Genomic DNA, 43,225 nt, shown 5'->3' with positions numbered 1-43,225 from the left:
GGAAAGGTCTTTTTTTATTTTTTACAGCATGGAAATAATCCATGATATTACTACAATTGCTCCAATGACCATTAAAATTGTTCTCAACATTCCGTTCACCTCATGCTTTAGTTTGTTATGTATAAGGTTCCCTCAGGTAAGACACCTTAAACCCATATGACCGAAATGACAAAAAAATTAAGGTTCTATGTTTTAGATATATTCCAGTAGGGAAAAAGACATGGAGGGAGGTGTGTGCTTTGATTGAGTTTAAAGAAGTATCAAAAAAATATGCAGATGGATTTGAAGCGCTTAAACACATTAATTTAAAGGTAGAAACTGGGGAACTGTTTGTCCTAATTGGTCCGAGCGGCTGCGGGAAAACGACGACGATGAAAATGATCAATCGCTTAATGGATCCGTCAAGCGGATCCATTACAATTGATGGTAAAAGTATTTCCCAAATCAATCCGGTTCAGCTCCGGCGGGATATCGGCTACGTCATTCAGCAAATCGGCTTAATGCCGCATATGACAATTAAAGAAAATGTCGGTCTCGTGCCAAAGCTAAAGAAATGGGAAGAAGTGAAGTACGCGGAAAAAGTAAATGAACTGATGGAGCTTGTGGGACTGGAACCATCCGTTTTTGGGGACCGGTATCCAGCTGAACTGTCGGGCGGGCAGCAGCAGCGAATTGGTGTAATTCGGGCGCTGGCGGCGGAGCCGAACATTATTTTAATGGATGAACCGTTCAGCGCGCTTGATCCAATCAGCCGTGAGCAGCTGCAGGATGAATTGGTTCGGCTGCAAAGCGAAATTAAAAAGACAATTGTATTTGTGACACACGATATGGACGAAGCGTTAAAAATTGCCGATCGGATTTGCATCATGCAGGACGGTGTTGTCGTACAGCTTGACACACCAGAACGAATACTTCGACATCCAGCCAATGATTTCGTTCGACAGTTTATCGGTGAAGATCGGATGCAGCAGGATTCAATTTCTCTGCCGGCATTGGAGTTGTTAATGACGTCCCCCATTACAGCATCACCAGACAGAGGAGTTGCAGCTGCATTAAAAATGATGCGGCAAAAACGTGTCGACAGCTTAATTCTCGTTGATAATCAGCGGCGATATCAGGGGGTTGTAGGTATTTGGGACTTGCAAAAATCGTATATAAACGAAGAGATTACGCTGCGCGACATTGAAAAAGTAGAAGTGCCCGTTATCAATAATCTCGAAGATCCGGAAACGGCCTTGGAAATGATTAACCAATCGCCGATTAGTTTTATCATTGTAACGGATGAAGAAAACCGGGTACAGGGCATTATTAATCGTGCCAGTATCGTACGCCACATATCGAATCAATTTGTCTAGGGAGGAGAGATGACGTATTTTTACGTTCAATTTAATTGCTCAAACAACTAATGCATTTACAACAAGATGGACTGAAATATGGCAGCTTATTCTTGAACATTTATATTTATCATTAATTTCAATTGGCCTTGCGATCCTCATATCCGTGCCTCTCGGAATTTATTTAACCCGCCGTAAAAAAATCGCCGAACCTATCATCGGCATTACAGCCATTTTTCAAACCATTCCAAGCTTAGCCTTACTCGTGTTTCTTGTTCCTTTTATCGGTACTGGAAAAGCACCCGCTATTATTGCGTTGACGATTTATGGCCTGCTTCCAATTTTGCGGAATACGTATCTTGGCATTACAGGGGTCGACCGGTCGACCGTTGAAGCAGGAGTCGGAATGGGCATGACAAGCCGGCAAGTGCTATGGATGGTCGAGCTGCCGCTTGCAATGAAAGTAATTATGGGTGGTGTAAGAACAGCCACAGTGCTTATTGTCGGAGTAGCAACCATTGCCGGTCTTATCGGAGCGGGTGGTCTTGGCGACTTGATTTTCCGCGGATTGCAGACGTATAATTCAGGACTTATTTTAGCAGGAGCGATTCCGGCGGCGCTTATTGCCATTATTCTTGATTTTATATTAAAAAGAATTGAATACAATTCCTCAACAGAAGCATTGCAGAAAAAAGGCAAGCGAGGCCGTCAAATGACGCTGGCAATTGCCGGCGCAACAGCGCTTTTGTTTATTGGTATGGTTATTTGGCCGTTTATTGGTGGGGGACAAGCGGAGGACACGATTACAATTACAGGAAAGTCTTTTACAGAGCAAGAAATTCTTGTGCATGTGTATGGAAAATTAATTGAGGAAGAAACAGACTTAAATGTGAATTACGAATCCTTTATTAGCGGATCTGCTGGTGTATTTGACGGATTAAAACAAGGTTCTTACGATATGTCTGTTGAATATACGGGAACAATCTTGCTAAACTATTTAAAAGAAGAAATTGACAGCAATGATCCTGACGATGTATACGATTATGTAAAAGACCGCTTCAATGAAGAATTTAATCTTCAACTGCTGGATCCGATCGGTTTTAATAACACATATTCTGTAACGATTCGCCAGGCGGATGCAGAAAAATATGGAATTGAGACGATTTCTCAGCTGCAGCCATATGCCGGCAATATGCGTTTTGGCTCAGAGCCGGAATTTTTAGAAAGAGCTGACGGCTATCCCGGTTTGCAGGAAGTTTATGGCTTTAATTTTGCATCAACGCAGACACTTGATACAGGTATTATGTACAGCGCGATTAAAAACAATGAAGTGGATGCCATTGATGCATTCACGACAGATGGACGTATCCAAGCATTTGATTTGAAAGTATTAGAAGATGATAAGAAGTTCTTCCCGCCTTATTATGCTGTTCCAATTGTACGTGGAGAGATACTGGAAGAGTATCCGGAACTTCAGGAAGTGCTTAACATGCTCGCTGGCAAGATCGACGACGAACGCATGCAGGAATTAAACAAACGCGTCGATTTGGACGGCAAAAAATATGAAGAAGTAGCAGAAGAATTTTTAAAAGAAGAAGGATTGATCGATTGATGAAAAAAAATCCGTTTCGCTTAGCGAAGCGGATTTTTTTGTTTTGACGGCATGAAGCGATGAAAAACGGGAAAAGTGTAACGAGCAGCATTTTAAGGAGGAATGAATAATGGATGTTCGAATAGAACATGATACGATTGGTGAAATGAAGGTGCCGGCAGATAAATATTGGGGGGCACAGACGCAAAGAAGCTTGGAAAATTTCCCAATCGGTATAGAAAAAATGCCGATTGAAATGGTATATGCGTTTGCACAGCTGAAAAAAGCAGCTGCTGCAGCAAATGGTGAGCTTGGAAAGCTGCCTGAACAAAAAATGAACGCAATCATTGAAGCATGCGATGAAATTTTACAAGGAAAATGGGATGAGCATTTTCCGCTTGTTGTCTGGCAGACAGGAAGCGGTACACAGTCAAACATGAATGTGAATGAAGTTGTGGCAAGAAGGGCATCAGAAATTGCCGGGCAAGAAGGGCTTATTCATCCAAACGATGACGTAAATATGTCCCAGAGCTCGAATGATACATTTCCAACAGCGATGCATATTGCGGTCTATAATGAGATTGAAAAACGATTAAAGCCTGCATTAAAGCAGCTGAAAAAAACATTCAAGAAGAAAGAAAAAGCATTCATGAATGTGATTAAAATCGGACGCACCCATTTGCAGGATGCAACCCCGCTTACGCTCGGGCAAGAAATCTCCGGATGGCACCATATGATCGTCCGCAGTAAGGAAATGATTAATGAGTCGAAAAAAGGCCTTCTTCATTTAGCAATCGGCGGTACAGCTGTCGGAACAGGAATCAATGCAGATCCATCATTCGGTGATATTACGGCCAGTCATTTACGAAAACAAACAAGCTTCCCATTTGTTTCATCAGAAAATAAATTTCACGCCCTAACGAGCCATGATGAAATTGTATATGTACACGGTGCGTTAAAAGCGCTCGCAGCAGATGTGATGAAAATCGCTAATGACGTCAGGTGGCTTGCAAGCGGCCCGAGAAGCGGACTTGGGGAACTATCAATTCCGGCAAACGAACCAGGCAGCTCTATTATGCCGGGAAAAGTGAACCCGACCCAAAGTGAAGCGCTGACGATGATTGCCGTCCAGGTGTTCGGCAATGATGCCGCAGTCGGATTTGCAGCAAGCCAGGGGAATTTTGAATTGAATGTATTTAAGCCGGTTATCGTGTACAATACATTACAGTCCATTCGTCTTTTAGCAGACGGTATCACATCATTTAACGAACGATGCGCCTCAGGCATAGAAGCAAACCTTGATGTTATTCAAGAATTGATGGAGCAATCATTGATGCTTGTGACAGCGCTGAATCCGCACATTGGCTATGAAAAAGCGGCGGAAATAGCCAAAACAGCACATAAAAAGGGCTCTACTTTAAAAGAAGCAGCGATTGCATCCGGATATGTAACGGAAAAAGAGTATGATAAATGGATCGATCCTCAACAAATGGTCAATGTGCCTTCTAAAAAGAAGGAATAATAACGAAAGAGCCGCCTCAAAAGCTGGGCTCTTGAGGCGGCTTCATTTTCATAAGATTACTTTTGAAGACCGTTTATTACTTTTGAAGATCGTTTATTACTTTTGAAGACCGTTTAATTGCTGTTCAGCCATTTGTACAAGACGTTTTGTGATTTCGCCGCCTACTGAACCATTAGAACGAGATGTTGCATCGGCACCTAATTGTACACCGAATTCAGATGCAATTTCGTACTTCATTTGATCAATTGCTTGTTGAGCTCCTGGTGCAAGTAGTTGGTTACGACCTCCGCTGCGATTAGACATTGCTGTTCATCTCCCTTTATTATAGTTGGTCGGGTACCGACGGAGTTGCACCGCCTCGATAAGATCGTCCGGACTGCCGGATAGCGACCCGATGTGATTGTGTTACTAGTATGTATTGAATAAAGCTCTTTATGCCTGCTAAACACAGGTAGTTGTTTCCTGCAAAGGAAGGGAGAAGCGCCTCTCACAAGCGTTTTTACAATTGTTGTGCTATACTATTGATACAGTTTTTTATGCATAAATGAATGAGGAGATCAGAACGGAGAGATAGACAATGAAAACGTACAACCGCGATGTGAAAAATCGTCTGAGCCGTATTGAAGGACAAGTACGGGGCGTGATCAAAATGGTGGAAGAAGAAAAAGACTGCCGTGAAGTGGTGACACAGCTATCTGCCATTCGTTCCGCTGTTGATCGTTCAATCGGCTTGATTGTCGCACAAAATCTTGAATCCTGTATTCGTGACGCGCATGAAGGCGGTCAAAATGCAGATGAGGCGATTCAAGAAGCAGTCAATATGCTTGTGAAAAGCAGATAAAGTAAAACGGCAATCAGCGCAGAAATGATCCGCTGATTACATAATGACACGATGCTGTTCCCATCCGGAATCAGCATCGTTTTTCATGTGAAGAAAGGGGGAATTAACGTTGGATAAATTTTGGTTTGTTTTATTTATGGGCATCATTGGTGCTGTCATTGGCGGTGTAACCAATGCAGTCGCCATTCGCATGCTGTTTAGGCCGCATAATGCCCGTTATATCGGCAGATGGCGCGTGCCTTTTACACCCGGCTTAATTCCAAAGCGAAAATCTGAGCTGGCTCGTCAAATCGGGAAAATTGTCGATGAGCATTTGCTGACACCGGAGAGCATTGAACAAAAATTAAATGAACCCGAGGTTCGTGGAGAAATAGAAGCTTTTTTGCAAATAGAAGCGAAAAAATGGATGCAATCTGATATAACAATCGCAGAAATTCTTCAAAAAGCGCATTTTTCAAATGCCGGTGCGAATCTTGAAGCGCGGATGAATGAATGGATCGACCAAAAGTATACAGCTATTAAAGATTTTTACGTTGATCAGACAGTGAAAGAGTCACTGCCGGCAGAATGGCTTGATAAAGCGGAAGAAAAAATTCCGAACGTTTCCGCTTATATTTTAACCAAAAGTGCCGATTACTTCTCCAGCGAAGAAGGACGGTACCGGGTGAAGCGCATGACGGATGACTTTTTGGCAGAATGGGGCAAATTCGGCAGCGTGATTCAAATGGTGCTTGGGAACACATCACTCGAAGATAAAATTCGTCCGGAAATTGTTAAATTTTTAACAAGTCCGGGAACGAAGGATTTGCTTGATACGATGCTGAAAAGTGAATGGGACAAAGTGGTTGAATGGAAGTGGGCAGATGTATTAGAGCAATTTTCGGATGAAAAAGCAATGCAAAAAACGAAAAAGTTTGTTGCAGGCCAGCTTGATCTTGAAACATTTTTAAATCAGCCGTTATCCGCTTATGCGGTACCATTTGAAGAAAAAGTGACCAGTACACTCATTCCGGAACTGACTGCTAAAGGTATTACAAAAATGGCGAAGCGTATTCCATCTATGATGGGAAAATTAAAAATTGCTGACATTGTCCGGCAGCAGATTGAAACATTTTCAACGGAGCGGCTGGAAATGATTGTTCTGGATATTACCCACCGCGAATTAAAAATGATTACATGGCTAGGCGCATTGCTTGGCGGCTTGATCGGTATTTTGCAGGCAGTTATTTTGATGGCATTCCCGACTTAATAAGAGACGTCTTTTTATTCAAAATACTATGAATAATTGTTCATTTTTTGTATGATAAAGGAGTAAAAGGGGAGGCGACAAAATGAAATATGTGCTTTGTTCTATCGAAGGGGAAACAGCGTACATTGGTTTGAACCGTACGAGTGCGATGAATGCCCTCAACACGGACATGATGAAAGAACTGTGCTGCTGCTTAAAAGAGGTAAGCCGGAATGATGACGTCGATATTGTCGTTTTGTCAGGGGAAGGCCCTGTCTTTTCAGCAGGCGGGGATATAAAAGAAATGCTGTCAGCGATGGATGAAGTGCAATTTCCATCCGTAATGGATACGATTTCCGATATTGCCCTTTGTTTTTATTCGATGCCAAAGCTGACAATTGCGGCTATCCATGGGGCAGCGGCTGGACTTGGCTTAAGCATTGCACTGGCAGCGGATTTTGTTTTATGCGAAACAGACTCGAAGCTTGCGATGAACTTTATCGGAATTGGTCTAATTCCGGATGGAGGCGGCCACTTTATGCTGGAACGCCGGCTTGGGGCAGTAAAAGCAAAAAAAGTCATTTGGGATGGGAAAGTGATGAGCGGAGCTGAAGCAGCGGAAATGGGACTTGTCGACAGGTCTGTTGCACCTGGCGCTGTGCAGCAGGAAGTGGCCTACTTAATGAAAGAGCTATATCAAAAGCCGATTCAGACGATGATTAAAACAAAAAAAATTATGGCGGACATAAACAGGCCGCAGTTGTTAAAAACGCTGGAGCTTGAGAAGCAGGGCCAGTTGAAAATGCGGGAAAGCGAGGATCATCAAGAAGGGATCCGGGCATTTTTGGAAAAAAGAAAACCCGTTTTTAATCAATAAAAGAAGGCGCATTCAAATATTGAATGCGCCTTCTTTATGATCAAATGTGAAAAAGCAACAACTTTCCTTCGGGTGATGTACAGCGATGTGTTTTTTCTTCACTACCATGTTCTTGCAGCAGCTGTGAGCCGCGTGATTTTGCTTCCTCATCTGATAATGCTTCAAAAGAATGGTCAAGTAATTTTTCACCGTTTTTTTCAAATATCGTCAGCGTGTATGTTTTCAATAGGATTTCCCCCTTATTTGCTATACAATCATTGTATACAATAAGGACGAAAGAAAAAAGCATAAAGAAAACGGAAAGAACGTATGATCTATGATATAATAAAAAGAAATTGAGTAGTGGACGAGGGGGACAATGCAGTGGAAAAAGGAATTACACAATATGAAGCAGGCGAAAGCGTTGACTGCTTTTTAATGATTCGTTCAGCGGTGAAAAGTACAGCTGTGAACGGCAATCCATATTTAACGCTTATGCTCCAAGATACAAGTGGAGAAATTGAGGCGAAGCTGTGGGATGCAAAAGACGAGACAGTCAAAATGTACATGCCGCAAACGATCGTAAAAGTGGCAGGGGACATTCAAAATTACCGGGGGCGTATGCAGTTAAAACTTCGGCAAATTCGCCCGGCATCGCCGCAGGACGGGATGGATGCAGGCGATTTTGTCGAAACAGCACCACTTAGTCAGGAAGAAATGACTGAGACGATTACCCAGTTTATTTTTGAAATGAAAAATCCACACATTCAGCGCATTACCCGCGCGCTTTTGAAAAAATATCATCAGCCATTTCTTGAGTACCCGGCAGCGGCGAAAAATCATCATGAGTTCGTGTCGGGGCTTGCCTATCATGTCGTGTCCATGCTTCAGCTGGCTAAATCAATTGCTGATCTTTATCCATCGCTTGATCGTGACCTATTGTATGCGGGTGTGATCTTGCATGACCTCGGTAAAGTGACAGAACTGTCGGGACCAGTTGCCACAACGTATACAGCTGAAGGGAACTTAATTGGCCATATTTCGATTATGGTCAATGAAATTGGTCAAATGGCAAAAGAGCTTGGCATTGAAGGGGAAGAAGTGATGGTGCTGCAGCATATCGTCCTGTCCCATCATGGAAAAGCGGAATGGGGAAGCCCGAAGCCGCCGATGGTTAAAGAAGCGGAAATGCTGCATTACATCGATAACCTTGATGCAAAAATGAATATGCTTGACCGCGCGCTTGACCGTACAAAACCGGGCGAGTTTTCTGAGCGGATTTTTCCGCTGGATAACCGTTCGTTTTATAAACCGCGTTTTTCAAATTAACAAAAAAGCACCCATTACGGGTGCTTTTTGCTTATTTTGCTTCTTCTGTAGCGGCTGCGTCATCTTCAGCTGCTGGTTCTTCTGTTGGAGCGGCGTCACCTTCAGTTGCACCTTCTTCAGTCGGAAGCGTTTCCTCTGTTGGAGCTGCTTCGTCTGCTTTAAATGCGTCTTTAAAGTCTTCGTCCTCTACTTTTACATCCGCTGCTTTCATTTCTTCGTCAAGTTTTTCCTGCGAAGCAGTTGCATCCACTTTAGACTGCTTTAATTCTTCGGTCATTTGGTCTTTCAAATCTTTAAATGATCCTTTTTCTTTTTGATCGGTAATTTTAATAATATGGTAGCCGTAGTCCGATTTGATCGGTTCGCTTATTTCATTTACTTTCAGTGTACCGAGTGCTTCCGTAAATTCTGGAACAAACTGTGCACGGCCGGCGTTATCAATCCAGCCAAGGCTGCCGCCATTTTCAGCTGAACCAGGATCTGTTGAATATTCTTTCGCAAGCGCCGCAAAGTCGCCGCCATCCGCTAATTTTTGTTTTACTTCTTTTGCTTTGGCTTCATCTGCAACGAGAATATGGCTGACGTTAATGTCGGGCTGCCATGCATCGTAATATTCCTGTACTTCGGCATCTGTTACTTTCACGTCAGCAAGCGCTGCTTTTTCACGAAGAAGCTCAAGCTTTAAGAACTCTTTAAAACCGTCTTCGTCAAGACCGTATTGAGACAAGAACATTTCATACTGGTCGCCCAATTGCTCTTTAGCCGTTTTTACTTCTTTATCCAGCTCTTCATCTGTCACTTCATATTTGTCAGAGAGGACTTTTTTCTGCATGAGTTCCTGCAGCGCCTGCTCCATTTGCGGACCGTATTTGTCTTTCATTTCCGCGTATAGTTCCATATCAGTTACGTCGCCTGCTTTTGATGTGGCGATAACGTTTCCTTCACTATTGCCACAGCCTGAAAGTACGAGTACACCCGCTGCAAGCGATAATGGTAATGCCCATTTCTTCATGCAAAAAACAACTCCCTAATGTTCATTTAATCTCTATTCCACAGACAACTATAACACAGTTAACGGCTTGAGAAAAGAAAAGACCCGTCTTTTAAAAAGAGCAGGTCTACACATACAGTATTTCAATGTAAGAAGTGGAAAGCAAAATGACAATTAAAATATTCACTGTACGGAATATTTTTTCATGCCGTTCTTCCGGAATCTCTTTTTGAATGCATAATAAATTGGTCATCCGATTTATGTGATACAAAATAAAGACGGAGAAAATAATGAATGTAATGATTAATGCTGCCACATGATGCCCCCTCTGTTTGCCTTGTACAATTAACTATATCAAAATGTCGAAAAAATTGAAAACAGAACCCACCAGCAAATGCGTCAGGCGGGACGTTATTCCGGCAGTAATACCTCAAATCCATCTAAATCTTCTTCAATAATCGCATCCTTTGGACAGGATAGGAGCGCTTTAATGTAAAGAAAGTCCAATAAACAGATGCCGGTATGAAACGCAGCTGTCATCGTAAAATAATGCAGATATTCCGGCATGATCATTGCGCCGGCCAGCATAAGTGGAGTCATGACGAAAAAAGGAAGCGACAAGCAGACGATAAATCTTTTTTTTGGCATCGGACTGCGGGTAATAACTGTCACGACCGGCAAAACGGAATATTTCCGGTCCCACATCACTTTCGGACGATAAGTGAGAACCGGAAAAAGATGAATCAATTTATGAAGCGGATAAACCGCCAAAATCCCCACTGCAAACCAGGAAAAGCCATTGGCATGAAGCGGTTTTGAATAATAAGACTGCATGAATGAAAAAGCGAGAAGAAACACGAGCATCGTTGTCATCATGGACACGAAAAACAGCTTGTTGTAGCCATAGTTTTTTTCAAAGTTGTACGTCCGCACGCATTTCATAAAAGAATAACCTCCGTTGTTAAAGGGATTGCTTTCATAATTTACGACGGCGCCAGGGAAAAAGCAAGCATAATTTTTATGACATAAAAAAACATCCGGCTGGCAATTTGCTTACCCGGATGTTTGAGAACGTTCAGCCCGCTTTAATTCTCTATCTTCTTCATCAAAATCCCGCTCAATATTATGAATAGAGGTCTCGAAAATGTCCATGAAATCATCGCCATAAATATTTTTAATAATAGCCATCAATTCGGAGAGATCTGGGAATTTTCCGAATAGCTCACGCAGAGGTTCACTGCCGGAAAACACGAGATTGGACTCAGGATCATATTGTTCCATTAAATTAAAGATTAAATCATCGCCGGCAGGTGTAATCTCAATATACGTATTCCGCTTATCATCTTCTTTTTTAGAAAATGTAAGAAGTCCGCGTTCTTCTAGTTTTTTGGAAAAGTTAAACGCTGTTGATACGTGCATAACACCAAAATTAGCCACGTCGGAAATAGAAGCGCCTTTTAAATGATGGGCAATCCATAAAATATGATGTTCATTAATATTCAAATCATATGGTTTGATCCACCGCTGCCAATCTTTTTCGACCGCTTTCCATAATGCTTTTGAAAGCTGGGCCATTCGCTGGCTGAACATAAAGGCTTCTTTCATCGTATATTGATGAGTCGACGTTGATTCACTTGTTTTATTAATGTCTTCCACCTCAAATCTATTATTCATTGATTTATATTATGCCAATAAAATAAAAAAATAGAAAGAGGAAATTCGCAAAAATTTCGAATAAGCTGAAAAATAAAAATACACGGAAGGAACAAGATCCCTTCCGTGTCTGTTATTTTCCCGATGCCGGCGGCTGTGGCAGGCTTTCCTGCAAATCTTCCACCGTTTTTTGAATGTTGGTAATTTCTTTTTGAAGTGCCTGTTTGTTTGGTTCAATGCTTTCTTTCCAAAGCGCAGCATTTACTTTAATACTATTGACTTTGTCCGGTACCTCTTGTTTCGCTGTCTCAACAAGGCGTTTTACCGATTCTTTTACTTGGCCCGCGTTACCTTTAATTTCCATCGCGCTCAGTTTAGCAGACACTTGCTTGTCTTTCAAGTTTGCCCGTGTGTCCCGGCCGCTCGTTGGAGCGCTTAAAAGCGCGGCAGAAGCACCGGCTGTAATACCGGCTGCAATACCTGTAAAAAATGCTTTTTTATTCATTTTTTCACCTCATCATTCATTCTTGTTTATTTTACACATACATATATATGATATAATTCCCGAAAAAATGTGGAACAAACGTATGAGAAGGAGTCGATGTCATGCAAGGGCTTATTTTTGCTTTATGATGGAGCGGATTTATTTTATTTACAAGCATGCTGTACCACATAAAGGAAGCGCAAAAAAGCGAGAACCGCTTATTGAAAAAAGAGCCGGCCGGTTCGGCTTGATGAGTGCACTTTCGCTCGCAGCGGCTGTGCTGCTTACTTACAGGTGAGACTGGATCGCAGCGGCGATGCCTGCAAGGTCATGGCTGCCTTTATTTTCTTTAAAAACCGGATGGAAGCCGTCATCAAATCCGTAGCGCGGAATTAAATGCATATGGTAATGAAAAACCGTCTGTCCAGCTGTTTCTCCGTTATTATTTAATAAGTTCAGTCCTTTTGGAGAAAAAGCGGATTGAATCGCATCGGCCACTTTTTTCACCGATTCAAACAATGGACCAGCTATCTCTTCATCCAGCTCAAAAATGTTTTCTTTATGTACTTTCGGAATGATAAGCGTGTGGCCTTTTGTTACTTGGCTGATGTCTAAAAAGGCATAGACGTTCTTGTCTTCATATACTTTTGCGGACGGAATGTCTCCGTTTGTAATTTTGCAAAAAATGCAGTTATCCATAGTCAGCACTCCTTTTATATATTGGTATGAAAAGTGTAGCATATATTCCGGATGCAGGGAACTATGTGAAGCAGGCATAATTTTGATATGATACGTGTAACGATTGAGAAGAAAGGGCGTTTTGGAATGTCATTATTATCTGTGGAAAATATCACCGGCGGTTACACACGAAAGCCGGTGCTGCACGACGTTTCATTTGAGGTCGGCAAAAGCGAGCTTGTCGGACTCATTGGCTTAAACGGTGCTGGCAAAAGTACGGCCATCAAGCACATTATTGGTTTGATGGAACCATCAAAAGGAAGTGTCACGATCAATGAACTGACGCTCGAACAAAGCCCGTCTGACTACCGGCGCCAGTTTTCATTTGTACCGGAAACGCCGGTGCTTTATGATGAGCTGACACTTGAAGAGCATATGCGTTTAACGGCGATGGCATATGGCTTGTCAGAAGCAGAGTATGAGCAGCGCATCGGCCCGCTTTTAAAAGAATTCCGTCTTGACGCAAAAATGAAATGGTTCCCTGCTCATTTTTCAAAAGGGATGAAACAAAAAGTAATGATTATGGGCGCTTTTTTAACGGAGCCGTCGCTTTACATTATTGACGAGCCGTTTGTCGGCCTGGACCCGCTTGGCATTCGGTCGCTGCTTGATTTAATGAATAAGATGAAAGAGAGCGGCGCCGGTATTTTAATGTCGACGCATATTTTAGCAACAGCAGAAAAATATTGTGATACGTTTATTATTTTGCATGAAGGGCGTGTGCGTGCAAAAGGAACAATGGATGAGCTGCGTCGTGACTTTCACATGCCGGATGCTGCGCTAGATGATATTTATGTGGAACTGACAAAGGAAGCGGTGCTATGAAGTTTTCAGCAAATGCTATGTTTAAAGAACGTGCAGCTGCTTATTACGCGGAAGTTCGCAAATATACGCGCTACATGCTGAATGACCACTTGCTGTTTGTGCTCGTGTTTGCGCTTGGTGCACTTTTGTATTATTACAGCGGCTGGGTGGAAACGATTGACGGGACCTTTCCAGCACCGCTTATTATGGCTATTGTACTTGGAGCGGCTCTTGCTTGGAGCCAGGTTTATACGTACATAAAACAGCCTGATACCGTCTACTTGCTGCCGCTTGAAAGCGAAATGAAGCCTTATTTTCAAAAAGCAGTCTGGACAAGCTTCGCGGTGCAAAGCTATATTTTAATCGCACTATTGGCATTTGCAATGCCAATGTATGCGAAGGCGGAAGGAACCGGATTTGGCAGCTTTTTTCTGTTTTTGGGTGCCGTACTTGCCGCGAAGCTGTGGAACCTGTTTTGCCGGCTGAAAGCATTAAATGTGCCGTCGAATGATGTGCGTATTGTTGACATGGCAGCTCGTCTGCTGATCAATACTGCTTTTTTATTTGCCGTCTTTTCTTTAGAATATGGCATTGCCGGAATTGCTATTCTCATCATGGCTTATTGGCTCTTTTATATGAACCGCGCTGGAAATCGGCCGTTAAAATGGGAGCTGCTGACCGAGCTTGAAGAAAAGAGAATGGCCGCTTTTTACCGGCTCGCGAATATGTTCACGGACGTTCCGCATTTACGCGGAACGGTAAAGCGCCGCGCGTGGCTTGATGGGCTGCTGCCGGGTCCGGGTAAAGGAACATACACCTATTTGCTTCACCGGACGTTTGTGCGCATGAATGAGTATATTGGGTTGTACATTCGGCTGACGGTGATCGGGGTGCTTATTATTGGATTCAGTGGTTTGCTGCCGGTCCAATTGATTGCCGCGCTGTTATTTTTATATTTAACTGGCTTTCAGCTGCTGCCGATTTCTGCAAGGCACGGGTATGTGATCTGGACACAGCTGTATCCGGATGGGGAAGAAGGCAGGCAAAAAGCGGTGCAGCATCTCCTTATGCGCGTAATGATGGTCGAATCTATTGTATTTGGTGTTTCGGCATTGTCCGGAGGATTGCTTGGTGGAGCGATTGTTCTATCCGCATCGATTGCGTTTACGATTTTCTTTGTTGGGATGTACACCCCGTCAAGGCTGGAAAAAATGAACCGATTTTAAAGAGCTTCTTGTCTGTAGTATGGCATTAGGCAGATAGTCATCCTACACTGATGAAAAACAAGACAGAGGTGTAGAAGTTGCTGGCTGGGAGTTTCATATGTTTGATTTTATTTACCATTTTACTGTTTGAATTTGATTCCGGCTGGGCATCCATTATTGATGATGGGGTGATGCATGCATTCGGCGATGTATCTTTTTTAGCAGCATGCCGCTTTCTTGGTTCAGAGCTCGTTTTAGGCGGCGGAGCAGTTCTGTTGATTTTATTTCTTTTTTGGAAAAGAAATAGGGGGGGGCATTACAGCGATTTTAATCGGTGTAGGCGGCGGAAATCTTTTGAATAAAGCGCTGAAAGAATGGATAGCACGGGAACGGCCGCCTTTTCCGCACAGAGAAGACGGATTTAGTTTTGTTAGCGGTCATGCGATGGTGGGCATCATTTTTTATTTGCTTTTTGCATACTTCATGAGCTTTTATGCAGGCACAACGGTGATATTTTATACAGCAGCGCTGATGCTGGGATTTTTATCCGGCATGAGCCGGGTAGCGGACAACGCGCATTATGCGACAGATGTCCTCGCTGGCTGGCTGCTTGGCGGAGGCGTATTTCTTTTCATCGCCTTTTTCTTGAACAGGCAAATAATACAGCAGGCAAATCGTAAATCGTACAGATAAAGCCATGGGATGGACATCCATCCCATGGCTTTTAGTTTTCTTCCGGAACTGTAAAGGTTGTTAAATAAGAAGCACCGGAAAAAATATTTGGACGTTTGTCGAGACCTTCTTCTGTTCCGCGTTTTTTATGAGCTTGATTATAGGCTTCAGACGACTTCCAGTTTTCAAATGCTTTAACATTTTCCCATTGTGTAAAGATAACATACGTATCTGAGTCGAGTGGACGCAGCACACGAATTGAGACAAATCCCGGCTCGTTTTCGATCGCGCCGGCCCGGTTTTTAAAGCGGTGCTCAAAAAGGGGTCGTCCTTCATCTGTCACAGGAATGTTGTTCAGAACCACGTATCCCCGGTCTCCAATCTCTCCAGAAGTGTCCACGACCTCATAACGGCGTGGTGATGAAAATACAGTTTTCCCATTCGTCTCATGGATGAGTGCGGCTCCTTCTGCGCCATCCATCAGCACCATTTTTTCCGCAGCGTGTTTTTGTTTAATCGTTTTCAAAAAGTCGTATGTTCCGCTTGTAATAAATACATTCATCTTTCATCACCTCAAGTAATAGTATATCTTTTTCTGTACCCCTCTTTCCAATTTCAACACATTCCTTTGGCGAATTTGCGAACAACACATCCTTTTAGTGAAATGTACCGGGCAGTAGGCTATAATAATCAATAGTGATTCTAAACTGTCATAGTTGAAAGGTGGCACTCTATTCATATGAGGCATTTGAACGATACATTTTTAAAAGCGGCACGAGGCGAAAAAACCGATTATACGCCGGTCTGGTATATGCGTCAGGCGGGACGTTCGCAGCCGGAATATCGGAAGTTGAAAGAAAAATATTCACTGTTTGAAATAACGCATCAGCCGGAAATCTGTGCGTATGTAACGCGTCTGCCGGTCGAGCAGTACGACGTCGATGCGGCGATTTTATATAAAGACATTATGACACCGCTCCCGTCCATCGGTGTGGATGTGGACATTAAATCAGGCATCGGTCCGGTTATTTCCAACCCGATTCGCTCGATGCATGATGTTGAAAAGCTGGGTGAAATTGATCCGGAAAGCGATGTGCCGTATGTACTTGAAACAATCCGCCTCTTAACAGAAGAGCAGCTCAATGTTCCGCTCATCGGATTTGCAGGTGCCCCGTTCACATTAGCCAGCTACATGATCGAAGGCGGTCCATCTAAAAATTACAATAAAACGAAAGCGTTTATGTACGCGGAGCCAAAAGCGTGGTTTGCGTTAATGAATAAACTGGCGGATATGACGATCACATACGTTCGCTCTCAAGTAAAAGCGGGCGCTAAAGCCGTACAAATTTTTGATTCATGGGTGGGCGCGTTAAATGTGGCCGATTACCGGACATTTATTAAACCCGTCATGGAACGCATTTTCAGTGAGCTGCGTTCTGAAAATGTGCCGCTCATTATGTTTGGTGTTGGCGCGAGCCATTTGGTGCAAGAGTGGCACGACCTGCCGCTTGACGTAGTGGGATTAGACTGGCGCATGCAAATTTCGGAAGCGCGTGAAATGGGCTTGACGAAGACATTGCAGGGGAACCTCGATCCATCAATTTTGCTGGCTCCGTGGGACGTGATTGAAGAGCGCGCAAAAGCGATTTTGGACCAGGGCATGGCGTTGCCAGGCCATATTTTCAACCTTGGGCACGGTGTATTCCCGGAAGTGAATCCGGATACGCTCAAGCGCCTAACGGCATTTGTCCATGAGTATACATCGAAATAAACATTTCATTTTTAAACACATGTTTATTTCGTGACACAATAATAGACAAAACAATGAATTAAACGAGGTGGAATCAGCATGGCAAAAAAAACGATGGGTCTTCTTGTCATGGCGTACGGAACGCCTTACAAGGAAGAAGATATTGAACGGTACTACACGCATATCCGTCACGGCCGCAAGCCGTCAGATGAAGCGCTGGAAGATTTAAGAAGCCGTTATGAAGCGATTGGCGGTATTTCACCGCTTGCAAAGATTACTGAAGAACAGGCGCAAGGCTTGACTGACTTTTTAAACAAGATGCAGCCGGACGTTGAATTTAAGCTGTATATAGGCTTAAAGCACATTGAACCATTTATTGAAGACGCTGTTCATCAAATGAAAAAAGACGGCATTGAAGAAGCCGTTTCAATCGTGCTTGCCCCGCATTTCTCCACGTTCAGCGTGAAGTCATATAACGGACGTGCGGCGGAAGAGTCTGCAAAAATTGATGGCCCTTTGATTACATCCATCGAAAGCTGGTACCATGAGCCGAAATTTATCCAATATTGGGCAGATCAAATTCAGGCAACAATTGAAACGATGACAGACGAAGAAAAGAAGCAATTTGTTTTAATCGTCTCTGCCCATAGCCTGCCGGAAAAAATTATCGCGGCAGGTGATCCTTATCCGCAGCAATTAAAAGAGACAGCGGACTTGCTCGCAGGGGCGGCAGGTGTAGAACAATACACTGTCGGCTGGCAAAGCGCCGGCAATACACCGGAGCCGTGGATCGGACCAGACGTGCAGGATTTAACGCGTGAATTGTATGAACAAAACGGCTATAAAGCATTTATGTATGTACCGGCCGGGTTTGTTGCCGATCATCTCGAAGTATTATTTGATAACGACTATGAATGCAAAGTGGTAACAAATGAAATTGGCGCCGGCTACTACCGTCCGCCAATGCCGAATGCCCGTCCGGAGTTCATTGAAGCGCTCGGTGATGTCGTCATTAAGCATTTAAAAGAAGAAGGAAAATTATAATCTACATCCCGCCGGCTTCCGGCGGGATTTTTGTGTTGACAATACAGTGAAACAAGCATAAAATACTCATTGGAACGAAATGACCAAAACGTTATTTTGGTCAAAAATGAGGTGTTTAGATGGTGTCAGAGCGAAAAAAAGATATTATCGAGGCCGCAACAAAGTCGTTTACACTGTTTGGCTATAAAGCAACAACGATGGATCAGGTGGCGAAACTGGCTAACGTTGGCAAGGGGACAATTTACACGTTTTTTAAAAATAAGGAAGAGCTGTTTGAAGACATTTTAACCACGCTTATTAAGGAAATGAAGGAAGTGGCGGAAGCGGTCATGGATCCAACGCAATCTTTTCATGAAAATGTCCATCGCGCCCTTTTTGAAATACTGGCATTTCGGACGAAGCATCAGCTGGCAGTCAAGCTGTTTCAAGAAGAAAAAGAAATGGGCACACCGGCTGTAGCAGAAGCGCTGAAAAAAATGGAAGATGCAATTGTCAGTTATATTGCAGTTCAAGCGAAAGAAGCGATGGAACGGGATGAAATTCAACAGACAGATCCTGAAATTGCCGCATTCGTTATGCTGAAACTGTACATTACGCTCGTTGTAGACTGGGAACGGCGTGGCAGTGCGCTGTCGAAAGAAGATATTGCCAGATTGTTTGAGCTATATGTATTTAAAGGATTGTCTCAATAGCGTCAGTCCTTCTTTTTTGAAAATAAATGACCAAATGAACAAAATGGTCATTTTGGAGGTACAAATATGTTTTGGAGAGAATTAAAAGAGATCGCTAAAAATCGGATGCTGCTCATTTCCATTATTGCTGTCATGTTGATTCCGCTCTTGTATTCTGGCGTTTTTTTGTGGGCGTTTTGGGATCCGTACGGACATTTAGACCAGCTGCCGGTTGCAGTCGTGAATAGCGACAAAGGGGCAGAGTTTGAGGGAGAAACGTTCAAAATTGGTGATGAACTGCAAAAAGAACTGGAAAAAAACAATGACTTTGATTTTCATGTTGTAACAAAAAATCAGGCATTAGACGGCTTAAAGCAGCAGGAATATTATATGATGATTGAAATACCTGAAAACTTTTCAGAAAACGCAACGACATTGATGGACGAAAAGCCAGAAAAGCTTCAATTAATTTATACATCAAATGAAAGCTATAATTTTGTCTCTTCGCAAATCGGCCAGTCGGCGATGAAAGAAATACGCGCTTCCATTCAAAAAGACGTCACGAAAACATACGCCGAAACGATGTTTGATACCATTAAAAAAATGGGTGATGGGTATGCGGAAGCGGGAGAAGGAGCTGGGAAGCTTGATGAAGGTGCTTTAAAGATAACAGACGGAACGAATGAATTAAAGAAAAATCTTGAAACGCTTGCTGACAGCTCTATTTCTTTTTCATCGGGCATTGACGAGGCCAGCGCGGCGGCAAAAGAAGTGGCCGCTGGGGCAGCCACGCTTTCAGACGGCCTCGACCAGCTTTCAGACGGCCAGACGAAGCTTTCTGATGGCGGCAAACAGCTGCAGACCGGAACGGATCAGCTCGTGTCAGGGACAGCGGCACTCCAAAATGGTTTAGTGTCAGCGAACACGAATATGCCAAAGCTGATTGACGGGACAGCATCAGCCAAAATTGGTGTAGATCAATTCCGTGAGCAAATACCCGCATTGACGGACGGGACAGCTTCCATTGCGTCAGGTGCAAATGATTTAAACGCCGGCATGGAACAGTTTGAAACAGAACTGAAAAACCAAATCGGTGCGGCACAAAAAGCTCAAATGGAGCAGCTCATGCCGGTGCTGTCCCAAGTCATGACAGAAGAGCAGCTGGACGCAATGAACAATGAAATGGCGGTACAGCAAGAATCATTAAACGCCGGAATTTCATCCGGATTTGATGAATTGCAAGGTGGAAGCACACAAATCGCATCAGGTGCAAATGAGTTAAATAAAGCTGTTTCAGGAACAATGACTGACAAAATGGCGGAACTTTCATCCGGTCTTGAAGACATCCAATCCGGTCAGGAGCAGCTGCAGTCTGGACTTGGAGATCTTGCGACAGGAGCGGGAAATCTGCATGATGGGGCAAAAGAACTTCAGTCAGGGGAGCAGACTCTTGTATCGGGCTTGGAAACGATCACTCAAAAAACAGCCCAAGCCAAAACAGGAGCGAATTCTCTTGCCAAAGGGGCAAGCAGTCTTTCAGAAGGATTAACAGAACTGGCTGGTGGATCACATCAATTGTCAGATGGAGCCGGAAAACTTGCAAATGGGTCAACGGAGCTTGCAGAAGGCTCAAAAGAATTAGAGCAGGGAACGAAGGAGCTTCAGACAGAGCTGTCAAAAGCAGCGGATGAAGCAGGCGATGTCAGAGCAGATGAGGGAACATATGATATGATGGCGGAACCGGTCCAAGTGGATAAGAAGTCGTTTCACGAAGTGCCGAATTACGGAACAGGCATGGCACCGTACATGCTGTCGCTTGGCTTGTTTGTCGGCGCCATTATGCTGACCATTATTTTTCCGTTAAAAGAGCCGCCGGAACAGCCAAAAAGCGGACTTTCCTGGTACGCGGGCAAGCTTGGCATCTTTTTGCTTGTCGGTGCATGTCAGGCAGCGGCGGCATCGATCTTTTTGCTCGGTGTCCTCCATTTGGATGTACAAAGTGTTCCACGGTTTTTCCTGCTGGCGCTTATCGCAAGTGCATCGTTTATGACACTCATTCAAATGCTGGCAACTATCCTGGGGAATCCAGGGAGGTTTATCGCTGTCCTCATTTTGATCGGCCAATTAACGGCAAGCGGCGGGACATTCCCGTTGGAGCTTATTCCTAAGGCGCTCCAGCATGTAACAGGCGCCCTGCCGATGGCATACTCAATTAATGGATTCCGGGCTGTCATTTCAAGCGGTGATTATGCGTTTATGTGGCGAAATGCAGCCGTATTAATCGGATTTGCTTTATTTAATATTACGGTGACGGGCATTTACTTCCGCGGCCAGTTTAAAAAACAATATGGACGGCTTGAAGCTGCATAAGGCGGCTTTAGCCGTCTTTTTTTGAAAATTTTTCACACTTATTTCACACCCATTCATTATAATAAAGGGAATAACGGGGAGGAATGCGTGATTGAAAAAATTCATGTTGGCGGTGATTTTGCTGCTTACCGGCTGCAGTCAGGCATCATTTGAACCGGTATGGAGTGATGAATTTGCCGCCATTTTAACAGTACAGGAGCCCGGTTTAACATTTGTGGACTCAGAGGGTGCCATACTTGCTGAATGGGCATTTGATGAACGATATACAGGCGGGGTCTTATTTGATGAGACGATTCTTTTATATGGAACAGAGCTTGACCGCGCTGTCTTGTATTCAACGAAAACAGGTAAAAAACTCGCTGCCTGGACTGTGCCATCAGGCATTACCGGCGCGGCTTTTATAAACGAAACAAAAGAAGTTGCTTTTTCAGTGAAAAAAGATGGGGCTGTTCATTTTTTTAACAGCGAAGGACAGGAAACGGAAAAAACACAAACGGGACGCTATCCGATGACGATGCTTGAACATAAAGAAAAATTGTATATTATTAATTATCAAGACACGGTGCTGTCGGAAATCAATATCCATTCGCATAAGGTGGACCGGGAATTTGCCATTCCGACATCATCTGCCGGTTTAGCTGTCAATGGAGCAAAAAAAGAATTATGGGTCGGCGGACACGGATATGGAACGGAGGCGGGTGAAACAATTCACGTCTATTCACTCCAAACAGGTTCACTCACTGCCACAGTAGATGCACCGGTTATGCCGATCGCTTTTGCGGAAAAAGGCGGCTATGTATATACGGCAAGCCATGGGTCCAACAAACTATACGTGTTTAATCCGGAACGGAAAAGCGCGGCGGGAATAGAAGCGCCAGCGAACCCTTTTTCGGTTGCCGTGCTCGGTAACCGCGTGATTTCTGCCGGTTATGACAGCGGCACTGTGTCTTTTTACAAAGAAAAAACGCTTAAGAAAATAAAAACGGTCGATATCGGCAAAGGACCGTTTATGATTTTTATAAAAGAAGGTGAATAAAATGTCTCATTTATTAATAGTAGATGATGAGCAGGATATGGTGGATTTGGTGACGATGTATATGGAAAATGCGGGCTACACCGTCAGTTCAGCATTAAATGGAGATGAAGCGGAAGAAAAGCTGAAAGAATCCCATCCCGATCTTATCATTTTAGACTTAATGATGCCTGGACGTGATGGATTTGCCATATGTGAATCCATTCGTTCATACAGCGACGTCCCGATCATTTTTTTGACTGCCCGCGGTGAGGAATGGGACAAAGTGCGGGCGTTTTCAATCGGCGGAGATGATTATATCGTTAAGCCATTTTCACCAGGTGAAATGACCGCTCGCATTCAAGCGGTGCTTCGCCGGTTTGGCAGAGTGGATGAAAAAAGAGAAACGATCCGGTACCAGACTCTTTCGATCGATGTGCATTCCCGGGCAGTGAGAGTGGATGGCGCGGCTATTCAGCTGACGATGAAAGAATTTGATCTGCTCGTCCTTCTTGCTAAAAAGCGAGGCCGGATTTTTTCACGCGAGGAGCTGCTTGAAACAGTATGGGGAACGGAATACAGCGGCGGTACCAGAACGGTAGACACACATATTAAAACACTTCGGATGAAACTGAAGAATGAAGGAGCCTCCATCGAAACCGTTTGGGGGATTGGCTATAAATTTGTGGATGGCGCTGTATGACATTTGGAAAAAAGTTATGGATGACGCTGTTTATTTTCGTCATCATCGCAGTTGGGGCCGCGTTTGGACTCGCATACATGCTTTACGAAAAACTATATGTAGAAAGTGTCAAAACCGAACTGGCAGAAGCGGCGGGAAATCTTTCCAACGATTATGAAGGAGGAGACTTGGATGCGGCATTTGTGGATCAGGTTAATTGGTTCAGTGAAAAATCATCATTTGAAGCATTTGCCGTTCATAATCCGAGAGAGCTTGCCGCCTGCATTCCCTATGAAGCAGACTATGAAACGTTAATTGGTCCGGAAGAGCGGGCACAGTTGCTTGAAAATAAAATGATTGAAGAAACCGGTTACTCAGAACGGTTTGACCGGCAAATTATTTCAGTTATTTATCCGCTGTTAGACGAAAAACAGTTAAAAGGAATTATTTATTTATATGTCCCGCTTGAGCGGATTGACGAACTTGTCTCAAGTCTCGTCATGTTTTGGGCAGCTGGAGCTGTTTTATTAATGTCACTTCTTTTGTATGGAGGGCTGAAGTGGACTGATTATGTTACAAAACCGCTTGAAAACATGAAAAATGCGGCGGTCCGCTTATCTAAAGGAGATTATAAAGCACGTGTGCCGGCTGGTTCAGAAGACGAATTCGGTCAGCTCGCCCGCACATTTAATGAGATGGCCAACGCTATTGAAAAAGAAGATGAACAGCGAAAAACATTTATTGCGACCGTCTCGCATGAGCTTCGTACGCCGCTCAGCTATATAAAAGGATACAGTGAGGCTGCGATTAATGGCATTGGACATCCAAAACAACAGCTCTCGATTATTCATCGTGAATCCATTCGAATGGAGCGTCTTGTGAATGACTTGCTCCAATTGATCCGTCTTGATTCGGGTAAAATGAATATGGAAAAAACACTCATTCCGCTTGCTGATCTTGTCTATCGGACGGTTGATATCTTTCGGCTGAAGCATAATCATTTTCAGCTTGATGTGGATGAAGAAACGATTGTGAACGGGGACGAAGGCAGACTGAGCCAAGTCATGACCAATATTCTGGATAACGCGGTGCGTTATTCAGAAAAGAACAAACCCATTTATATTACGTTAAAACAAGAAAAAAACATTGTTAAATGGATTGTTCGCGATACTGGAGCCGGCATGCCGGAAGATGAGATTCCAAAGATTACAAGCCAGTTTTACCGCATTAATAAAGCACGAACTCGCCATGATGGCGGTTCAGGGCTCGGCTTGTCGATTGTAAAACAAATTGTCGAACGCCATGATGGCGAATTAATAATCGAAAGCGCAGCAGGAGCAGGAACAACAGTCACTGTTATACTGCCGGCACTGATAAAAGAAGGAGAATGAACATGAAGAAACAGATGGTCTGGTTTATGATGATTCTTGTGTTTATGCTTGCAGCATGTACGCCAAAAGAAGAACAGGCGGAAAATCAGCCGCCAGTACCAATTGAAGCTGCATTATCTTTACCAGAAAAAGCCGACTTAAATGAAGAAGTCACGATTTCTACAGTAGTGACACAAGACGGGGAGCCAGTAGATGATGCTGACGAAGTGAAGTACGAAATATGGAAAGAAGGCTTAAAGGAAGACAGCGAGATGCTTGATGCCGTTTCAGAAGGAGACGGGTTCTATACTGTTGAAAAAATGTTTAATGAAGAAGCGGCGTATTACGTGCAGGTGCATGTTACTGCAAGGAACATGCACACTATGCCAAAATCAGCCATTGCGATCGGAAATGCGGTTATTCCGGCTGATGTGAAAGAAGAAACAACGGATCACGATATGGAATCAATGGATCATTAAAAAAAACCCACCGGCCAAGGCGTAGCCGGTGGGTTTTTCATGGAATTGGCGGTATGCTTACAGGTCTTTCGATGCACACGTTGTGCACGTATTGCTGTAGCAATCATGCTGCTCTTCAATATGTGAACCGCAGCTTGCGCATTGTTTAGCCGGAAGGTTTTTGAAAAATTCAACGATATTTGTGATCATGTCATTTCCTCCTTTGTTATATAACTGTTTGATTTGTTACTTGTATTGTATTATAACAGACGGAAATCGTCAACCGTTTTCAGAAAATTAATTTTATTTTTTTGGAATGAGGGAATAAAATAAACAAATAGAAAGGGGCAACTATTTATGAATATAACAATACTCGGCTGCTGGGGCGGATTTCCAAAAGCTAATGAAGCAAGCAGCGGTTATTTAATTGAACAAGACGGATTTAAGCTGCTCATCGACTGCGGCAGCGCTGTCCTATCGAAACTGCAAAATCATTTAAAGCCGGCTGAACTGGATGCTGTCATTATTTCTCATTATCACGCTGATCATATTGCGGATATCGGTGTCTTGCAGCATGCACTGCTCATTGATTCGTTCACCGATAAAATGAGAAACGAACCGCTTCCAATCTATGGACATAATGAATCAGATGGGTTTGGGGCGCTGACGTACAAAAACATAACAAAAGGAATTGCTTATGATCCAAAGAACGCACTTCACGCCGGGCCATTCTCGATTTCTTTTTTGAAAACAGATCACCCGGCGCCCTGTTACGCCATAAAAATAACGGACGGGAATGACACAGTCGTTTATACGGCGGACACGGCTTATAAAAAAGAACTCTCTTCCTTTGCGGTGGGTGCAGACGTACTGCTGGCTGAAAGCAATTTTTATAAAGGAATGGATGGGGCGTCCGCCGGTCATATGACAGCTGAACAGGCGGGAATGCTCGCACGCGAAGCCGGCGTAAAAACGTTAGTTTTAACTCATTTGCCGCACTTTGGAGAGTTGGATCAGCTTACAAGAGAAGCATCCGAACAATTCAATGGAACGATTTTGTTGGCGGAAGAAAATATGGAGGTTGGATTGTAAGCCGCAGGTTGCGGCTTTTTTTCATGTCCTGTATAATAAAAGAAGCAAAAATGAATGATTATTCATTAATGAAAAGGGGATGGAAGGATGAATGCATCACTGGCACTTGAACAAACCGCTTCAGCTCATGCAGGCAAAACTGCTTATACGTTTCTACACACGTCCGCCACATATGGTGAGCTAAACGAAACAGTCACGCGATTTGCCGCAGGCCTGCAATCGCTTGGCCTTCAAAAAGGCGACCACATCGCTTTACTGCTCGGCAACTCGCCGCATTTTATTATTGCGTTATACGGGGCAATGCGGGCAGGCGTCACTGTTATTCCGGTAAACCCTATTTATACACCAAGTGAAATCAGTTATATTTTGCAAAATGGCGATGTAAAAGCTGTTGTCATGCTGGATTTACTACTTCCGGCCGCAGAAAACATGCATGAAAGCCTGCCGTCAGTTGAGCATTACATCGTATGCGAATCAGGAGATGAACGTGCGGCTGGAATTACAGCATCCTCATTTACTATCTATTCTAAAATGAAAGCGTTTTCTGAAGTGTTGGCAAACGGAAATGTTTTGCAGAGTCCTGACATACATGAAGAAGACACAGCGGTTATATTATATACGTCAGGCACAACAGGCAAGCCAAAAGGTGCGATGCTTACTCATAAAAATATTTATTCAAATGCGCGGGATGTTGCCGACTATTTATCGATTACAGAGAAGGATACAGTCATAACAGTCCTGCCGATGTTCCACGTATTTTGTTTGACTGTTGTCTTAAATGCTCCAATTGTCAGTGGAGCAGAAATGATTATTTTGCCGGCATTCAGCCCGAAGGAAGTGTTCAAAGCTGCGAAGGAAAAAAAAGCAACTATTTTTGCGGGCGTGCCGACAATGTATAACTTTTTATTTCAACTTCCGGACTCGAATCCGGCTGATTTTTCATCGATTCGGCTTTGTATTTCAGGAGGCGCTTCGATGCCGGTTTCTCTTTTAGAACAGTTTGAAAAGAAATTTAATGTGCAAATTTCTGAAGGATATGGCTTGTCAGAAGCAAGTCCGGTTACCGCTTTTAATCCGTTGGACCGGCCGCGTAAAGCGGGTTCGATCGGCTGTTCTATTTCAAATGTGGAAAACAGGGTCGTCAATGAACTCGGAGAAGAAGCAGTACCAGGCCAAGTGGGAGAGTTAATTGTAAAAGGACCCAATGTAATGAAGGGCTATTATAAAATGCCGGAAGAAACAGGGGCGGCCATTCGTGATGGATGGCTGTACACAGGCGATTTAGCCCGCCGGGACGATGAAGGCTACTTTTATATCGTAGACCGGAAAAAAGATTTGGTTATTGTTGGGGGATACAATGTGTATCCGCGTGAAGTGGAAGAAGTGCTGTATGAACACGATGACATTGTTGAAGCAGCAGTACTCGGCGCTCCCGATCCGGATTACGGAGAGGCAGTTCTCGCTTTTGTTGTTCAGAAAGGGAATTCACTTACGGAAGAGGATGTTCTAAATTATTGCAAGGAGAGGCTTGTTTCATACAAAGTGCCAAAATCGGTTGAGTTTTTGCAGGAGCTGCCAAAAAACACAACTGGAAAGATTTTAAGAAGATCATTAAAAGATCAAATTGTCAAAAAGTGATAAAAAGCGCGCGTGCTGAAAAGGCACGTGCGTTTTTTATATTGTTTATGTATACACAAAGGAGTATAATTTGTGGGAAATTAAAAACGGAGGAAATAAAATGGAAACAACTGCTGCTGCACAAAGTGAGTTTAAAGATGGCCTTGCTGCTGGAACAGGTATTGCCATTGGATATGTACCAGCAGCCCTTACCTACGGCTTGCTGGCAAAAAGTGCTGAGTTAACGTTTATTGAAACGATGTCATTAAGCATTTTTGTATTCGCCGGAGCGGCGCAATATATTGCTCTAAGCCTCATTACGATCGGAACGGGAGTTTTTGAAATTGTGCTGACAACGTTTATTTTAAACATCCGTCATTTCCTTATGTCGGCTGCTTTAAATGAAAAAGCGGAAGAAGAAGCGATGTGGAAAAAAGCGGCGTATTCGTTTGGGGTCACGGATGAAACTTTTTCGGTTGCTGCGATGAAAAGCGGTTCGATTCATTCTTCTTTTATGGCCGGTCTTATTCTCATTTCTTATTCAAGCTGGGTACTTGGTTCAGGACTCGGGTTTGTAGCGGGAAACGCGATGCCTCCTGTTGTTCAGGAAAGCATGGGGATTGCTTTATATGCGATGTTTATCGGATTGCTCGTTCCCTCGCTTAAAACAAGCTTAAAAGCAGTCATTCTTGCCGTAACCGCGGCAGTATTAAACTGTATTTTTACATATTCAGGTGCGCTCTCAAGCGGATGGGCTATTATTATTTCAACACTTATTGCGTCTATTAGTATTGAAGTGGCAGGCCAGGTAAGACGAAAGGGAGAAATCGAATGAGCACGACAATGGCATCCATCGTTTTAGGAATGACTTTCGTCACATATATTCCGCGTATGCTTCCGTTTGTGCTTCTGAGAGGAAAAGAGCTGCCTTCTTTTTGGCAGGGCATTTTAAAGAATGTTCCATATGCGACGCTCGGTGCGCTCATTTTTCCGGGTGTTTTAAACTTTCATGAAAACATATCGTTTGCCCTGATCGGAGCCGCTGCGGCTTTTCTAATTGCTTTTACAGGTGCGAATATTATCATAACGGTTCTTGGATCGATTGGGATTTTAACGGTATTATCACTTTTTTCATAAGGAGGGTATATACGCGCTCAAAAAGCACCCGTATCAATTAAGATACGGGGCTTTTTCGGTTAAGTTAATTGGGGTTTTCATCGCTTGAGGAATCAGCATGAAGGAGTTCATTAAGATACCTTATAAGTTTTCTCCAAGCGGTTTAATTCATTAGATAAAGTAATAAATGCAGAACGGTCACCTTGATCAAGAGAAAGATCAATTTTTTCCATTAATGCTGCTTTTTCTTTTTTGTATAGAATATCGCTAAGGAAGCTGTCGATAAATTCACTGATTACTGTTTTCTCTGTTTCACGGGGCATCGGGGACTTCATCATCTCAGCAAAATAATTATTGTTTTCCATTTTTAATCACCTCGGATACCTTTTTTTTATTATATGGGATTTCAAACAACTAATCAACAGAAAGTTTTAAATTTTTAGAAAATTATTTCTCGTGGCGAATGGGACAAATTTACCGTAAAATAGTAAGATAAAGAAGTGTGAATAAATGAAAAGAAGCGGGTGAACCAAAGAAATGAACAATCAGCCGGTTAATGAAAAAAACGAATATACGATCAATGAAAACACACTTTTTTTAGAGCCGGTTCGTTATGGAGAATATACTAAAGTATATGAAAAAAACAGTGAACCGGTAATGATAAAAAAAACACCATTGAAAATTATTCGGCAAAGCTGCATTCGCTACCTTTCAACTTATGATGGGAGAAGAGAAGCTTCTGCCAGGGTGCTTGGCATCAATCGGAAAGTTCCTATTAATGTTGACCATTTGAAAGGTACTTATCTATTCCCGACGATTTCTCATTTAAAACCTGATTGTGTATGGATTACCCTTTCTCATTTAAAATATTTGGAAAAGATAGATAAAAAACAAACGAAAATCACGTTTGTGGATGATCAATGGATTGTCGTTCCTGTATCGCCTCTTGCGGTTCATAATCAGATTATGATGACCAAAGCACTTTATGAGCGGGGCAATGCAGCGACACCGTCTATTCGAACAGAAAAAGTTGCTCGCGCTCACTATGTGGTAGGTGTGAAAGAAAACGTTATTTCGTTTTTTCATCCGCGCAAAAGGGAATGAGGAGTACAGGATGGATAATGAAAGGGAATAATTAGATGAATTTTTCAACAAATCAAATTATGGAGTGGATTCAGCGGTATGAATCATTTGGACCGCTTCCTGGCTTTTTACTGCCGCTTCTCGAAGCATTTTTGCCTTTTTTGCCTTTGTTTGCTTTTGTGCTTGCAAATGTAAATGCCTTCGGACTTTGGCTTGGCTTCCTTATTTCCTGGGGAGGAGCTGTAACAGGTTCTTTTATTGTCTTTTTACTTATTAGGAAATTTGGACAGCAGCGCATTTTAACATTTCTGCAGCGAAATAAACAAGTGAGTCAAATGATGAATTGGATTGATCACCACGGCTTTGCGCCAGTGTTTTTGCTGCTTTGCTTTCCATTTACACCTTCTGCAATCGTAAATGTAGTCGCAGGTTTGTCACACATTAGCGTCGTCCAATATTTATTTGCAGTCATGGCAGGGAAAACGGTGATGATTTTTACGATCAGCTATGTTGGCCATGACGTTTTTGCACTCATTCATCAGCCGGGTAAGACTGCTATTATCATAGCAGTTATGGCTCTTTTATGGGCAGGAGGCAAACAGCTGGAAAAACGTCTTCAAAAATAAAAAACCGTAAGAACGTGGTTTTTTATTTTTTGAATTTTGACCGAACGTATGATCTTTGATATAGTGAAAGTAAATAAAAGGAGGAATCCGGATGGCATTGCAATTTATTATTGGACGTTCCGGTTCAGGAAAAACAGAGCATATCATCAATGAAATAAAAGAACGTCTCCGCCGGCTGCCTGACGGAAAGCCAATCATCTATATTGTGCCGGAGCAGATGTCGTTTCTGTCAGAATATCGCCTCGCCTCAGATCAGACCCTCGGCGGCATTATTCGGGCACAAGTGTACAGCTTTACGCGGCTTGCATGGCGCGTGTTACAGGAAGAAGGCGGCATGAGCAGACAGCACATTACACCAGCTGGACGCAATATTTTAATCCGGAAAATTATCGAAGAACATCGCAATGACTTGGCTGTTTTCTCAAAAGCGGCCGATAAAACAGGGTTTGTCAGCACGGTTGAACAAATGCTGACTGAATTTCGGCAATATTTAATTTCGCCGGATGAAATGGCGGAGCACCGAAAACAGGTCCCCGCTGCACTTGCAGACAAACTAAGTGACTTACAAACAATCTACTCTTCCTACGATCAAGCCTTAGCTGGCAAATATACGGACTCCGAAGACTATATGAGGCTTTTGGCAGAAATGGCCGCAAATTCTTCTTACATACAAGAAGCGGACATTTATATAGATGGATTTCACAGTTTTACACCACAAGAATATGAAGTCATCCGTGTGCTGATGAATTCAGCAAACGACGTAACCATCGCTTTAACAGTAGATCGTCCATTTCGGAATGAAGACCCGGTTGATACCCATCTGTTCCGGCTGCCGGGACGTTCCTATCATGATTTATATGAACTTGCGATTGCAGAAGAGATTGATATAAAAAAAGATCTTATTATATATGGACATAAGCGTCAGGAGGCCGCTTCGCTTATTCATCTTGAAATGCAATTTGACAAACGTCCGGCGAAACGTTCTAAAAACAGTGAAGGAATGTCTATTTGGCAGGCGGCAGGCAGGCGTGCTGAAATCGAATCGGCTGCGCGCGAAATCCGTCGTCTTTCCCGTACTGAAAATCTGCGCTATAAACAAATGGCGCTGCTTGTTCGGAATGGTGAAGATTATCGATCGATCATTGAAACTGTTTTTGATGATTATAGCATTCCATTTTTTATCGATCAAAAACGGCCGATGCTCAACCATCCGCTCGTTGAACTTATTCGTTCGTCACTAGAAGTCATTGGCGGAAAATGGCGGTATGAAGCGATTTTTCGTGCGGTGAAAACAGATTTGCTTTTTTCGTTTGATCAGCCGCGCGAAAAAATTCGCCGCAGCATGGATTTGCTTGAAAATTACGTGCTTGCCCACGGCATTTACGGGGAACGATGGACGAACGGCGAGCGCTGGACATACCGCCGTTATATGGGGCTGGAATTTACTTCGGTTGCCCAGACAGATGAAGAGCGTTTATTTGAAAACCAATTAAACGAAATGAAAGAGTTTATTGCTGCACCACTTTTTAGATTGGAAAAGCGTCTGAAAAGAGCAAAGAATGCTATGGAATGCTGTCGTGGACTGTATCAATTTATTGAAGAACTTCACATTCCAGAAAAAATGGAGCAGCTTTCAATGGAAGCAGAAGAGCGCGGGGAACTGACGGAAGCTGCTCAGCATAACCAGGCATGGGACGCGGTGATCGGCATGCTTGATGAATTTGCGGAAGTGGCCGGCGATGAAGAAATGGATGCGAAAAAATTCGCCGCCGTTTTGGATGCCGGGCTTGAAGCACTGGAATTTTCTATCGTGCCGCCGGCAGCCGACCAGGTCATCATCGCCAATCCGGAAAAATCAAGGCTTGCCGACATTCACACAGCCTTTATCGTCGGTATGAATGATGGTGTCTTTCCTTCCCGTCAAATGGAAGGAGGCATTTTGGATGATGAAGAAAGGGAAGCACTTCTTTCTTCCGGGATGCATGTTGCACCTGGCAGCAAAACGAAACTGCTCGATGAAGAACTGATCGCATACCGGGCGTATACAGTACCATCAAATCGTCTGTACGTTTCGTGGCCGATTGCCGATGCAGAAGGAAAATCATTACAGCCGTCCCCTTATATAAAAAGAATGCATGAGTGGTTTGAGCACATAGACAAGGTCATTGTTGCCAATGATCCGGCTGATCTGCCGGCAAAGGACCAGCTCGCTTACATTTCCCATTCGGAACCAACGTTATCATATTTAACGTCCCAGCTTCAGCTGAAAAAGCGAGGATATCCCATTTTTTCATTCTGGTGGGATGTATACAATGTTTATATAGAAAGCAACGCAAAAAAAGCTGGATTTGTTCTTGATAGTTTGTTTTATGAAAATAAAGCGGATCCGTTAAAAGAAGAGACAAGTCTTAATTTGTACGGAACCGATATGATTGCAAGTGTATCGAGAATGGAGACGTTTCATTCATGCGCGTTTAGCCATTTTGTCCGTCACGGCTTAAAGCTTCGCGACCGGCTCGTCTATCGCCTTGAAGCGCCGGATATTGGAGATTTATTCCACGGGGCACTGAAATGGATCGCGGAAGAAGTAGAAAAAAGAGGGCTGAAATGGCCGGAGCTGACACCGGAACAATGTAAATCCTTTGCAAAAACAGCAGTGGAGGAGCTGGCGCCAAAGCTGCAAAATCGAATCTTAATGAGTTCGCATCGACACATATATATTCAGAAAAAATTAGAACAAATTATTGCACGTGCATCGACGGTACTTAGTAATCAGGCGAAGGTGAGCGGTTTTTCACCGCTGGGCATTGAACTCGCTTTCGGTCCGCGTTCAGAATTGCCGCCGCTCGTTTTTGAGCTGAAAAATGGGGCGCGTATGTCGCTTGCGGGCCGTATTGACCGGGTCGATCGAGCAAAAGGAAAAGAAGATACGTATTTGCGGGTGATCGACTATAAGTCAGGCAGCCGGGATGTGGACATGACAGAGATGTACTATGGATTTGCGATGCAAATGCTGACATATCTTGATATCGTTGTCACGAATGCACCACTTTTAACCGGGACTGAAGCACGTCCAGGCGGCGTTTTATATTTTCATGTTCATAATCCTTATTTGAATACGAAAAAATTCCTGACCATTGATGAGATTGAAAAAGAACTGTTGAAAAGCTTCCGTATGAAAGGACTTGTGCTTGGAGAAGACGAAGCGATTCATTTAATGGATGAACAGCTTGAGACGGGAGATTCGCTCATTATTCCAGCAGGATTTAAAAAAGACGGAACGTTGTCGGCACGTTCAAAAACGGCGGATGATGGAGATTTTGAAGCGATGAGAGGGCATGTACGCAGCTTGTATGAAAAAGCGGGCAACGACATCGTCTCCGGACGAGTCGATATTACGCCGTATCGTTACAATAAAAAAACGCCGTGTACATTTTGTTCGTATCGGCAAGTGTGCCAATTTGATGACACGCTTGAAGAAAATCAGTACCGAACCATCCGCCCGAGAAAAAATGAAGAGATTATCGCAATGATGAAGGAGGAAGACGATGAACAGCTATAACATTCCGGTCAAGCCGGATGATGCACGATGGACAGACGATCAATGGAAAGCCATTTATGCAGAAGGAAGCGACATTCTTGTCGCCGCGGCGGCTGGTTCCGGGAAAACGGCCGTTTTAGTCGAGCGGATTATTCAAAAAATGATTCGTGATGAATCGCCGATCGATGTGGATGAGCTGCTTGTCGTTACCTTTACCAATGCGGCGGCGGCGGAAATGCGGCAGCGGATTAGCGAGGCGCTTGAGCAGGAGATTGAAAAAAATCCTGCTTTGAGTCGTCTTCGCCGCCAGCTTCGCTTATTAAATAAAGCGTCCATTTCTACCCTGCATTCATTCTGTTTGGAAGTGATCCGAAAATATTATTACATGATCGATATCGACCCGGGTTTCCGGATCGCTGATGATACAGAAGCGGTGTTAATTCGGGATGAAGTGCTTGAAGACTTGCTTGAAGAAGAATACGCTAAACCGGACAATGACTCTTTTTTTACATTAGTTGATACATTTTCTGGCGACCGGAGTGATGTGGAACTACAAAAATCGGTTATTCGATTATTTGACTTTTCAAGATCACACCCTGATCCAGACCGCTGGCTAAAAGAGCTGTCTTCTTTGTATGAAGCGACGGGGACAATCGACGATCTTCCTTTTATCGATCCATTAAAAAAAGATATCCGTTTTCAGCTTGATAGTGCACTTTCCTTGCTAGAGGAAGGGTTCATGATGACTGAATTGCCGGGAGGCCCCACGCCGCGGGCTGAAAATTTCACAGTCGATAGCGCGATGGTAAAAACACTTATCCAATGTGAAACGTGGGAAGAATGGTACAACGCTTTTCAACATGTAAAATTTCCAACATTGAAAATGTGTAAAGGCGACGAGTATGATGAAGAGCTGAAGGAACGGTCTAAAAATGTCCGGGACCAAGCAAAAAAAATGGTCAATGAATTAAAAGATACCTTTTTTTTACGAAAGCCGGAAAACTGGCTGAATGATTTAAATGAGATGAAGCCCGTTGTGGAACGTCTTTCGCAGCTCGTTCTCACGTTTTCAACGCGCTATGCTGATGTGAAGCGGGGGAAAGGCATTACAGACTTCAGCGACTTAGAGCATTACGCGTTAGCCATTTTAATCGAAAATGGGCAGCCTTCAAAAGCAGCCGAAGCATACCGGCGCCGCTTTAAAGAAGTCCTCGTGGATGAGTACCAGGATGTCAATATGGTGCAGGAAACGATTGTCAGGCTGGTTTCCGAAGATGACGAACAGTCGGGTAACTTATTTATGGTAGGCGACGTAAAACAATCCATTTACCGTTTTCGCCTGGCGGAACCAGGTCTTTTTCTCGGCAAATATAATCGCTTTAACCGAGATGGTCTCGGGACAGGATTGAAAATTGGCTTGTCCCGTAATTTCCGAAGCCGAAAAGAAGTGCTGGACGGCACGAATTATGTATTCCAGCAAATCATGGGAACCGAAGTCGGAGAAATCGCATACGGAGAAGCAGAATCACTCGTTCCAGGAGCGTTCTATCCGGAGGCGGAATGCCCGATTGAAGTGGCGGTTATTAATAGTGACGGCTCCGAAGAAATAGACGAAGATGAAATGGATCGGGAGGATGCGGAGCAATCTCAGCTTGAATCGCGCTTCATCGCGTCAAAGGTTAAAGAGTTAATCCAATCAGGCCACCTCATTTATGATTCAAAAACGAAGTCAGAACGGCCGGTCCAATATCGGGACATTGTTATTTTAATGCGCTCACTCACGTGGGTTCCGGAGATGATGGAAGAATTTAAGCACGCTGGCATTCCTGTATACGCCAACACGTCCGGCGGCTATTTTCAATCGACGGAAATTTCGGTGATGCTGTCACTGCTTCATGTGATCGATAATCCATTTCAAGATATTCCGCTTGCGGCTGTGCTTCGTTCACCGATTGTCCGTTGTACAGAAGATGAAATGGCTTCTATTCGACTTTCGTCTAAAAAAGGAAGTTACTTTGAAGCGCTGCTTGCGTTTATGCAAAACGGAAACAGCGATGCGTCGTTAAAAGAAAAAGTGAGTCCATTTGTCAAGCGGCTTGAAAGATGGCGTTCGATCGGCCGCAGCGGTGCATTGTCGGACCTTATTTGGGCGCTGTACCGCGATACACAATTTTACGCATTTGCGGGCGGGATGCCAGGCGGAAAGCAGCGGCAGGCCAATTTGCGTGCACTTTATGACCGGGCACGGCAGTATGAAGAAACATCGTTTCGCGGTTTATTCCGCTTTTTACGGTTTATTGAGCGGATGCGTGAGCGGGGGGACGATCTTGGAACAGCCCGTGCACTATCTGAACAGGAAGATGTTGTCCGCATTATGACGATTCATGCGAGCAAAGGGCTTGAATTTCCTATTGTGTTCACTGCAGCGGCCGGACGCAAGTTTAATATGATGGATTTAAATGGCCGGGTGCTATTTGATAAAGAGTACGGAATCGCTGTTAAATACATGAACCCAGAAAAAAGAATTGCTTGGCCGTCGCTCGTTCAACTTGCTTTTCAGCGTAAAAAGAAACTGGAGCTTCTGGCAGAAGAAATGCGTGTTTTGTATGTTGCGATGACCCGGGCGAAAGAAAAGCTGATTATCACAGCATCTATGAAAAAACTCGAGAAAAAAATGGACAGCTGGACGCTGGCAGCAGATCATCCGTCGCTGCTGCTTAGAGACGCGGTCCGGGCATCCGCTTCATCGTACGCCGATTGGATCGGTCCCGCGCTTATGCGCCACAACAATTTAAATGGCAGTCATGCTCACTTTTTAGATCATCCGTCGCGCTTTCAGTTTTCGGTGTTAGAAGTAGACAGCTTGCTGGTCACAGAAATAGAGCAAAAAGAGCAAGAAGAATCTTGGATGGACTTGATCAAAAAACGCCAGCCTTATCCTGAACAATCTGACGCGAAAAAAGAAATCGAAAAACAGATGACATGGCAATACAGTTTTTCAGAAGCAGTTCGTCTTCGCTCTAAACAATCAGTCTCAGATTTGAAAAGGTCAAACGACATTTACAGTGAAGGGGCGTCAAATGAGACGGCGCGTTCATATCGGCGTCCGATCTTCCGGCGCCCGCGCTTTGTGCAGGAAAAGCAGCTTTCGCCTGCTGAAGTGGGAACGGCAGTCCATACCGTCATGCAGCATGTTGACTTACGCCAAGCTCCATCTGAGGTGGCAGTAGAGCGGCTTCTTGAAACACTGATTGAAAAAGAACTGCTGGCCGTTGAACAGGCAGAAGCGGTAGACGCAGGGGAGGTAGCGGCTTTCTTTGCAACAGAGCCGGGCCGTATGCTGCTGGCTGCGGATCAAGTCCATCGTGAGTTGCCATTTAATATGGGCATGACGGCGCGAGAAGCGGGAATGGGCGAATCGGATGAAAGTGTACTTATTCAAGGAGTCATTGACTGCTTGTTTGAATACAAAGGAAATCTTTATTTGCTTGATTATAAAACAGACGGTATAACGGACAGATTTGCCGGCGGTTTTGATGAAGCAAAGCCGATTTTGGCAAAGCGGTATGAAATGCAAATTGCTCTTTACGCTAAAGCAGTTGAGCGAATTTGGAAACGTCCGGTCGAAAGGAAATTTGTCTTTTTCTTAGACGGCACTCACGTCGTGGAATATGCGTAATCAATCCCTTTTCTGTTATGATAAATAGGCAGTCATGATAAGAAAGGGAGTGTTTTATTGCAGCAAGTACAACAGAATGAAACGGCACGAATTGTCTCCATTGATGTGCTGAGAGGTCTATCTCTTTTTGGTATTTTCCTTGTGAATATGCTGTCGTTTCATTCCCCTTATTTTTATTACAATCCATATGAATGGTGGAAAACCTCACAGGATTTGCTTGCTTTTTCATGGATTGATGTTTTCGTACAGGCGAGTTTTTACCCTTTGTTTGCAGCCATGTTCGGATTCGGTGCGGCCATGCAGCATGAGAAGGCCATCAAGAAAAATGGCATGTTTGTCTGGACAGGAATCCGCCGCTTTTCCTTTTTGCTTGTTCTGGGTCTTCTGCACGCCTTTTTCATTTGGCCGGGTGACATTTTATTTAATTACGCGGTATGTGGGTTTTTGCTTCTCTTCTTTTTGCGTTTTTCCAGCCGGCTTCTTTTGAGCATGGGCCTCGTTCTTTTATTTGTGCCGGCTGTTATGCTCGGCTTGCTTCTTTTCCTGTCAGCACTGTCGGATCCATACAATTCATTATTTTGGACAGACATCGCTTCAGTGTCCCAGTCGATTGCAGCATATGGAAGCGGTTCGTACGTGGAAGTGACCGTGCAGCGAATAAGCGACTGGACAAACAATAACGTGACGGATGGGGCTTTTTTGTTTCAGCTTATGACGATTTTTCCATTTCTTCTGATCGGTGCAGGAGCGTATAAACAGCGGATAATTGAGAAATGGACAGCAAAGCCGAAGAAAACCTTATGGATATTTGCTCTTCTTTTTACAGCGGGGCTTATGCTGAAAGGTATTCCACATATGCTTGGCCCTAGTCACATTGCCTATATGTACATTCAAGATGCCATTGGGGGGCCCGTGCTCGCGGCTTCATATGCGGCTCTTATTGTTTATTTATCCACTTTCGACCGTCCGGCAAAGCTTCTTTCACCTTTTGCACAAGCCGGTAAAATGTCACTGACGAACTATTTGATGCAGTCTGTACTTGGCTCGCTTATTTTTTACTCGTACGGTCTTGGTTTTTATGGACAAATTACATTGAGAACCGGTATTTTGCTTTGTGTTACTATTTTTGCTGTACAAGTAATCGTCTCTGGATTATGGATGAACCGATTTAAACGGGGACCAATGGAAGCGATTTGGCGGTTGTTCACATATGGAAAAAGGGGATGAAAAAATGAAGTGGATGAGTTTTAAGCATGATGGAAAAGAAAAGTATGGTATCTATTTACGAGAAGAACAAGCCGTGGCAGTTGTTTCAGACGAAAATGATGCACCTCCTACTCTTGTTGCCGCGATTGAAGAAGGGCAATTTTTAGAATCCATACCAAACAATCTTAAACGATTGCCGCGTGTAGATGAAACAACAATTGAATGGCTGTCCCCGATTCCGCGTCCGTTGAAAAATGTGATGTGTGTCGGGAAGAATTATCGTGACCATGCAATTGAAATGGGCGGGGAAGCAAGCGTGCCAGAGCACCCGATGATTTTTACGAAAGCCCCAACCGCCGTCAGTGCACATCAAGCGCCGATTCCAGCTTATGAATCATTAACCGATGCGCTGGACTATGAAGGCGAACTGGCCGTCATTATTGGGAAAAAGGGAAAAGAAATTGCCCGCGCTGAGGCGCTTGATTATATTTTCGGATACACGGTGCTGAACGATGTGACAGCACGCGACCTGCAAAGCCGTCATAAGCAATTTTTTATCGGCAAAAGCTTGGATGGAACATGTCCGATGGGGCCGTGGATCGTTTCAAAAGACGAGATTGGCGATCCGCATATATTAGCTATTGAAACAAAAGTAAACGGGGAAACGCGCCAGAAGTCGAATACTTCTCAATTTATTTTTCCAATCGATGAAATTATCCATGTTTTGTCCAAAGGAATGACGCTCGAACCTGGAGATATTATTGCGACAGGAACACCGGCGGGTGTGGGGTTTGCGATGGAGCCGAAAGGAACGCTTCAGGCCGGTGACACAGTTGACATTACGATTGAAGGTGTCGGCACTTTGTCAAATACGGTCCGGTAATTGTGTGGTAAAATAAAGAAGTAAAAAAAGGAGGAGAGTTTGTGGACTTTTTAACATCATCAACACACGTACATATTACAACATGGGTCATCGCGCTTATTTTGTTTTTTATCGCGTTGAAAAAGCCATCAACCGGTGTACATATGGGGCTTCGCTTATTTTATGTCCTGATTTTGGTTACCGGCTTTATGCTGTTTGTTACATTCGACAGTTTGAATCCGATGCTATATGGAATAAAAATGCTGGCAGGGATCATCACGATCGGGTTAATGGAAATGACGCTTGTCCGGAAGAAAAAGAACAAAAGTAATGGCGGCGTTTTTGCAGGTGCGCTTGTCGTGCTGCTTATCACGATTATTCTTGGGTTTGCGCTTCCAGGGATTGCTTAAAAATTTAGATTTTGATAAAAAAGCTGCGTGAAGAAAATACACGCAGCTTTTTTGCTATAATACATAAAAAGGAGGCTTGTTCATGTTTCCGATCATTTTATGGGTCATTGTTTTTATTTTATTTATTGTCACGGTACAAGCCGTGTCTATTTATTTGCGGCCAACTGATAGAGAAACAAATGACGAAGCACAGCCGCTTGAAAGAAAAGAAGACCCATATTCACACTAACCGTCATTTCCTGAAAAAGGAGAGGCGGTTATTTTTATATACATACTGAATAGTGCTCTCAATCTGACCACGTGTCTATTTTTTTGTATCACGATTGTTCTTGTAAAAAAAGCGGTTATTTTGTAATGCTCAGCGGTTAAACCGTGTCGGTTTCTTGAACAATGCCTGCTTCAATTGACGCAATGTGGGAAAAAGCGTACTCTAAATGAAGGTTGAACACTTTAGCGCAGGGGGAAACAGACAGTGAAAAAACGATTCTTTTCGCTCGTCATGGTCCCGCTTCTTCTTTTTTCTGCAAATGCGGCATCTGCAGAGGAAAAAGAGGAAGACTGGCATGATGAAACGATGTATTTTTTAATGACCGACCGGTTTATGAACGGCGATCGCTCCAATGATGAACAGACAGATAATAAAGATTCATCTGCCTATCAAGGTGGAGATTTTAAAGGCATTCAAGATAAGCTTGAGTATCTACAGGAGCTTGGCATGACGTCAATCGTCATTTCGCCTGTTTTTGAAAATGAAGCAGGTGGTTATCATGGTTACCACATAACGAATTACAGCAAAATGAATCCGCAATTTGGCAGCGAGCAAGAACTGGCGGCGCTAGTGGACAGTGCACATGAGAAAAATATCCGCGTTATTGTTGATTTTCCGGCGACGCGTGTAAGCATGGAGCATGTGTGGCTGGAGGATGCCCAAAAAGCGGACTGGTTTATGGAGACGTCTATTGCTCAGAAGCCGGACTGGCTTGGAGAGATGGCGCTTTTGAATACAGCTAATCCTGATGTCCAGTCGGCACTTGTCGAAGCGGCGGTAAAGCTGGCAGATGAAACAGGTATCGATGGCTACTTTTTCAGCGGCGCCTCAGCGGCTGAACCGGAATTTTGGACGGAATTCGACGAATCACTTCCAGAGCTGCATTTGATTGGGGAAATGTCAGAAGCATCTATTCAGGAAGCGGCCGCTTATGAAGAAGCCGGGCTGGATGCTGTGACATCTTCATGGCTGCAGGACCCGATTCGGGAACAGTTTGCGACAGTTGACCGTTCGTCTGAGGAAGTGAAAGACCGGCTTTTAGAAGAACAGAACGTGTTAAACGATCCAATTGCTGCTGTTCATACAGCCGATTCTGCTTTAACGGACCGCCTTACGCTTGATATGGCGAATGAAAATATGTTTCCGGGAGCACGCTGGAGAATGGCGCTGACATATATGTATACGACTCCAGGAACACCAGCCATTTTTTATGGATCAGAAATTGCTCAAAATGGGGAATCGGGTCCTAATTCACACGGACTGATGAATTTCCGGACCGATCAGGAGCTTGTCGATTATATTAAGCAAATTTCAGCGCTTCGCCAAGAGCTGCCAGCGCTTCGCCGCGGTTCCTATGAGTCGATTTATGAACAGGACGGCATGTCGGTGTTTAAGCGGCAATATGAAGATGAGACGTTAATTGTCGCAATTAACAATACTGGTGAAACGCAAAGCGTCGCGATTCCGGCGTCTGAACTGGATGAAGATAAAGAATTGCGCGGACTGCTGGCTGGCGATATGTCACGGGCGGCAGACGGTGAGTTCACAATCATTCTTGACCGTGAAGAAGCGGAAATTTATGTGCTGGCACAAAAGACTGGTATTAATTATGCATTTATTGCCGCGATGGCGACGGTCTGGATCGTCTTTGTTTTGTTCCTGTACATTGTCTGGAAACGCGGAAAAAAAGCCGCCAAGCAATAAATGAAAGCCACACAGTTCACTGATCTGTGTGGCTTTTTTGGGGCATTTAAATAAGTGTCTTCAGCGCCAATCGTTCTTCTAAAAAGAGAGCGATTCCGTCTTCTTCGTTCGAAGCGGTTGTTTCATTGGCGATTGATTTTAACGCTGCAATACCGTTGCCCATCGCAACACCGGTGCCGGCATAGTCAATCATTTCAAGATCGTTATCTTCATCACCAAACGCAATGATTCGCTCAGGCGGAATGCCAATCCAATCGGACACTCTTTTTAACCCGACGGCTTTGCTCAATCCGCTTTTGACAATTTCGATGACATGCCATGGAGCAGCCCAGCGCCGGTGATCGATCACTTCCGCATGTACATCGCTTAAATGGCGGCGGATATCCGGCACTTGCTCTTCTGTTGCGTGAATAAGCATACTCGTTGGGTGGTCGGTCAGCTTTTCACGCAAATCGCCGGTTGTGACAAGAGGACTGCCCAGCTTAAAAACGTCAATCAGCTTTTCATCATGATAATGAAAATAGACATTATCGAGCACTTCTGCAATAATATTGTGAAAATCAAAATCATGGCATGCTTCAACAATATCAACAGCTGTTTTCAGTTCCATTGGTTCGTGAAACAGGCCCCATTTTTGATTGCCAGGATGATGAACAAATGCGCCGTTAAAATTAACAATCGGTGTTTTTAAGCCAAGCTCCGCATAATAAGGGGCGCTTGAGCGAAACGGGCGGCCTGTTGCAATCATCACTTCATGCCCATGCTCCATTGCTTTTTGAATCGTTTGTTTTGTGCGGGGAGAAATGGTTTTTTCGTCGGTTAATAATGTACCATCGAGGTCTAACACAATTAAATGTTTCTCCATAAGGCCAAGTCACTCCTTTGCCAGTTCTTCTTTTAGTGTAGAGGGTGTGGGCGTTGTTTGTAAAGATACAGGCTTTTTGCTCATCATTTGAAGAGATGTCTGTTATGATAAAGCTATACGCAATCAAAGAAGGAGTGTTTTTAAATGGATCAGGATTTAAAAGAAAATATTATGGGCGCGCTTGAACAGGTCGTCGACCCCGAACTTGGCATCGACATCGTCAATCTCGGGCTCGTGTATGACGTAGATATGGATGAAGCCGGGAAAACGACAATAACCATGACATTAACATCAATGGGCTGCCCGCTTGCAGGTGTCATTGTCGACCAAGTAAAAGCAGCATTGTCCGGGATCCCGGAAGTGACCGAAGTTGAAACAAATATCGTTTGGACGCCGGTTTGGTCACGTGATATGATGTCACGCTACGCAAAAATCGCCCTCGGCATTCAATAAGGGTCAAAGGCTGAGAGCGCGGCATTGTGCCGTAACGCCTTTGTGACCCGCATCCTGTGGGTCTAAGCGCAGGGCGACCGAGGGACTGGACGTCTTCA

46 protein-coding genes are annotated in these 43,225 nt (G+C 43.9%); 34 read left to right on the top strand and 12 right to left on the bottom strand.

Annotated features, from left to right (window positions below):
- The first annotated feature begins 239 nt into the window (after window positions 1–239).
- From VQ00_RS09685 to fumC, 3 genes are all read left to right on the top strand, one after another.
- A complete protein-coding gene (locus VQ00_RS09685; protein WP_046179922.1) occupies window positions 240–1,355 on the top strand; it encodes an ABC transporter ATP-binding protein in 1,116 nt (371 codons plus the stop codon).
- A gap of 145 nt (window positions 1,356–1,500) precedes the next feature.
- The gene (locus VQ00_RS19375; protein WP_281175920.1) at window positions 1,501–2,946 is read left to right on the top strand and encodes a glycine betaine ABC transporter substrate-binding protein; all 1,446 of its coding nucleotides are present in this window, start codon (window positions 1,501–1,503) and stop codon (window positions 2,944–2,946) included.
- A gap of 109 nt (window positions 2,947–3,055) precedes the next feature.
- Window positions 3,056–4,447, top strand: coding sequence for a class II fumarate hydratase (gene fumC / locus VQ00_RS09675; protein ID WP_046179920.1), 1,392 nt, complete (start codon window positions 3,056–3,058; stop codon window positions 4,445–4,447).
- Window positions 4,448–4,543: 96 nt separating this feature from the next.
- On the opposite strand, the gene VQ00_RS09670 is transcribed toward fumC, so the two are convergent.
- Window positions 4,544–4,750, bottom strand: coding sequence for an alpha/beta-type small acid-soluble spore protein (locus VQ00_RS09670; protein ID WP_046179919.1), 207 nt, complete (start codon window positions 4,748–4,750; stop codon window positions 4,544–4,546).
- Window positions 4,751–5,024: 274 nt separating this feature from the next.
- On the opposite strand from VQ00_RS09670, the gene VQ00_RS09665 reads away from it, so the two are divergent.
- The 3 genes from VQ00_RS09665 (at window position 5,025) to VQ00_RS09655 (ending at window position 7,393) form a co-directional block, all read left to right on the top strand.
- A complete protein-coding gene (locus tag VQ00_RS09665; protein ID WP_046179918.1) occupies window positions 5,025–5,288 on the top strand; it encodes a metal-sensitive transcriptional regulator in 264 nt (87 codons plus the stop codon).
- Between the two features lie 109 nt (window positions 5,289–5,397).
- The gene (locus VQ00_RS09660; protein WP_052728460.1) at window positions 5,398–6,537 is read left to right on the top strand and encodes a DUF445 domain-containing protein; all 1,140 of its coding nucleotides are present in this window, start codon (window positions 5,398–5,400) and stop codon (window positions 6,535–6,537) included.
- 82 nt (window positions 6,538–6,619) lie between these two features.
- Window positions 6,620–7,393, top strand: a complete 774-nt coding sequence (locus tag VQ00_RS09655) for an enoyl-CoA hydratase (RefSeq protein ID WP_046179917.1) — start codon at window positions 6,620–6,622, stop codon at window positions 7,391–7,393.
- Window positions 7,394–7,433: 40 nt separating this feature from the next.
- Here the strand turns inward: VQ00_RS09655 and VQ00_RS09650 are convergent, their stop codons facing one another.
- Window positions 7,434–7,619, bottom strand: coding sequence for a YhzD family protein (locus tag VQ00_RS09650; RefSeq protein WP_046179916.1), 186 nt, complete (start codon window positions 7,617–7,619; stop codon window positions 7,434–7,436).
- A gap of 137 nt (window positions 7,620–7,756) precedes the next feature.
- On the opposite strand from VQ00_RS09650, the gene yhaM reads away from it, so the two are divergent.
- Window positions 7,757–8,701, top strand: coding sequence for a 3'-5' exoribonuclease YhaM (yhaM, locus tag VQ00_RS09645; RefSeq protein ID WP_046179915.1), 945 nt, complete (start codon window positions 7,757–7,759; stop codon window positions 8,699–8,701).
- A gap of 31 nt (window positions 8,702–8,732) precedes the next feature.
- Here the strand turns inward: yhaM and VQ00_RS09640 are convergent, their stop codons facing one another.
- The 5 genes from VQ00_RS09640 to VQ00_RS09620 all read right to left on the bottom strand — a co-directional run bounded on the left by VQ00_RS09640 (window position 8,733) and on the right by VQ00_RS09620 (window position 11,850).
- On the bottom strand, window positions 8,733–9,713 hold the full coding sequence (locus VQ00_RS09640) for a peptidylprolyl isomerase (protein WP_046179914.1): 981 nt from the start codon (window positions 9,711–9,713) through the stop codon (window positions 8,733–8,735).
- A 106-nt stretch (window positions 9,714–9,819) separates the two neighbouring features.
- A complete protein-coding gene (locus VQ00_RS09635) occupies window positions 9,820–10,008 on the bottom strand; it encodes a hypothetical protein (protein ID WP_046179913.1) in 189 nt (62 codons plus the stop codon).
- A 95-nt stretch (window positions 10,009–10,103) separates the two neighbouring features.
- Window positions 10,104–10,634 (bottom strand): DUF3267 domain-containing protein, encoded by a 531-nt coding sequence (locus VQ00_RS09630; protein ID WP_046179912.1) that lies wholly within the window; start codon window positions 10,632–10,634, stop codon window positions 10,104–10,106.
- Window positions 10,635–10,745: 111 nt separating this feature from the next.
- Window positions 10,746–11,366, bottom strand: coding sequence for an HTH-type transcriptional regulator Hpr (locus VQ00_RS09625; RefSeq protein WP_082091525.1), 621 nt, complete (start codon window positions 11,364–11,366; stop codon window positions 10,746–10,748).
- A 112-nt stretch (window positions 11,367–11,478) separates the two neighbouring features.
- Window positions 11,479–11,850 (bottom strand): YtxH domain-containing protein, encoded by a 372-nt coding sequence (locus VQ00_RS09620; RefSeq protein WP_046179910.1) that lies wholly within the window; start codon window positions 11,848–11,850, stop codon window positions 11,479–11,481.
- A gap of 124 nt (window positions 11,851–11,974) precedes the next feature.
- Here VQ00_RS09620 and VQ00_RS18610 point away from each other — a divergent pair, with 124 nt between their 5' ends.
- On the top strand, window positions 11,975–12,127 hold the full coding sequence (locus VQ00_RS18610; RefSeq protein WP_172645562.1) for a hypothetical protein: 153 nt from the start codon (window positions 11,975–11,977) through the stop codon (window positions 12,125–12,127).
- On the opposite strand, the gene VQ00_RS09615 is transcribed toward VQ00_RS18610, so the two are convergent.
- Entirely contained in the window at window positions 12,118–12,528 is a 411-nt protein-coding gene (locus VQ00_RS09615; protein WP_046179909.1) for an HIT family protein, read from the bottom strand. The genes VQ00_RS18610 and VQ00_RS09615 overlap by 10 nt on opposite strands.
- A 126-nt stretch (window positions 12,529–12,654) precedes the next feature.
- Between VQ00_RS09615 and VQ00_RS09610 the strand changes: the two genes are divergently transcribed.
- The 4 genes from VQ00_RS09610 (at window position 12,655) to VQ00_RS09600 (ending at window position 15,269) form a co-directional block, all read left to right on the top strand.
- On the top strand, window positions 12,655–13,392 hold the full coding sequence (locus VQ00_RS09610) for an ABC transporter ATP-binding protein (protein ID WP_046179959.1): 738 nt from the start codon (window positions 12,655–12,657) through the stop codon (window positions 13,390–13,392).
- On the top strand, window positions 13,389–14,597 hold the full coding sequence (locus VQ00_RS09605) for an ABC transporter permease (RefSeq protein ID WP_046179908.1): 1,209 nt from the start codon (window positions 13,389–13,391) through the stop codon (window positions 14,595–14,597). The genes VQ00_RS09610 and VQ00_RS09605 overlap by 4 nt, the downstream gene beginning before the upstream one ends.
- A 101-nt stretch (window positions 14,598–14,698) precedes the next feature.
- Complete coding sequence (locus VQ00_RS17735) at window positions 14,699–14,938, top strand: hypothetical protein (RefSeq protein ID WP_052728459.1); 240 nt, start codon at window positions 14,699–14,701, stop codon at window positions 14,936–14,938.
- Window positions 14,931–15,269, top strand: a complete 339-nt coding sequence (locus tag VQ00_RS09600) for a phosphatase PAP2 family protein (RefSeq protein ID WP_052728456.1) — start codon at window positions 14,931–14,933, stop codon at window positions 15,267–15,269. The genes VQ00_RS17735 and VQ00_RS09600 overlap by 8 nt, the downstream gene beginning before the upstream one ends.
- 31 nt (window positions 15,270–15,300) lie before the next feature.
- Here the strand turns inward: VQ00_RS09600 and VQ00_RS09595 are convergent, their stop codons facing one another.
- Window positions 15,301–15,810, bottom strand: a complete 510-nt coding sequence (locus VQ00_RS09595) for an antibiotic biosynthesis monooxygenase family protein (RefSeq protein ID WP_046179907.1) — start codon at window positions 15,808–15,810, stop codon at window positions 15,301–15,303.
- Window positions 15,811–15,987: 177 nt separating this feature from the next.
- On the opposite strand from VQ00_RS09595, the gene hemE reads away from it, so the two are divergent.
- From hemE to VQ00_RS09555, 8 genes are all read left to right on the top strand, one after another.
- Window positions 15,988–17,019 carry a uroporphyrinogen decarboxylase gene (hemE, locus tag VQ00_RS09590; protein WP_046179906.1) on the top strand — a complete coding sequence of 344 codons (1,032 nt, stop codon included), beginning with the start codon at window positions 15,988–15,990 and terminating at the stop codon, window positions 17,017–17,019.
- Between the two features lie 78 nt (window positions 17,020–17,097).
- The gene (gene hemH, locus VQ00_RS09585) at window positions 17,098–18,042 is read left to right on the top strand and encodes a ferrochelatase (RefSeq protein WP_046179905.1); all 945 of its coding nucleotides are present in this window, start codon (window positions 17,098–17,100) and stop codon (window positions 18,040–18,042) included.
- A gap of 119 nt (window positions 18,043–18,161) precedes the next feature.
- Window positions 18,162–18,734, top strand: a complete 573-nt coding sequence (locus tag VQ00_RS09580; protein ID WP_046179904.1) for a TetR/AcrR family transcriptional regulator — start codon at window positions 18,162–18,164, stop codon at window positions 18,732–18,734.
- A gap of 66 nt (window positions 18,735–18,800) precedes the next feature.
- Window positions 18,801–21,083 carry a YhgE/Pip domain-containing protein gene (locus VQ00_RS09575; protein ID WP_046179903.1) on the top strand — a complete coding sequence of 761 codons (2,283 nt, stop codon included), beginning with the start codon at window positions 18,801–18,803 and terminating at the stop codon, window positions 21,081–21,083.
- A 91-nt stretch (window positions 21,084–21,174) separates the two neighbouring features.
- Window positions 21,175–22,119: a hypothetical protein gene (locus VQ00_RS09570; protein WP_046179902.1), complete on the top strand. Its 945-nt coding sequence runs from the start codon at window positions 21,175–21,177 to the stop codon at window positions 22,117–22,119.
- 1 nt (window position 22,120) lies between these two features.
- Window positions 22,121–22,798 (top strand): response regulator transcription factor, encoded by a 678-nt coding sequence (locus VQ00_RS09565; protein WP_046179901.1) that lies wholly within the window; start codon window positions 22,121–22,123, stop codon window positions 22,796–22,798.
- The gene (locus VQ00_RS09560) at window positions 22,795–24,168 is read left to right on the top strand and encodes a sensor histidine kinase (RefSeq protein WP_046179900.1); all 1,374 of its coding nucleotides are present in this window, start codon (window positions 22,795–22,797) and stop codon (window positions 24,166–24,168) included. The genes VQ00_RS09565 and VQ00_RS09560 overlap by 4 nt, the downstream gene beginning before the upstream one ends.
- Before the next feature lie 2 nt (window positions 24,169–24,170).
- Entirely contained in the window at window positions 24,171–24,626 is a 456-nt protein-coding gene (locus VQ00_RS09555; protein ID WP_052728455.1) for a FixH family protein, read from the top strand.
- A gap of 57 nt (window positions 24,627–24,683) precedes the next feature.
- On the opposite strand, the gene yhfH is transcribed toward VQ00_RS09555, so the two are convergent.
- On the bottom strand, window positions 24,684–24,815 hold the full coding sequence (gene yhfH / locus VQ00_RS18120; RefSeq protein WP_082091522.1) for a protein YhfH: 132 nt from the start codon (window positions 24,813–24,815) through the stop codon (window positions 24,684–24,686).
- A 147-nt stretch (window positions 24,816–24,962) separates the two neighbouring features.
- Between yhfH and VQ00_RS09550 the strand changes: the two genes are divergently transcribed.
- The 4 genes from VQ00_RS09550 (at window position 24,963) to VQ00_RS09535 (ending at window position 28,451) form a co-directional block, all read left to right on the top strand.
- Window positions 24,963–25,697 (top strand): MBL fold metallo-hydrolase, encoded by a 735-nt coding sequence (locus tag VQ00_RS09550; RefSeq protein ID WP_046179899.1) that lies wholly within the window; start codon window positions 24,963–24,965, stop codon window positions 25,695–25,697.
- Between the two features lie 87 nt (window positions 25,698–25,784).
- Entirely contained in the window at window positions 25,785–27,335 is a 1,551-nt protein-coding gene (locus tag VQ00_RS09545; RefSeq protein WP_046179898.1) for a fatty acid--CoA ligase family protein, read from the top strand.
- 100 nt (window positions 27,336–27,435) lie between these two features.
- A complete protein-coding gene (locus VQ00_RS09540; protein ID WP_046179957.1) occupies window positions 27,436–28,149 on the top strand; it encodes an AzlC family ABC transporter permease in 714 nt (237 codons plus the stop codon).
- Complete coding sequence (locus tag VQ00_RS09535) at window positions 28,146–28,451, top strand: AzlD domain-containing protein (protein ID WP_046179897.1); 306 nt, start codon at window positions 28,146–28,148, stop codon at window positions 28,449–28,451. The genes VQ00_RS09540 and VQ00_RS09535 overlap by 4 nt, the downstream gene beginning before the upstream one ends.
- Window positions 28,452–28,561: 110 nt before the next feature.
- Here the strand turns inward: VQ00_RS09535 and VQ00_RS09530 are convergent, their stop codons facing one another.
- Window positions 28,562–28,795: an IDEAL domain-containing protein gene (locus VQ00_RS09530; RefSeq protein WP_046179896.1), complete on the bottom strand. Its 234-nt coding sequence runs from the start codon at window positions 28,793–28,795 to the stop codon at window positions 28,562–28,564.
- A 172-nt stretch (window positions 28,796–28,967) separates the two neighbouring features.
- Between VQ00_RS09530 and VQ00_RS09525 the strand changes: the two genes are divergently transcribed.
- The 9 genes from VQ00_RS09525 (at window position 28,968) to VQ00_RS09490 (ending at window position 41,809) form a co-directional block, all read left to right on the top strand.
- The gene (locus tag VQ00_RS09525; protein WP_046179895.1) at window positions 28,968–29,534 is read left to right on the top strand and encodes a competence protein ComK; all 567 of its coding nucleotides are present in this window, start codon (window positions 28,968–28,970) and stop codon (window positions 29,532–29,534) included.
- A gap of 35 nt (window positions 29,535–29,569) precedes the next feature.
- Entirely contained in the window at window positions 29,570–30,139 is a 570-nt protein-coding gene (locus VQ00_RS09520) for a TVP38/TMEM64 family protein (protein ID WP_046179894.1), read from the top strand.
- A gap of 91 nt (window positions 30,140–30,230) precedes the next feature.
- Complete coding sequence (gene addB, locus VQ00_RS09515) at window positions 30,231–33,701, top strand: helicase-exonuclease AddAB subunit AddB (protein ID WP_046179893.1); 3,471 nt, start codon at window positions 30,231–30,233, stop codon at window positions 33,699–33,701.
- Window positions 33,688–37,359, top strand: coding sequence for a helicase-exonuclease AddAB subunit AddA (gene addA, locus VQ00_RS09510; protein WP_046179892.1), 3,672 nt, complete (start codon window positions 33,688–33,690; stop codon window positions 37,357–37,359). Before addB ends, addA begins: the two co-directional genes overlap by 14 nt.
- Before the next feature lie 57 nt (window positions 37,360–37,416).
- Window positions 37,417–38,586 carry a DUF418 domain-containing protein gene (locus tag VQ00_RS09505; RefSeq protein WP_046179891.1) on the top strand — a complete coding sequence of 390 codons (1,170 nt, stop codon included), beginning with the start codon at window positions 37,417–37,419 and terminating at the stop codon, window positions 38,584–38,586.
- Window positions 38,587–38,590: 4 nt separating this feature from the next.
- Window positions 38,591–39,448, top strand: a complete 858-nt coding sequence (locus tag VQ00_RS09500; RefSeq protein ID WP_046179956.1) for a fumarylacetoacetate hydrolase family protein — start codon at window positions 38,591–38,593, stop codon at window positions 39,446–39,448.
- A 41-nt stretch (window positions 39,449–39,489) separates the two neighbouring features.
- Window positions 39,490–39,837 carry a YisL family protein gene (locus VQ00_RS09495; protein WP_046179890.1) on the top strand — a complete coding sequence of 116 codons (348 nt, stop codon included), beginning with the start codon at window positions 39,490–39,492 and terminating at the stop codon, window positions 39,835–39,837.
- An 82-nt stretch (window positions 39,838–39,919) separates the two neighbouring features.
- Window positions 39,920–40,066, top strand: coding sequence for a hypothetical protein (locus tag VQ00_RS18605; protein WP_156154033.1), 147 nt, complete (start codon window positions 39,920–39,922; stop codon window positions 40,064–40,066).
- Between the two features lie 243 nt (window positions 40,067–40,309).
- Window positions 40,310–41,809: an alpha-amylase family glycosyl hydrolase gene (locus VQ00_RS09490; protein WP_052728452.1), complete on the top strand. Its 1,500-nt coding sequence runs from the start codon at window positions 40,310–40,312 to the stop codon at window positions 41,807–41,809.
- 46 nt (window positions 41,810–41,855) lie between these two features.
- Here VQ00_RS09490 and VQ00_RS09485 read toward each other — a convergent pair whose 3' ends face one another.
- Window positions 41,856–42,674 carry a Cof-type HAD-IIB family hydrolase gene (locus VQ00_RS09485; RefSeq protein ID WP_046179889.1) on the bottom strand — a complete coding sequence of 273 codons (819 nt, stop codon included), beginning with the start codon at window positions 42,672–42,674 and terminating at the stop codon, window positions 41,856–41,858.
- Window positions 42,675–42,818: 144 nt separating this feature from the next.
- On the opposite strand from VQ00_RS09485, the gene VQ00_RS09480 reads away from it, so the two are divergent.
- On the top strand, window positions 42,819–43,127 hold the full coding sequence (locus VQ00_RS09480; RefSeq protein ID WP_046179888.1) for a metal-sulfur cluster assembly factor: 309 nt from the start codon (window positions 42,819–42,821) through the stop codon (window positions 43,125–43,127).
- The last annotated feature ends 98 nt before the right edge of the window (window positions 43,128–43,225 follow it).

Origin of the sequence: Domibacillus tundrae (assembly GCF_000970675.1) — a bacterium.
GTDB lineage: Bacteria > Bacillota > Bacilli > Bacillales > Domibacillaceae > Domibacillus > Domibacillus tundrae.
Note: the sequence above shows the minus strand (reverse complement) of the source record. Positions and strands in the feature narration are given on the sequence as shown.

Excerpts from the sequence above, each read along its gene's own strand:
- VQ00_RS09550 (WP_046179899.1), top strand. The coding sequence starts at position 24,963 with ATGAATATAACAATACTCGGCTGCTGGGGCGGATTTCCAAAAGCTAAT.
- VQ00_RS09615 (WP_046179909.1), bottom strand. The coding sequence starts at position 12,528 with ATGGATAACTGCATTTTTTGCAAAATTACAAACGGAGACATTCCGTCC.
- VQ00_RS09525 (WP_046179895.1), top strand. The coding sequence starts at position 28,968 with ATGAACAATCAGCCGGTTAATGAAAAAAACGAATATACGATCAATGAA.
- VQ00_RS09545 (WP_046179898.1), top strand. The coding sequence starts at position 25,785 with ATGAATGCATCACTGGCACTTGAACAAACCGCTTCAGCTCATGCAGGC.
- VQ00_RS09640 (WP_046179914.1), bottom strand. The coding sequence starts at position 9,713 with ATGAAGAAATGGGCATTACCATTATCGCTTGCAGCGGGTGTACTCGTA.
- VQ00_RS09580 (WP_046179904.1), top strand. The coding sequence starts at position 18,162 with ATGGTGTCAGAGCGAAAAAAAGATATTATCGAGGCCGCAACAAAGTCG.
- VQ00_RS09630 (WP_046179912.1), bottom strand. The coding sequence starts at position 10,634 with ATGAAATGCGTGCGGACGTACAACTTTGAAAAAAACTATGGCTACAAC.
- VQ00_RS09670 (WP_046179919.1), bottom strand. The coding sequence starts at position 4,750 with ATGTCTAATCGCAGCGGAGGTCGTAACCAACTACTTGCACCAGGAGCT.
- VQ00_RS09565 (WP_046179901.1), top strand. The coding sequence starts at position 22,121 with ATGTCTCATTTATTAATAGTAGATGATGAGCAGGATATGGTGGATTTG.
- VQ00_RS18610 (WP_172645562.1), top strand. The coding sequence starts at position 11,975 with ATGATGGAGCGGATTTATTTTATTTACAAGCATGCTGTACCACATAAA.
- VQ00_RS09520 (WP_046179894.1), top strand. The coding sequence starts at position 29,570 with ATGAATTTTTCAACAAATCAAATTATGGAGTGGATTCAGCGGTATGAA.
- VQ00_RS09500 (WP_046179956.1), top strand. The coding sequence starts at position 38,591 with ATGAAGTGGATGAGTTTTAAGCATGATGGAAAAGAAAAGTATGGTATC.
- VQ00_RS09560 (WP_046179900.1), top strand. The coding sequence starts at position 22,795 with ATGACATTTGGAAAAAAGTTATGGATGACGCTGTTTATTTTCGTCATC.
- VQ00_RS09665 (WP_046179918.1), top strand. The coding sequence starts at position 5,025 with ATGAAAACGTACAACCGCGATGTGAAAAATCGTCTGAGCCGTATTGAA.
- VQ00_RS18605 (WP_156154033.1), top strand. The coding sequence starts at position 39,920 with ATGTTTCCGATCATTTTATGGGTCATTGTTTTTATTTTATTTATTGTC.
- VQ00_RS09575 (WP_046179903.1), top strand. The coding sequence starts at position 18,801 with ATGTTTTGGAGAGAATTAAAAGAGATCGCTAAAAATCGGATGCTGCTC.
- addA (WP_046179892.1), top strand. The coding sequence starts at position 33,688 with ATGAACAGCTATAACATTCCGGTCAAGCCGGATGATGCACGATGGACA.
- hemE (WP_046179906.1), top strand. The coding sequence starts at position 15,988 with ATGAGGCATTTGAACGATACATTTTTAAAAGCGGCACGAGGCGAAAAA.
- hemH (WP_046179905.1), top strand. The coding sequence starts at position 17,098 with ATGGCAAAAAAAACGATGGGTCTTCTTGTCATGGCGTACGGAACGCCT.
- addB (WP_046179893.1), top strand. The coding sequence starts at position 30,231 with ATGGCATTGCAATTTATTATTGGACGTTCCGGTTCAGGAAAAACAGAG.
- VQ00_RS09480 (WP_046179888.1), top strand. The coding sequence starts at position 42,819 with ATGGATCAGGATTTAAAAGAAAATATTATGGGCGCGCTTGAACAGGTC.
- VQ00_RS09620 (WP_046179910.1), bottom strand. The coding sequence starts at position 11,850 with ATGAATAAAAAAGCATTTTTTACAGGTATTGCAGCCGGTATTACAGCC.
- yhfH (WP_082091522.1), bottom strand. The coding sequence starts at position 24,815 with ATGATCACAAATATCGTTGAATTTTTCAAAAACCTTCCGGCTAAACAA.
- VQ00_RS09530 (WP_046179896.1), bottom strand. The coding sequence starts at position 28,795 with ATGGAAAACAATAATTATTTTGCTGAGATGATGAAGTCCCCGATGCCC.
- VQ00_RS09485 (WP_046179889.1), bottom strand. The coding sequence starts at position 42,674 with ATGGAGAAACATTTAATTGTGTTAGACCTCGATGGTACATTATTAACC.
- fumC (WP_046179920.1), top strand. The coding sequence starts at position 3,056 with ATGGATGTTCGAATAGAACATGATACGATTGGTGAAATGAAGGTGCCG.
- VQ00_RS09540 (WP_046179957.1), top strand. The coding sequence starts at position 27,436 with ATGGAAACAACTGCTGCTGCACAAAGTGAGTTTAAAGATGGCCTTGCT.
- VQ00_RS09595 (WP_046179907.1), bottom strand. The coding sequence starts at position 15,810 with ATGAATGTATTTATTACAAGCGGAACATACGACTTTTTGAAAACGATT.
- VQ00_RS09625 (WP_082091525.1), bottom strand. The coding sequence starts at position 11,366 with ATGAATAATAGATTTGAGGTGGAAGACATTAATAAAACAAGTGAATCA.
- VQ00_RS09610 (WP_046179959.1), top strand. The coding sequence starts at position 12,655 with ATGTCATTATTATCTGTGGAAAATATCACCGGCGGTTACACACGAAAG.
- VQ00_RS09605 (WP_046179908.1), top strand. The coding sequence starts at position 13,389 with ATGAAGTTTTCAGCAAATGCTATGTTTAAAGAACGTGCAGCTGCTTAT.
- VQ00_RS09655 (WP_046179917.1), top strand. The coding sequence starts at position 6,620 with ATGAAATATGTGCTTTGTTCTATCGAAGGGGAAACAGCGTACATTGGT.
- VQ00_RS09535 (WP_046179897.1), top strand. The coding sequence starts at position 28,146 with ATGAGCACGACAATGGCATCCATCGTTTTAGGAATGACTTTCGTCACA.
- VQ00_RS09555 (WP_052728455.1), top strand. The coding sequence starts at position 24,171 with ATGAAGAAACAGATGGTCTGGTTTATGATGATTCTTGTGTTTATGCTT.